Below are 56837 nucleotides of genomic sequence, written 5' to 3'. Positions count from 1 at the left end.
CACCTTCTGAATCTCGAAAAATGCGACATTGCCGTGACGCCGACCAACTGGCAGCACGCGCAGCATCCCGAAGCCTATCGCGAGAAGATCGTGGTTGCACATGAGGGCATTGGACATGTCGTGCCTGATGCCGAGGCCAGTTTCGCGCTTCCCAACCGGGTTCGGGTCAAAGCGGGCGATCCGGTCATCACTTACGTCGCGCGCAACCTTGAGCCCTATCGAGGGTTCCATTGCTTCATGCGTGCCCTTGAACGCATTCAGGCACGGCATCCAAGTTGCCAAGCGCTGATCGTTGGCGGTGACGATGTCAGCTACGGTCGCGCGCCTGAATCTGGCCAGACGTGGCGAGAACAGCTGGCAAAGGAAGTTCGCTTGGACCCTGACCGGACGCACTTCCTCGGAAGGCTGCCCTACGCGCAGTACCTCCGGGTGCTACAGGTCAGTGCGGCACACGTCTATCTCACCTACCCGTTTGTGTTGAGCTGGTCATTGCTGGAGGCAATGTCGGCAGGCTGCCTCATCGTCGCATCCGATACGGCGCCAGTTCGGGAAGTTGTTCGTGATGGCCACAATGGCCTGTTGGTCGACTTTTTCGACGACCAGTCGATTGCCGAACGGGTCCTGAACGCGCTCGAGTCGCCGAGTGGAATGCAAGACATCAAACAGCGTGCCCGTGAGGGAGTGCTGAGAAGCTATCGCCGGGACTTGGGACTGCGTACATACGATGCTTTGGTCGGTACCCGAACATCGCAATTCAATGAAGGTTCTGTGAACGTCTCATTGCAGCAGCGAGCCGCGTAAGAACGGCGTCTTTCCAACGCGTCCGCCGGATCCGACGCCATGCCGTCGACTCTGGAGTCTGGAGCTCAGATCTGAGGGCGCGTGGGGTGAGCAGGGACCGCCGACCGAAGTCGGAAGCGGGTCTGTTGAAGAGATCTCCGTCGGACGCTCTTCCTGGCTCGGGCATCAATGGTGACGAGATTTTGCCGTGGCTGGCAGGGTGCAGGGGTTCCAGTCTCTATTGTCGAGGACGGTGAATCCCGCAGCCGAAATTTTCAAACACTATTGTCCTTTTCCAATTTCTATTGGCCACCACCAACCAGTCGGCTCACGGAGCCGCGCTTTCCGGGCCGGACCAAGGATAAGTTGCCGAACACCGACGTGAACGGCGCGGTGTCCAGCGCGACCCACCAGCTCCTCACCAAATTCTCCGACCAGAACCCCAAGGAAGCGAAGGCCTCCACCATGCGTGCGGGCGGCGCAGCACGTGCGTGCGTTGTTGCGGACAAGGCCTGCGACCAGATCGGGCGCAAGGACCAGCTCCCCGTCGGCACGTTGCCGAGCAAGCTCTGCCCCCGCCCTCTGCGAGCTCTATCTGTTGGAAGCCCCCGCCGTTGACTCGCCCAAGCAAGGCAGAGACCGAAAGACCCAGTTCATTGACCTGACGCCCTTGAAGGGGCGCTCGTTTTGCTTGCGCTCCTTCTTGTCGTCGCTCAATGGCGTCCATTTGCTCTCGTGTTTGCTTTCCATAAATGACTATTGGCACGGATAAAGTAATTCACAATGTAACCGTCATTTCAATTAATTGCATTTTGAGATCTTGCTGAAGGTGCGATCAATCCCGCCTAATGCGCCAGCGCAGCGCGTTGCGCCCGAATCCATCGTCGGGGCGCGAAAGTGACTGCGTAGAAAGGTGTGTGTGACGCAAAAGAAACCCGTACCTGTTGGGCTCTATCCACAGAAGGCCATCACGACATTCGAAGGATGGCGGGAGCACGTCGGCCGCCCTGAGATAAAACGCCCAAAGCTGCCTCTACCTCAGGAATGGAAAAAAATGTCGCCGGATGAGAAGAATCAATCCAAGCGCGAACGGTTGATTTGGCATGCTGAACTTCCTCCAATAGAGACGAGGAAGATTGAAAATATTATCTTGGACACAATCGAGCTCGCCTCCAGCAATTATCGCGCGGGCCCGGGGGCCCGGCCAGGCTTTGTGCTGGAGGGGGATGGTACCTTGGGAAAAACCACGATCTTGCAATTAATCGGGCGTCGATATGAGATTGGCGTTCGAGCAAATTTTGGTTTAAGTTTGGGAGAGGACGTCGGTGAGAACATGTTTATTCCCGTTGCGTACATTACGCTATCCGGGACGGTAACGATCAAGTCATTTAATCGTGAGATGGCTAAATTTTATGGAATTCCTGTTTCGCCGCACGCGACCGAACCGGAGTTGACGGAGGTCATCGAATTGGTTGCAGGGAAATGCGGAACAACCTTGATCTTGATCGATGATATTCATTTTTTGAAGATGAGAAATAAATCGGGCCAAGATGTCAATAATCATTTGAAAGCCCTTGCCTCAAAAATCCCCGCGACTTTTGGCTATGCGGGTGTTGACTTGAACGAGTCTGGTCTTTTCCTGGAGGGAAGATCAGAGGAGCGACGCGCACGATCTCAGACTGCCCATCGATTCTCGCGATATTTGTTGGTGCCGTTTAAGTCGAATGGCATTGATTATTTGGCATTCTTGAAGAAAGTTGAAGAACAATTGTGCTTGGTGCTCCATAAACCGGGTGACGTTTTGAGTTTGCAGGAGTACATTCACGAGCGTACTAAAGGGTATACCGGTGCCATTGCGCAACTTCTCAAGCTGGGTGCTCGTAAAGCTATCCGCGAAAAGAAAGAGCGTCTCTCAATTGCCGTACTTGACGGCATAAAACTGGCCAATGCATCAGAGTCGAGTCATAGGCGGAGACGTGGCTAATATCTCGCGAGATGTCGCTTTCCCCGAAACGAGCATTTCGCCGTGCGACGAGGTTATTACAGTCCGAAAACTTGTACTCCGCCTAGACTACGTCAAGGGAGAAACTCTTCGAAGCTATGTGGATCGGCTGGCAGCCCTTTATCGCACCACTACACGGTCCATGTTGGAACGTCTTGGGCTGTGGAATTTTGCAAATAGCAACTGGGCCGCCTACGGAGTTGTCTTGGAAGAGGGGTTATTGAGACAACTTCGCCACATCTGCGATTTGCCAGACGTGAGACAAGTCAGGCAAATGCTGCTCTCTACGCACCTAGGCTCCATTTTTTGCGAGAAAAGTGCGCAGTCGATTCGTGAAGGTCGCCTCGTTGCCGGATCGTCTGCCATCGATTGGGCTTATTTCAACGGCTCTCATTTTTGTCCCGATTGCTTGCGGGAGAACGTAGGTGCTTGGCTATGGCGGTGGAAGCTTCCCTGGTCCTTCGTCTGTGTACGGCACAGTTGTTTCTTGATAGACACTTGCCCAGACTGCGGTCGGCGACCGAGCAGCGGAAAAAGGAAAAACTATGTACCTCTTTTCGACGGGGTACCGTCACCAGTTCATTGCAATAACTCAGGGGCCGGGGGACACAAAAATCCTGGACCTTGCGGTTGCGATTTCTCTTCCCTCAATGCACCTGCGGCGCCAAAAACCGTGATTGCTGCTCAAGCAATCATCGACGACATGCTCGATACGGATGAGGGCAAGCATTCAGATGCAGCAAAGCGCGACTTCTTTGCGGAAATGAAATCGATATCTGCACTTATTCTTCATGCATCGATGCCGAAAGACCTCAACGTGTCGTTCGAGCCAGTCGCCGCTGCGTTCCGCTCCCATGTGCGCCTTCGTCAGCAATTTCGACGCGAAAGGGCGGGGCTAAAAAATCGCAGCCGCCGAATTCGACCACTCGGAAACGCCCCCACCAGCGTCGCTCTAATGGCGGGAGTGGCAACAACGGCGCTTAAAATCGTTCGTGCGCCCTCATCCGAGGCCGCATGTTCGGAGTTGAAGGTGCTAGGAAGGCGTTGTTTTAAGCAGGTTTCCGAAAATAACCGGTGGCGCATGATCGACCGATGTGGACTCTCACCGCGGCTGCGTGTGCTACTCGAAAAAGCTGTCGGAGTAGACGTCTACTTCGACCGTCGTGCGGGTGCGAGATCGGTTTCTTCGACGACGGGCGTAGTCACTTCTCACCGTTATGAGGCTCGTCACGTGCCACAGCTCTTTCCCATGCGAGATTACGAAAAAAACTTTCTGAGTTTCTTTAACGGCGCTGCCGAGAATTTTGCGCGTCGCTTTTGCTCCCTCGCCGCAGTAAAACTCCTGGGCTTCACGTGGCCGAAGTCTGCGGCGGCGTTGGAGTTGCCTACTTCCGCTACTGGCTACGCAAATGCGATGGTAGCCAAGCTGGGTCGAGACGGAAACTATGAGCAATTCATGGAAGTACTCCGCGACTGGGCTGCATCGCTTTCTGAGTCAAATAGGAAGGTCGATTACCAGATGCGCAGGGATGCGCTTCGTTCGACGACGGTGTTCTTGCGCTCAACGTGGAGGCGAATGTGTGCGGAAGGCGGAATCGACGAAGGTAGGAACGAGACGCGCAATCGGTTTGCCGCAGCTTGGGCGTGGGCGGACGCGACGGAGGGGGATTGGTTGCTAGCCCCCGGTCTTAATGGAGTAGGTGGTGACCGCAGACAGCGGTACCTGAGAACAATCGATGTTCTAGGCCCCGCCATGAAGGCAGCGCTGCGACTAGAGATGAATGCACGGATTGAACAGCATCAATCGAAGCTCGCCAAGCGAAAGGGTGCGATCATTCAGATGACGACCTCATCAACGTCATCGTCGTCCTCGTCCACATCATCGTGATCTTGACCGGGGACCGAACCGAGGATCTCATCGGCCTTCGGGTGTCGACCTCGATTTTCGTCGTAAGGAACTTCCTCCTCCACATCATCCTCTTCTGAAGTCGTTGTCGGTTCAGGCGGAACACCGGGTGGGGCGAGACCACGATCCTTCGCCGCGTTTGCAGTTTGCAGGGCATGTAGTGCTGCGACCCTTCGTTCCTTCGCACCCTGCATCTGACGACTGTCTATGCGATCGATCAACTCGTTGAGAACTTCGGTCAAATCCCTCTGGGAGTTGGGATCCAGATGACGCGCAAGGACCAGGCTCTTCGCATAACTTAGGGTTTTGTCGGCGAACGGGCGCAAACGCTGGCCTGCGCCGGTCCAAGACAGTGTGTGCCATGCGGCTGTTTCTGGATCTTGAAAGTAGATCACGCTGAGATCGCGCGGGTCGTAGGGGAAAGGCCACTTCTTTTCGTGTCTGCCGGTATAGGGTGATGGCATATTCCTGAAGTCCTTCAGAATATCGCCGTCGTAACGAAGGCGCCTGGTGTCTACTCCATAGTGTTGGATTGTCTTCCACGCGACTGGTAAGAGCCGATAGAAGAGATCGGCAGCCGGTGGAGCGGCGACAAACCCAGCGCGCGAGATCCCCTCCTGAAGCATGTGGTTGGGGCTGATCTCTAGCTGAGGAACCTCGGGGAAGTGCAGGCCCCGATGGAACCTGTTCTGATAGTACTCGCCGACCCATTCTCCGAATTTCTCGTCGATCTCGTCGATGAACCAGAAGGCGTCCGCTTCGACGTTCAAACCGCGACTGGCGATATCGGGTCCTTTGTAGCCCTTCAGCTGGCTAACGAACTTCTCACGGATTGTCCTGAAGATCCTTTCGCCCTGAGGCTTGTCAGTGGGAGTGCGAGGTCGGGCCACAAGAAGATCGATTCCCAATACTCTGCACGCCGACATGAATGCATCCGAAAGGAAGATCTTGGCTCGATCGACGAGCACTGATTCTGGATGTAGGAACGGCAGCGCCGCAAAAGGGAGGGAGTGCTCCGGACCGCCGCTCAGTTCCACAAGAATGGCCTCCGGTACTCCGACATAGGCCCATTTCATGCTCTCTCGCCAACTCGGCTGCATTCGTTTTGGCCTCAGAATGTCATAAAGCAACAGGGCCGCGTCCACTGCCTTGGTGCTTACCGGGGTGAAGCGCCACGCTAGGATCGAACGAGAAAAGAGGTCCAGAGCGATGGTTAACTGCACTTGAATCCACAAAAAGTTGTACGGATCCATCGCGTATGCATCCAAAGGGGTTGAATCGATCACTACTAGCTGTCCCGGGCGATGGACAAAATAGTGGCCGTATGGCGTTTCCGGGCGATTAGCGATGCTCCGACGTTGCTTCGCGTTGTCTAGCCCCTTTCCCTTTCCAACCACGGCAACTAGACGGTTGAATGTTGCGTCCGAAGGCAGGGTGAGGTCTGGGTACCGCTCCTTGATCTTTTTCTCGGTTAGCCGTTGTAGTTCAGCGTTGGAAGGATTTGACAAGTTCTCAAAGCTATCGATCACCTCAATCAAAGCTAGTCGAATGCGTTCATCAACCAGCATCGCGCTACGGCGAAGTGCTCTCTTGTCGACTAGTCCGACCACCCCCTGCCTCTCGTAGGCATTTTTCAGACGCCACATTGCACGCTCTGTCAAACCGAGCTCAGATGCCTTGCATCGCATCCGATGCGACAGCGTCAAGCCGATCGGGTCGAACTCGGGTCTCGGCTCTCCCGCGGCGGGATCCTGACTGGTCCCGGAACGGTAACCAGTGATCGCCTCGAGTAAGTGCTTTTCTAGCTTTCGTGCGGCGGCGAGCGTAGCTTCTGGAACGCCGCTTATCGGTGGATCGAAGTTGATCGATTGAGCGCCGTCAATCTTGAATCCTTCCGAGTTGAATAGATCCGCAATAGCATGTTGCTCAGGACCTCTGCTACTACAGCGTATGCACACGGTCGATCCGTTTAGGGACTCGACCACGCAGTGATCTCCGTCGAGTTCAAACTTTGTTCCAGGCCCAAAGTGATACTGCTTGCCCATGTCTAGACCTCGCGCTGAAGCTTGGTGTTGTCGGAGAGGAGTTCATTGCGATCGAAGCCGATCTCGCGAGTCCACATGAGGTGAAAGAGGACGGGTCGAACGAACGCGTCGGGTTGCAGATCGCGAAGGGCTTCACCGACAGTGAGCTGGTCGGTGGCGCGCTTGAGCAACTCGTCTCGATATCGGTCGAGAAGCCAAGGAGGGCGTCTATAGCCGTTTAGCCAATTGATGTTGGCCGCATATGTTGGGGTGGGCTCGTTGCGAGTTACGTACTCCCAGCCCAGCTGATCGGATACCACCTCACAGAGTTTGAAGTTGAGGCGGTTTCTCTCGTTCGTCAGGCGCCTCGTAGGAGTGACATTCACCAGAAGTGCACCACCATCCTTCAACGGGAAGAGAAAGTCGGGTGTATGTCTTCTTTTCTTTCCGTCTTGCGTGAAGGACAAGATTAGTGGCTGGGCAATTGCGCCTACGAGTGCTCGCTCATGATCCACGGATTTAAGGACCGCCATCTCAAGGCGGCTCTCATACTTGACATGTTCGCCGGTCTGAGCCATCCAGAAAAAGCCAGGAATGTTCTTCTGGGATCGGCGAGCACCAGGAGAGCGGACGCTCAAGAGCTTGCATAAGTCGATTCGGCCGAGAAGATCGACCTCGGCTCTGACGACCGGTTCCTCGTTCTGCAAGAGGAAGGAGACGCGGATGTCGTCCATAGCAACCCCCAAGCCTGCGCGGCTGGCCGCGTTGATGTCCGAACACCGGGGGGCCGGTGTGAGGCTGGTCGGGAAAGCGGACAAGGGCGATCGCTCGCCGGTCTCGCTCACTGAAAAGTAGGTAGCGAGTAGAGGGGCACTTACTGAAGTTTTACTGAAATTTAAGCTGATTGACTGAAAACTTCAAGGCGTCCCTACAACACGCACACCTGCATGCATCAGCGCCACGCATTGCCGACCTGGATATACCAGGTGCCGCTTTCCGGACCCTTGGCGTAGTCCATGCCGACCCAAAGGCCGAGCCGTCTGGCGATCAGGTAGCGCAAGCCCACGCCCCGGCTCACCTCGGTCGCCGCGTCGCTGAAGTCGATCGACTGGCCCCACGCGCGTCCGGCGCCGATGAAGCCGACCGCCGCCCAGCGCGGGGTGAACGACCAGCGCAATTCGGTTTCAACCACAGCCGTGTGGTCGTCCTGGTAGCGGGCGGCGGGGATGCCGCGCATGTCGATGAAGGGCAGCATGTAGAAAGGCGCCCGGCCGCTCACGCTTCGGCCATCGAGCCGACCGGCGAGCACCAGGTTCCTGTCGAGCGGGAGGTAGGCGAACACGTGGGCCCGGTAACTCTGGAAGCGCGTGTCGCTGCCCCAGCCGGGGTCGTAGAAGGTCGCGTCGATGGCGCCGGTCCATCCCTTGGACGGCGTGAAGATGTTGTCGCGCGAATCGTGCTCCAGGGTCAGCCCGAGCCCCGAGGTGCGGCGCGTCGTCTGGTCCGGCGACAGTCCCGAGCGCGCATCCTGGCTGAGGTCGAGCTTGCTGCCCAGATCCAGGAAGATCCAGCGCGCCCCCAGCCAGTTGTCGCTCTCGCCGATCCGGCGCAGGACCTGCTGCAGCGACATCCATCCGTCCAGCGAGTAGTTGATGCTGCGCGCGCCTTCCCCCAGGCCGCTGCCGCCGATGCCGTAGAAGGCCAGGTTGACGTCCGCGCGCCCCACGCCGCCGCGATAGCGCCAGCGGTCATCCAGGAAGGTCATCATGCCGCCGGCGAACGCGGCCTTGGTCCCGTTCTCGGTCGCGGCCCCGCCGACCACGAAGATGTCCGGCGGCGTCATGTGGCCGGTCTCCTTGGCGCGCTCGGCGCTCTCGCCGAGTGAATTGCGCACGAACAGCAGCGCCACGCCGCCGCCGTAGCCGACGGCGGGCTCGGTGATGACGATGGGCACCGGCAGAAAGCCCTTGCGCTCGATCATCCAGTCCGAGATGTCGAGGTGGCCGTCCTGCTGGTCGATGAAGCCTTCCATGAAGGCACGTGCCGGCTGGGAGAGGGCGCTGGCTGCAAGCAACAGAACGAGGGCATTTCTGCAGCGTGCGGCGCAGCGACCGACCATGAAGCGCGTTCCTTTTCGAAGCCGAGCGGCGGAGTCCTTCAGCCCCAACCTACTGGATCGTCCGGAGGTGGTCTATGGCACTTTGGTGCATGGATGAGCTGCACCGCGGACGCATTTTCAACTTGATACAAATGCGCGCGACGCGCCATGGTCTGATCCGGCTACGGCATGGATGACCGCACAGGAGGTGCGCGAGCATGCCGGCCATCACCAGATCTCGTGGGGAGCATGTCGACCTCGGCCCATTCGGACCCGTCCGCGTTTTCGGTGCCCTGCAAGCACTGCGCGGCGCTGTTGCATCCGCAAGAGAGGATCTGCCCCTTTTGCAGCTATGACCAGGGCGCACCCGCCGAGGAGGTCGATGGTCTGCGCGCCCTGTCGGAGTTCGAGAGCCCCGACACGCTGCCGCCGCTGGAGGACGACCAGATGCTGATCATGCCCAGGCGCACGCGGCAAAGGGCGACGCCAGGACGCGACGTCGTCGCTGCCCCTGCCGCGCCGATCGCCCTGCGCTCCGGCCGGCCCGCCTACGCCGCGCCCGACTCCTTCTGGCAGAAGGAGGAACCCGAGCGCTCGCGCCCGATGCGGTGGGTCGGAGGACTGGCCATCAGTCTCGTGGCGGCGATGGTGCTGTTCGCGCTCACGCTCGCGCTCGACTACTTCTACTTCGACAGGCGCACCGAGCCGGGCAAGGCGCGCGCCTTCCAGTCCGACATCGCGCAGGTGCGCGCGGCCCTCGGCCGTGGAGATCTGGGCGCTGCCGAACGCGCGCTCGATTCGCTGGACGCCGACTATTCGGACAACCCGAGCCTGCAGCCCCTGCGCGAGGAACTCGACCGGCGCCTGCAAGAGCAGGAAGCGCGCCGCGAGCAGCTTCGCGATGCCGCCAAGAGGGCGTCGCAGGCGCTCGGCGTGCCGGAGCCCCGCGAACCGCCGGCGGCGAGCGCGACCGCAGCCGCACAGGTTCCGGCGCCAGCGACGCCGGTGGCCACGACGCCGCCATCGGCCGCACCTGCACCGGCCGCGGCCAGGCGCAGCGCGCCCGCGCAGCCCAAGGGCGCGCAGTGCAACGAAGCGCTCGCCGCGCTGTCGCTGTGTTCGACGGAAGCGGGCAGGGCGCCGTGAGGTGTCGCCGCAACGATCATCAACCCCGAAGGAGCCGACATGCCACTCAGAGCCATACTGACCGGGCTGATCCTGATTGCCCTTCTGCCCTTGGCCGATGCGCAACCCAAGGCGCAGTATGCGCAACCCAAGGCGCAGTACAAGATCGTCACGGCTTCCAAGGCCGGCACCTACATCCAGATCGGCCGCGACCTGGCCAAGTACGTCGCCGAGCCCGCCGGCGTCGAGCTCGAGGTGCTGGAGTCCAAGGGCTCGGCCGAGAACATCTCGCGCATGCGCTTCGAGCCCGGCGTGAAGCTGGCGCTGGTGCAGTCCGACGTGTATCAGGCCTTCCTCGACGAGGCAAAGGCCGGCAACCCCGATGCGGGCAACATCATCCGGCCGCTGCGGCTGATCATGCCGCTCTATGACGAGGAGATCTATTTCGTCGCGCGCGCCGATTCGCCGCTGGAGTCCATCCACGAGATCAGGAACAAGAAGATCGGCGTCGGCCCGATCGGCAGCGGCACCGCCCTGACCTCGCGCACGCTCTACCAGCTCATGTTCGACGAGCCCATCCCCGCGGCGAGCGCGCAGTACCTCACCAACGAGGAAGCGCTCGCGCAGCTCACCGTCGAGAAGAGCATCGACGTCGCGATCATCGTGGCGGGTCAGCCCGCGAAGCTGTTCTCCGACATGAAGCCCGAGGCGCGAAAGTACATCAAGATCCTCAAGCTCGATGAGAAGGCCATGGAATCGGCCCGCGCGATGAAGACCTACTTCCCCGCGACGATCCGCACTTCGAGCTACCCCAGCTGGCTCACCGAAGACGTGCCGACGCTGACAGTGAAGGCCTACCTCGTGACCTACGACTACGGCCTGCAGTCGACGGTCGGCCATCTGGTGCGGTTCGCCGATTCGCTCTGCACGAACTTCGACAAGCTCCAGGCCAACGGCCATCCGAAGTGGAAGCAGGTGCGACTCGAACTGCCGCCGCTGCGCCAGGGCTGGCGCTACTACGCGCCGATGGAGAAGCGCCTGCGCAGCTGCATCGCAAGCCAGCCCGCCGCGCCGGCATACACCTCGAGTCCACCCCCCAGGACGCGTCCCTGTACCGAACAGGAGATGGTGCTCGGCATCTGCAAGCGTTAGTCTCGCGTCTTCAGGAACGGGAGATGACCACAGATGCAAAGCACGGAAACCCACTTCGAGCTCACCGCGACCGACGCACAGCCGATCGAAGCCCACCGCTGGCAAGGCCAGGACCCATCGCGCGAGCGCGCCGTCGTGCAGATCGCGCACGGCATGGGCGAGCATTCGCTGCGCTACAGGCCGCTGGCCGAGGCGCTGACACGCGCCGGCTGCGCGGTCTATGCCAGCGAGCATCGCGGCCATGGCCGGCTCGCTCAGTCACGCGGAGAGCTCGGCGATTTCGGCCCGCGCGGTTTCGCGGGCCTCGTCGACGACATGGCCGTGCTGAGCCGCCACGCGCGCGGCCGGCATCCGGACCTGCCGCTGATCCTGCTCGGCCACAGCATGGGTTCCTTCGCGACGCAGTACTACCTGCTCAAGTACAGCGAGATGCTGGCCGGCGCGGTGCTCTCCGGCACCGCCGCGCTGGACCTGCTGGGCGCGGCGCTGCAATCCGGCTTCCGCCTCGAGGACATGAACGCCGCGCTGCCGAATGTGCGCACGCCTTTCGATTGGCTCAGCCGCGACCCCGCGCAGGTCGATGCCTACATCGACGACCCGCTGTGCGGCTTCACCGTCACGGCCGAAGGCATGGGCTCGATGTTCGCGAACGTCGCCGATCTCACGCCGGCCGTGATGCGCGAGCACATCCGGCCCGAGCTGCCGCTGTACCTCTTCATCGGCGACCAGGATCCGGTGAGCCACAAGGGCGAGTGGTTCTATCCGCTGGTGCGGCGTTATCGCGAGGCCGGTCTGCGCGACGTGTCGGCCCACGTGTTCGGCGGCGCGCGCCACGAGACGCTGAACGAGACCAACCGCGAGGAAGTCGTCGCCGTGCTTCTCGCGTGGATCGACCGGGTCGTGGGTAACGCCTAGGTCGGCGCGGGCCCGGCGACCGCGTGCACTTCCACCGGCGCCGACTTGCCCCTGAACTGTGCCGGGCCGAGCGGCTCGACCTCGATGCGGCCTTCGATCTCGATGCAGGTCGCGGGGTCGATCAGGATCCCGCGCTTCGCGACCTTCGTGTGCTCCTCCAGCCGCGCCGCGAGGTTCACCGTGTCGCCGATGCAGGTGTAGGTGGCCCGCTGGTGCGTGCCGGTGTAGCCGGCGACCACCTCGCCGGTGGCGATGCCCACGCCGATGCGCAGCGCGGTCTTCTTCGCTGCGATGCGCTCCACGTTCAGCAGTTCGATCATCTCCATCATGTCGAGTGCCGCGTACACGGCCGCCGCGCTGTGGTCCTCCAGAGGCAGCGGCGCGCCGAAGATCGCCATCAGCCCGTCGCCGATCATCTGGTTCACCACGCCGCCATGTCCGTTGATGGCATCGAACATCAGCGTGTAGTAGGTGTTGAGCAGCTCGATGGTCTCCTCCGGCGGCTGCGATTCGACCAGCGCGGTGAAGCCGCGGATGTCGCAGAACATCACCGTCGCATGCACCCGCCGCCCGCCGAGCGCGAAGCCGGACTGCTGCAGGTCCTGCGCGACTTCGGAGGTCGCGAAGCGCCGCACCATTTCCTTCTGCTGATCGCGCAGCCGCTTCTTCTCGAGGCTCGAATCGATGCGCGCCTTGAGCAGCACCGGATTGACGGGCTTGTGAAGATAGTCCTCGGCGCCCAGCTCGATGCAGCGCGCGATGTTCGACACGCCCTCGAGCGATGACGTCACGATCACCGGCAGGTCGCGCAGCTTGGGGTCGTCGCTGAGTTGCTCCAGCACCTGGAAGCCGTTCATCTCGGGCATTTCCATGTCGAGCAGCATCAGGTCGAAGGGCGCGCTGCGCAGGAACTCGAGCGCGACGCGACCGTTCTCGGCGCACTCGACGGTGTGGCCCTGCAATTCGAGGCTGCGCGTCATCAGCAGCCGGTTGACCTTGTTGTCGTCCGTCACCAGCAGGCGGGCGGGCGCATGTCGCTGTTCAACCATGACAAAGCTCCGTGAGCGCCGCGGCGACGCGCGCGTATTCCTCGGCCAGTGCGTCCAGCGGCGCGGGCGAGCGGTCCGTGGGCAGGCCGCCGAGCTCCTGCTCCCGCGCCATTGCGCCGAGCGTGCGCGCGCCGAAGGTCAGGCTGTTCGATTTCAGCGAATGCGCCGCGCGGCGGTAGTCGTCGGCATTGCCGGCCGCGAGCGCCTCTCGCAGTTCCTGCAACATGGCAGGCGCCTCTTCCATGAAGGTCTGCACCAGTTCATTGACGAAATCGGCGCCCGCGGTTTCCTGCAGTTCGGCAAAGGTCGCGGGGTCGATGATCGGTTCGCTCATTTCAACGGTCCTTTCTGGCGGGCACGCTGTTCAGGGCCTCCACGAGCCGGTCGACGCGGATCGGCTTGGTGAGGTAATCGTCCATGCCCGCGGCCATGCACATCTCGCGGTCGCCCTGCATCGCGTTCGCGGTCATCGCGACGATGCGCGGGCGCGCCGCTGCCTTCTGCATCGCACAGATCTGGCGCGCGGCATCGAGGCCGTCGAGCTCCGGCATCTGCACGTCCATCAGCACCACATCGTAGGCCTGCCGCTGCACCGATTCCACCGCCTCGATGCCGTTGGAAGCGAGATCGGCGCGATAGCCCATCTGCTGGAGCAGGCGCAGCGCGAGCTTCTGGTTCACCGCGTTGTCCTCCGCGAGCAGGATGCGCAGCGGATGCCGCGCGCCCATCGAGGGGTCGATCTGCGGCTTCGGCGCCGCGGTGGGCGCAGGCCGCGCCGAGGGGTCGCGCACCAGCAGGCCGGCGAGCGTGTCGAAGAGCTGCGACTGGTGGATCGGTTTCGAGAGGAAGGCGTTGAACACCGATTCCCCATCGCCCGTCTCGCGCCGCCCCACGGAACTGAAGAGGACCAGCGGCAGCGCGGCGTGCCCCGCACGGATGCGCTGCGCGAGCGTGAGTCCATCCATCTCCGGCATGTGCATGTCGACGATCGCGACATCGAAGCGCTCGCCCGCGTCGAGCCATTGCAGCGCTTCGAGCGGCGACGCGGTCGCGCGCGATGCCATGCCCCACTTGGCCGTCTGCAGCGACAGCACGCGGCGGTTGGTCGCGTTGTCGTCCACGATCAGGAGCCGCTTGCCGGCCATCTCGGGCTGCACGCCGACGAATTCGCGGCGGCGGCTCGGCGGCGCGACCGCGATCGGCGCTTCGATCGTGAAGAAGAACGTCGAGCCGGTCCCCGGCCCGGCGCTCTCGACCCACATGGTGCCGCCCATGAGCTCGGCCAGCCGCTTGCTGATCGCGAGGCCCAAGCCGGTGCCGCCATACTTGCGCGTGGTGCTCGAATCGGCCTGGGAGAACGACTGGAACAGCCGGCTCTTGCCCTGCTCCGTGAGGCCGATGCCGGTGTCGCGCACCGCGAAGGTCAGCCGCACCGCGCGATGGGGCAGGCTTTCGGCGCTGACGGACACCACCACTTCGCCGCGCTCGGTGAACTTCACCGAATTGCTCAGCAGGTTGAGCAGCACCTGCCGCAACCGCGCGAGATCGCCGCTCACCGCATCGGGCACATCGCCTTCGAACACATAGGCGGTGTCGAGGTCCTTTTCGGTGGCCCGCGCGCTCACGAGATCGAGTGCGCTCTCCACGCAATCGCGCAGCTCGAAGGGATGCGACTCGATGTCCATCCGGCCCGCCTCGATCTTCGAGTAGTCGAGGATGTCGTTGATGATGGTCAGGAGCGCGTCGCCCGATTCGCGGATCGTCGAGACGTAGTCCTGCTGCTCCGCGTCGAGCTGCGTGTCGAGCAGCAGCCCGCTCATGCCGATCACCGCGTTCATCGGCGTGCGGATCTCGTGGCTCATGGTCGCGAGGAAGGCGCTCTTCGCCTCGTTCGCGGCCTCTGCGGCGGCGCGCGCCTCCTGCGCCTGCTTGAAGAGTGCGGCGTTCTGGATCGCGACCACCGCCTGGTCCGCGAAGGTCTTCAGCAGCCTGAGTTCCTTTTCCGCGAACGGGCCCACCGGCTGCCGCGTGACGTGGATCGATCCGATGGTGCGGCCTTCCCACATCAGCGGCGCGATCATGATGGCGTAGCTGCCGACCTTCTCGGCGATCTCGCGCATGAACTGCGGCAGATGCGGCACTGCGAGCGCGTCAGGAATGTGGAGCACGCCGGAGGCATGCATCGCATCGTCCGCGGTCGCCGGCTCGAAGGGGCGCGGGTAGTGCTTCTCCAGCGCCTCGCGCGCCGAGCCGCGGTGCGCGCCCAGGTACACCATGCCGTCGTCGCCGACCCGCGAGATGCCCATCTGCGAGCTGGAGAACAGCCGCTGGCAGCTTTCGAGGATCTTTTCGAACACCGGCTGTGCATCGGCCATGGAGCCGCTGATGACCTGGAGCACGTCGCTGGTCGCGGTCTGCTGCTCCAGCGCTTCGCGGGTCTCGTTGAACAGGCGCGCGTTCTCGATCGCGATCACCGCCTGGTCGGCGAAGGTCTGCACCAGCGAGATCTCCGCCGCGGAAAACGGCCGCACTTCGTTGCGCAGCAGCGAGATCACGCCCATGCCCCGGCCCTCGCGCAGCATGGGCACGGCCAGCACCGTGCGGAAGCCGTTGCGCGCCTGGAGCGCGCGAACATCCGGGTACTCGGCATCGATCAGCGGCACGACATCCTCGACATGCACGCAGCGTCGCTCGACGAAGGCCCGCCCGGCGATCGAGGTGCGGCGCAGAGGCAATTCCAGGCCCGCGCCGTCGCCCCCATAGGCGGGCCCGTAGCTGGTCATAGCGCGCAGGCAGTCGCCCGCGACCAGCCACACCCGGCTGCCCTCGGCGCGGCAGAGCAGCCCGGCGCGCTCGGCGACGGTGTCGAGCACCGGCTGCACGTCGGTCGGTGATCCGCTGATGACCTTCAGCACTTCCGATGTGGCGGTCTGCCGTGCGAGCGCCTCCTGGGTCTCGTCGAACAGGCGGGCGTTCTCCAGCGCCACTCCCATGGTCGCGGCCACGGTTTCCAGCAACTGGATCTGCTCGGGGCCGAAGGCGAATTCGCGCTCGTGGTTCTGCAGGCCGAGCGCGCCGAGGACGCGGTCCCGCCCGAGGATCGGCACCGCCGCGACAGAAAGCGCCCAGTCGGTGCCCGGATGCGGGGCGAGGCCGATGCGGGTCTGCTCCTCGCGCGTGTTCAGGACACCCACCTCGCGGCGCAGCAGGATGCGCTCCAGCGGCTCGCCGGGCGTCAGCGGGCGGGCCGGCGGCAGCGGCAGCGGCCGGTGGTGCTCGTAGCGGTAGAGGGCCTGCACGAGGTTGGTCTTGTCGTCCCACCAGAGGATGGTGACGTCTCCGGAGTCGAAGACCTCGCGCAGCTTGTCGCCGACCATCTGGACGATCGCCGGGAACTCCAGCCGCGCCGCGATGCCTTCCTGGATGCGGTCGACCAGCGTGAGCGCGCCCGCGTTCTGCGCGAGCTCGGCGGTGCGCGCGGCCAGCGTGCTTTCGAGGTGCTCGCGGGTGCGGATGCCGGCCAGCGCACCGGCCGCCTGGGCCGCGAGTGCCGCAAGCATTTCCCGGTGCGCGTGCTCGAAGCGGCCGTGCGGGCCTTCGACGTCGGCGTAGAGAAAGCCGGCGACCTCGTTCGGCGCGATCGACGGGGCGACCAGCGGGGCGATGAGGCACGAGCGCTGCGCCGCCGGCTTCGCGCCTTCCGGACCGTGGCGCAGGCGGGCCGAGCGGCTGGCCCGGGCCTCGGCCAGCCAGGGTCCGATCGCGCGGAGCAGTTCAGCGGCCTTCTCGCCGCGCGGCAGCTTCGATGCGGCAATGCGCAGGCTGACACCCGAGTCCAGTACGAGCATGACACGTTGCGCCCCGAGCAAGGCCGCCGACTCGCGGACCAGGACAGCCGCCAGTTCGCGCTCGCCGCGGACGGCGTTCAGGTGGATGCCGGCCTGGACGAGGCGATCCAGCGGCGGGCGCGGTGCGGCTTGCGCGCGAACGGCGTGTCGCGACGATGGCCGGGACCGGGACTCTGCCATGGGGCGTCGGGCTCCTGCGATGGGGTGAGCGTACGCGCCGGCGGCGCATACGGCGTGGAGTCTAGCGGCGTCCGGAACCGGCGTGGCAAGATCGCCGCCCGCCCGGATGTCACAAGACGCCGGTCCCGAACGTCTACGCGTGATATGGACGATTCAACCCGCACTTTCGACCAGCTCCGCCCCCGCCTGGAGGGCATCGCCTACCGCATGCTCGGCTCGATGGCCGAGGCCGAGGAGGTGGTCCAGGACGTCTGGCTGCGGTGGCACGAGACCGACCCGGCGACGCTGGACAGCGCCGAGGCCTGGCTGGTCACCATCGCCACGCGCCTGTCGATCGACCGCCTTCGCAGCGCCAAAGTGCGCCGCGAGCACTATGTCGGCATCTGGCTGCCCGAGCCGATCCTGACCGATTCGCCGCCCACGCCCGACCAGATGCTGGAGCGGGCCGACGAGGTCTCCACCGCCTTCCTGATGCTGCTGGAGCGCCTGTCGCCGGAGGCGCGCGCCGCCTTCCTGCTGCGCGAGGTGTTCGACGCCGACTATCCGCAGGTGTCCGAGATGATCGGCAAGAGCGAAGCCGCCTGCCGGCAGCTCGTGCACCGTGCGAAGGCGCAGTTGCGCGAGGAGCGCCCGCGCTTTTCCGTCTCCCCCGACGCGCACCGGCGGCTGCTCGGCGATTTCGCCGCGGCGATCACCGATGGCAACCTCGCGGCGCTCAAGTCGATGCTCTCCGAAGGGGCCGAGCTGATCGGCGATGGCGGCGGCAAGGTGCCGAGCTTCGGCAAGCCGCTCGTGGGCAGCCAGCGCATCGCCCAGCTCTACTTTGCGAGCACGCGCCGCCACGGCGCGGCGATGCGCGTCGAGATCGCGAACATCAACGGGCAGTGGGGCCTGCTGCGTTTCATCGACGGCCAGCTCGAATCGGCGCAGTCGTTCGAGACGGACGGGCAGCGCATCGTGCGCATTCAAGTGCAGCGCAATCCGGACAAGCTGGCGCGGCTGGCGGCGAAGTTTTCTCACTAGGCCTGTCACGGCCGCGATGCGTCGAACGTCTTCCTGTCATGGCGCACACGGTGTGCGCCTCCAACCCGGAGAAACCATGACCCAACGCATCAACTATTTCCAGCAATCGCCCGAACTGGCCAAGCGCTTCATCGCTTTCAGCAACGCGCTGAAGGAAAGCGGGATCGACCAGACCATCCACGACCTCGTCAACATCCGGGCCTCGCAGATGAATGGTTGCGGCTTTTGCCTCGACATGCATGTGAAGGAGGCGAAGATCCATGGCGAGCGCGAACTGCGTCTGCATCATGTGGCTATCTGGCACGAGTCCCTGCTCTTCAGCGCCAAGGAACGCGCCGCGCTGGCCTGGACCGAGGCGCTCACCCACTTGCCGCCGCACGGCGTGTCCGACGCGCTTTTCGAAAGTGCGCGCACACAGTTCTCCGAGAAGGAGCTGTCGGACCTCACTTTCCTGGTGATGGCCATCAATGCCTGGAACCGCGCGAATGCGGCATTCAAGACCCCGCCCGGATCGGCGGACAAGGCCTATGGGCTCGAGAAGGCCGGTCTGAGCTGAGGTGGGTGCGGCAACATGCGCTTACACGGTGTCGCGGTTGCCGCATGTCAACCCCGTGTCAATTGATGATCGTCACGGAAGTTGCGTTGACATTGGCGTCTTCGCGACACACGATGTCTCCTCCTGATGTGCTGGAGGAATCTCCCGATGGAGAACAAGCATGAGAAGTACCAACGCCTGATCGCGGCCTGCCGGGAGTTCGATCCGATTCCGTGCGCGGTGGCGCACCCCTGCGACGAGAGCTCGCTCCGGGGTGCGCTGGAAGCGGCGGAAGAAAAGCTGATCGCCCCCATCCTGGTCGGACCGGAGCAGCGCATCCGGGCGGTGGCTGCGGACTACGACCTGGACATCTCCAGCTTCTCGATCGTCGACACGCCGCACAGCGAGGCTTCGGCCGAAGCGGCTGTCCGCCTCGCGCGCGAAGGCAAGGTGGAAGCGCTCATGAAGGGCAGCCTGCACACCGACGAACTGATGGCCGCGGTGGTCAAGCGCGAGACGGGCCTGCGGACCGGACGTCGCATCAGCCACTGCTTCGTCATGGACGTGCCGGCGCTGCATCAGCCGCTCATCATCAGCGACGCGGCGGTCAACATCTTCCCGACGCTGCAGGACAAGGTCCACATCATCCAGAACGCGATCGACCTGGCCCATGCGCTCGGAAATGGTGCGCCCAAGGTCGCGATCCTCTCGGCGATGGAGACGGTGAATCCCACCGTGCCCACCACGGTCGAGGCCGGCGCGCTGTGCAAGATGGCCGATCGCGGACAGATCACCGGCGGCATCCTCGACGGGCCGCTCGCGCTGGACAACGCCATCGACCTCAACGCGGCGAAGATCAAGAAGATCGCCTCGCCGGTGGCCGGGCAGGCGGACATCCTCATCGTGCCCGACCTCGAAGCGGGCAACATGCTCGCCAAGAGCCTGACCTTCATGGCCGGTGCGGATGCGGCGGGCATCGTGCTCGGGGCGCGCGTGCCGGTCATCCTCACGAGCCGCGCCGATTCGCTGATCGCTCGGCTCGCCTCGTGTGCCGTGGCCAGCCTGGTCGCGCGCGCACGGCGCGAACAGCCTCCGAAAGTGGTCGCATGAAGCAGCCGGGCATCCTGGTTCTCAACGCCGGTTCTTCCAGCATCAAGTTCCTCTTCTTCGTCGAGCAGAACGACGACCTGGCTCCGGTGCTGCGCGGCCAGGTCGAAGGGCTGCACACTGCGCCCCATTTCATCGCGCGCGACGGCGCGGGCCGCGTCGTCGACGAGAAGCGCTGGGGCGAAGGCACCGCCCTGGGGCATCAGGGTGCGGTCGCGCACCTGGCTGCGTTCCTGCGCGCAGAAGGATCGAACTACGCGCTGCACGCGGTTGGCCATCGGGTGGTGCACGGCGGGATGGATCATGTCCAGCCCGAGCGCGTGACGCCCGATTTGCTGAGGTCGCTCGAAAGGCTGGTGCCGCTCGCGCCGCTGCATCAGCCGCACAACCTCGCGCCGATCCGGCTGCTGCTCGAGCACCAGCCCGATCTGCCGCAGGTCGCCTGCTTCGACACGGCCTTCCATGCCACCAACGAGGACGTGGCGCGCCGCTTCGCGATTCCTTCGGACCTGCACGATGCGGGCGTGCGCCGCTACGGCTTCCATGGGCTGTCCTACGAGTACGTGAGCGCGGCGTTGCCCGCGCACGATCCGGCCGCGGCCGCGGGCAAGGTCGTGGCCTGCCACCTGGGCAACGGTGTGAGCATGTGCGCGATCGACGGCGGCCGCAGCGTCGCGAACACCATGGGCTTCACCGCGGTCGAGGGGCTGCCGATGGGCACGCGCTCCGGTTCGCTCGACCCGGGCGTGCTGCTCTACCTGATGGACGAGCGCAAGATGGATGCGCGCGCGATCGAGAAGCTGCTTTACAGCCAGTCGGGCCTGCTCGGCATGTCGGGTATCTCCAGCGACATGCGCAACCTCCTCGAATCGGACGACCCGCGCGCGAGGACGGCGGTGGATGTCTTCGTCTACCGCATCCGCCGCGAGCTGGGGTCGCTCGCCGCCGCGATGGGCGGACTCGATGCGCTGGTGTTCACCGCCGGCATCGGCGAGAACAGCGCCGCGATCCGGGAGCGCGTGTGCCGCGACGCGGCCTGGCTGGGCATCGAACTCGACGCAAAGGCCAACGCAGCGGGCGGCCCGCGCATCAGCACGGCCGCGAGCCGGACTGCGGCATGGGTCATTCCGACGAACGAGGAACTGATGATCGCGCGCCATACCCGACGCGTGGTCGAGGGCAGGGATTGAGAAGGCTCCGCATTCATGCGCTTTTCATGGTCAGGCATGAATCTCGCGACTAGACTGAACGACCATCACTTTCACCAATGGGGCTCATATGACGGATACACCCAGAGAAAGCGTCTGGACTCACCAGATCGACGACGTGTTGTCGCAGATCATCCGTGAAGCATCGATCTGCCAGGTGAACATGACGGACCCCGGCGTCATCGAGGCCGTGCTGAAGAACAACGACTCGGTGTGCGGCCACCAGAATCCGCTCGCCTTCAAGAAGCTGCGCCAGGCGGTGATGATGGGCTTCATGGTGCGCGAGAAGGTCTACGAGCGGCTCGGTCCCGTCGAGGCGCAGGAGCTGATCGACACCATCCGCGAGCGGCTGCGCGCGCGCTTGAACCACCACCACTGAGCGCGCACTTCTCCCGACTGCCCCTCGAAGCGGTCATCGTTCAACACCGGTTGGAGTCAATCGCCATGGGCGACAGCAGCGACGACATGCAGTTCCGCCGCCAGATCTCGCTGCGCGACGGTACGCCTGCGCTCATCCGCCCGATGCGCCCCGACGACCGGGGCCGCATCGTCGCGGCATTTGCGCAGTTGGACCCGAGTTCGATCTACACGCGCTACTTCACGCATGTGAAGGCGCTGCCCGAGAAGACGCTCGATCGCCTGAAGGACATCGACTTCGAGCATCTCGCGGGCCTCGCGGTGACCATCGGCAGCGGTGACGACGAGACCGTCATCGGCAGCAGTACCTACGTGGTGTTCGAAACGCCCGACGGTGCGAGGGCCGCCGAGGTGGCCTTCATGATCGAGGAGGACTACCAGGGCAACGGCCTGGCGACGCGCCTGCTCGAAACCATGGTCGAGATCGCGCGCAGGCACCGCATCGTGCGTTTCGAGGCCGACGTGCTCGCCGACAACGCCCCGATGCTCGCGGTGTTCAACCGCTGCGGGCTTCCGATGCGCAAGCGGCGCGACGGCGGCGTGACGCACATCGAAATGGATCTCGCGGCCCCGGCCGCACCCGATTGCCAATGAAAGGACCCCCCATGCCCGTTCAACAGGGACTGACCCAGTCCGCCGAGCGCGCTGCCAAGCTCGCGCGGCTGTACCAGCACCGCACGCAGGTGGCGCAGAAGCGCTTCAAGGATCGCGTGGAACAAGCCGGCCTGGCGTGGCCTGTCGATGCGAGAAGCGCGAGTCTGCCGACGTGGTCGTTCTGGAACGACTGGGCAAAGTACGTGATCGACTCGTCCCAGCGCTCGGTGCTCTTCCTGGACGCGCTGCGCCAGCGGGGCAACAACTACCACGAGCACGAGGAGGCGGGCCGGCCGCCGCTCCTGCATTTCGAGTGCGAGATGGTGCTCGATGCGCGCGGCTTCGCGCGGCCGGTCAACTATGCGCTGGTGCGCATCGTGCCGCCCAAGGGCGTGACGGTCGATCCGAAGAAGCGGCCCTACGTGATCATCGATCCGCGCGCCGGCCACGGGCCGGGCATCGGCGGCTTCAAGGACGACTCGCAGGTCGGCGTCGCGCTGCGCGCGGGGCACCCGGTGTACTTCGTGATCTTCTTTCCCGACCCGCAGCCGGGGCAGACGCTGCCCGACGTGTGTACTGCGGAGCAGGTCTTCGTTCGCAAGGTGCGCGAGCTGCATCCGGACAGCCTCAAGCCCGCGATCGTCGGCAACTGCCAGGGCGGCTGGGCCGCGATGATGCTCGCGTCGTCGGACCCTGACGACACCGGCCCGATCGTGATCAACGGCGCGCCGATGTCCTACTGGGGCGGCGCATGGAACGAGGGCGAGGCCGAGAACCCGATGCGCTATTCGGGCGGCCTGCTCGGCGGCAGCTGGCTCTCGTCGCTCAGCGCGGACCTGGGCAACGGGGTGTTCGACGGCGCGCACCTGGTGTCGAACTTCGCGAACCTCAATCCGGCCAACGCGCTCTGGGACAAGTACTACAACCTCTACGCCAAGATCGACACCGAGCCGCCGCGCTTCCTGGAGTTCGAGCGCTGGTGGGGCGGCTTCTATCTGATGAACCGCGAGGAGATCGACTGGATCGTGCAGAACCTGTTCGTCGGCAACAAGCTGTGGTCGGGCACGATGGGCAGCAACGGCAAGTCCTTCGACCTGCGGGAGATCCGCTCGCCGATCATCCTGTTCGCATCGATGGGCGACAACATCACGCCACCCGAGCAGGCCTTTAACTGGGTGGCGGACGTCTACGGCTCCACCGACGAGATCAAGGCGCGCGGGCAGGTGATCATCGGCCTGCTGCACAAGGACGTGGGGCACCTGGGCATCTTCGTCTCGGGCAAGGTCGCGACGAAGGAGCATGCGCAGATCGTCGAGGTGCTGGAGTCCATCGAGTCGCTGCCGCCGGGCCTCTACGGCATGAACATCGAGGAGATCGGCGACGGCAGCGGAAAGATCCGCTACGAGGTGAACTTCGTCGAGAAGCAGCTCGAGGACATCGTCGCGCACTTCAACCGCTTCGAGCGCAAGGACGAGGAACCGTTCGAGGCCGTGGCCGAGATGTCCGAGTTCAACCAGAAGGCCTACGAGCTCTTCGCGCAACCGCTGGTGCAGGCCATGAGCAACGAGACCACGGCCGAGATCGGCCGCAGGCTCAATCCGATGCGGCTGGAGCAATCGATTCCGTCGGACCGCAATCCCTGGTTCGCATGGGTCGCGCCCATGGCGGAAGTGGCGCGAGGAGCGCGCCAGCCCGCGCCCGAAGACTCGCCGTTCAAGCAGGCCGAGCGCGTGGCCTCGACGTGGATCAGCGCATCGCTGGACTACTACCGCGACATCCGTGACGCGGCGAGCGAGGCGATGTTCTTCCAGACCTTCGGCATCCTGTTCCCGGCCCTGCATCCGGGTCTGCGCAAGCGCACGGCCAAGGCCGCCGAGGAGGCGATCGCGCCGCGTGAACAGCCGGTCGTGAAAGAGGCCCTCGCCGCGATCGGGCAGGGCGGCTATGCCGAGGCGCTGGCCCGCGCCGCGTGCCTGCTCGCGCGCAAGGGCGAGCCGTTGCCACTGGCGCGCGTCGAGCTCAAGAGCCAGCTTGCGCGCGAGTACGCGGACCTCCTCCCGCCGCTGAGCGCCCAGGAGTGGCATGCCATTCGCGGCCGTCAGGAACTCATCTGCCGCTACGAGCCGGAGCATGCGCTGGCGACGCTTCCGGGGTTGCTCAGGTCGGCGAAGGACCGTGAACGCTTCGTGTCGCTGCTCGACCGGCTGCTGGCAGATCCGCGCGTGTCGGCGATTCGCGCGACGCCGGCACAGGAGGCGACCTACGAGCGCATCCGCGAAGCGCTGCCAGGCCTTGGCGCGCGGCAACAGCCTATGCTCGCTGCCGCAGCGCGGAAGAGGACGCGCGCGCAGGCGTCCACGAGCACGGCAAAGCCCGCGAAGACCACGAAGTCCGTCAAGGCGGCCGCTCCCGCCCGGGCTGCGGCCAAGACCGCACGGGGAGCGAGCAAATGAACTACGGCGCGCCGCACCCTGTCCTCAAGGACGCCAAGGCCCTGGTGGTCGGCGTCGCCAACGAGCACTCGATCGCCTATGGATGCGCGAGCGCGTTCCACGAGCTCGGCGCCGATCTCGCGCTCACCTATCTCAACGAGAAGGCCAAGGGCTACGTCGAGCCGCTCGCCAGGCAGCTCGATGCATCCCTGCTGATGCCGCTGGACGTGAGCGAGCCCGGACAGCTCGAAGCCGTGTTCTCGCAAGTCGAGCGCACCTGGGGCAAGCTGGACATCCTCGTGCACTCGATCGCCTGGGCGCCCAAGGATGATCTGCAGGGCGGCCTGCTGTCCTGCTCCGCGGAGGGCTTCGCCAAGGCGATGGACGTCTCTTGCCACTCGTTCATCCGCATGGCGAGGCTCGCCGCTCCCCTGATGCGCGATGGCGGCACGATGATCGCGATGAGCTACTACGGCGCCAATCGCGTGGTGCCGAACTACAACGTCATGGGCCCTGTGAAAGCCGCGCTCGAGGCTTCATGCCGCTACCTGGCCTACGAGCTGGGCGGAAAGGGCATCCGCGTGCACGCGATGTCGCCGGGGCCGCTGAAGACCCGTGCGGCTTCGGGACTGAAGGACTTCGACCTGCTGCTCACCGAGGCGGCGCAGAAGGCGCCGATCGGCGAACTGGTCGACATCATGGACGTCGGCTTCGCCTGCGCCTACCTCGCCACGCCGTACGCGCGCCGCATCAGCGGGGAGACGGTCTATGTCGACGGCGGGGTGCACATCATGGCGTGAGCCCCGTGCTCAGCGCTTGACGAAAAGCATCACCACCGCGGCGACGATCACCACCACGGTGGTGACGACCAGCCAGCCCATCGGCATCCGCTTGTCGCGGCGCAGCGATCGGTAGTTCTCGAGCCGCGCGGGCAGCGTGCGGACCTCGTCGATGTCGCGATAAGGCTCGAATCGCTCGTCCTGCTCGATCTTCCCGAGAACGCGCTCCACGGCGGCGGGGTCGTCATGATGGCGTTCGACCGCCGCCTTCTGGCCCTGCGCCTTCTGGACGTAGCCGAGGAACTGCCAGCCATCGGCCGTGAACCCGATGTCCTCGCCGTGTGTGGCGAGCACACCGGCATCGATCAGCCCCTCGATGCCGCGGCGCACCGCCGGCCGCTCATTGACCGGAACCGTGGCCTGCAGACCCGTGCGTGACGTTCGATCGGCGCCCGAAGCGCAGCGGTTTCGCACGAGTTGCGCGAGGACACCGGCGAATGTTGCGCGATCGGTCAGGGCACTGGTCATTCAATTCCCTTCGTCAGGGGCCCATGCGCTGCGGCATGTCTGTCAACGATAGCCGCTCTCGTTCGGGTTGTGAATGATCCAGATGAGGTTGCCGCTCGAGAAGTCGCCCATGCCGCCGCCTGCGAAGATCAGGCGCCCCTGGCCCTTGTAGGTCATCTCGAAGCGGTGCCGGTCGCTGCCGAAGTAGAACGGGATCCACGCCTTGCCCGTCATGTAGGCGCCCTGGTCGGTCGGTGGGCCGGCGATGTCGGTTGCCTGGCGCACCGACATCCCGATCTGCAGCTGAGTGAACTTCGAATTCTTTGCCGGATTGCCGGTGATCTCGCCTTCGAAGTCATTGATGCCCTTCACGGTGCGGCCGCTGCCGGCTTCGATCTTCGACGAGTCGATCACGTTGCCTTGTGCATCCATGCCGGGCTTGGCGCCGCCCTTGGCTGCGGCCGGTGCCGCAGCGGAGGCGGGGGCCGCTGCAACGGGCGCCGGCGCGACTGCGGGAGCCGGCGCAGCCGCCGGTGCGCTGGCTTGCGTTGCGTTCGGCACGCAGCGATCGAGGTCGACCGCGATGATGTCCGCGTCCGAGCGGTAGGCGTACTTCACGATCTTCGCGGTCACTTCGCCCCCGCTGAAGCCGGGCGGCGCATTGCGGCAGAAGAAGTAGGTGTCGTCCGCTCCCGGCACTGCATACGCATTGGCGGGCACGCGACCGCCTTCGTTGTTCTTCGCGAGCTCGAGCTCCACTGTCTTGCCGACGAGCCGCTTCGAAGCCGCGGCATGGCTGCCCGCGCTGCGCGCTGTCTTCTTCACGTCGTCGTACGTGAGCGGCTGCGGTCCCTTGCGCACGACCTTCGTTGCTTCCGGCTTGACCGGTGCGGCCACGGGTGCCGGCGCGGAAACGGCAGCAGGCGCCGCAGCGGCGGCCACCGGTTCGGATTCGGCCTTCTTGGACTGCGTTGCGCAGCCTGCCATCAGGACGGACGCCGCTGCGGCAATGGCGCAAGCGGTCGGTGGGAACCTCAGGATCACGATTGAAACTCCTTGTTACGAGCTCTGATCCTAATCGCGATTCGAGATGCGTCCTCCTCCCCTTGTTTTACTTAAATCATGGTCACTTCCTCCCTCTGAGAGGTGGCCCGATTTACCAAAGATTCGAGTTATGGTCATTTGCGACTAAAAAAACTCGGTTGCCTGATCCGGGCCATAGAAATCCCCCCGCGTTGCCGGTGCGGAAATCGAAGAGGGCGGCCTGCTCCTGGCGGAAGATTCAAGGTCTACCTGCGCCTCGCGCTGCCCGCGGCACTTCGGCCGGCCGCCTGCAGCACGTCGAACCGAAAGGGCGGTTCAGACTGATTGCGGTCCTTCAGACTTGGGCGCCGAATGCCAGATTGGGCGGAGACCTTACATCGGGGCGCCGCGCGTTGCGGCAGTCCGGTGCACCTTGGAAATTGACATTCACTGGCGTCGCGATGAAGCGGGTCTCGATGGCCGGTAAGTGGGCATCGCCGGGCTTTAGCGTTTCGTCCTGAGCGCGTATATGAGCGGGAAGTCGCCACTCGCGTTGGCCGGGAACGACCGCGAGACAACTACGGCAGGTCGATCATCAGGTTCGGATCGAACAAAGGGTTCTCGTTGACGCCATCCTTGACGTATCCGCGCGGATTGCAGACCACGCGCGTTCCCCGCACCATGTAGTCGAAGCTGTCGTGGGTGTGGCCATGTATCCATAGCCGAACGCGGCTTGCGCCGAGGAGATGATCGGCGTCGGACACGAAGCACGCGTTCAACAGCGAATCGGCGAATCGCGGATGGATGCTCTTGCGCGAAGGCGCATGATGGGTGATCACGACGGTCGGGCCCTCGTGAGGCGTCGCGAGCATCTCATCGAGCCATGACGAGTGGCGCCTGAACAGTTCGATCGAGTCACTGGGGGTGAAGAGCGTCGGTTCTGCCTCGCGAAGCCTTATCCGGCTGAAGTCGCGCATCGCGCGTCGCGCCTCTGCCATCGAGGCCATCCTCAACTCTTCGTTACCGAAGAGCTCGAAATTCGTCCACAGCGTGGTGCCGAGGAAACGAACGCCATCGATGACCACTGCGTTGTTGTCGAGCACGTGGATCCGGGTGTCCGCGCACAGGCACTTGAACTCTTCGGTGACACTGTCGATGCCGCCGCCGTAGAACTCGTGGTTGCCGAGTACGTAGAGCACCGGTTTGTCGAATCGCAGCGCCCAAGCCACCGCTTCTTGTGGTCTCGCTATGTCGCCCGCGAGGACGACCAGGTCTGCATCGTTGTGCGGTCGATCGAAGCTACTGAAGCCCAGATGCAAGTCGGAAAGGACGTTGAGCTTCATGAGCGTGAACCTCCGATGGTCGTGGCCGTAGGGCGGCTGCGAAGTCAGTCCCCCTTCTGTTGCAGCAGGGCCAGGAATTCGCGGCGCAGTGTGGCGTCTTTCTGGAAGGCGCCGCGCATCACGCTGCTGGTCATGCTGGCGCCATTGTCCTTGACGCCGCGCCAATGCATGCAGGCGTGATCCGCCGCCATCACAAGCGCCAGGCCATCGGGCTTCACGCGTCTTTCCAGTTCGTCGGCAAGCATCATCGCGGCCTCCTCCTGAATCTGCGGGCGGCCCATGATCCAGTCGCTGATGCGGGCGTACTTCGAGAGGCCGATCAAGTTCGAATGTTCGTTGGGCATGATGCCGATCCACAGCTTCCCCATGATCGGGCACAAGTGGTGCGAGCAGGCGCTGCGCACCGCGAGAGGGCCGACGAGCATCATCTGGTTGAGACGCGATGCGTTTGGGAACTCTGTGATTGCTGGCATCGGGACGTAGCGCCCGCGAAACACTTCGGTCAGGAACATGCGGGCGACGCGCCGGGCAGTTTCGTTCGTGTTGTGGTCGCTCTCGGTGTCGATGACGAGTGCGCGCAGCACCTCCTGCATCCGGTTTTCGACTTCAGCCTTCAGTTCCTCGAGTTCACCCGGCAGGATGAAGGCCGCGATGTTGTCGTTGGCGTGGTAGCGGGCGTCGGCACTGATGAGACGGTATCGGATGCGATCGGATGCGCTCAACGGCGTGGGTGCTGGACTGGGCGCAAGGATCGGGTCCAAGGTCTCTGCTGTGCGGAACATGGATGTTGACGTGGTGAATGATGCGTAGCGTCGTCAAAGCGACTTGAGGTATTGCGCGAGGTCCGCGATGTCCTGCGGGGTCAGGCCGAGCGCCCGCTTCGTGTTGTAGGTCGCGGCAACATCCTCGAGCGTTGGGGCCGAACCGTTATGAAAGTAAGGCGCGTGTTGCCACGCTCCCTTGAGCGGCGTGGTGCGATACAGCTTGGTCGCGGAGCGCGCGGCGTAGCTCGGGACCTCCGGCTCGGCCATCGAGTCCGCAGGCGGATGCAGCATCGCGTTGGCGTCGGTGAACATCGCACCGCTGTGACAACTCGCGCATCTGCCGGCGCCCTCGAAGACCGCCTTGCCACGCAGGGCCGCGACTGCATCGAAGCTTCCCACTGGCGGTGGGGGCGCCTTCAACGACAGTTCGTAGGCCTGCAAGGCCGGCAGTTTGCTCGTGACCAGATCCTGGGTGCCGTTGGTGATGTGGAGATTCAGGCGCGGTTCCGTGAACGAGCCCTGTCCGCCCATCTCGGCGACCGCCACGTAGCGATTCCAGTACGCGGGCTCGCTGCCGTCGCCGGTGAAGGTGACGCTGTGGATGCCATCCAGGCCGAACGCCGGTGGAATCACCACGGGGTTGCTGACGCCGTCGATGTTGTGGCGCGGATCGAACTTGCCTTTGCCCCACGAATTGAAGACCGCCTTCATCGCGGAATCGAGCGCGGGCGACAGCGCAATGATGGCGCCAGGGTTGAGGTCGCGATTGGCCCAGCCGTCGAGGCGCTTGCCGATTCCTGGCGCGAAAGAGTTGTCGACCGTCGAATGGCACAGTGCGCAGGTGATGCCGACACGCGTCAGTACATCCTTGCCATTGATGCTCTCAACCTGGCCCTTGAGGCCAACGACCGCATCGAGCTTGAGCAGGGCAACGGTGGTGTCGGGGCTCTTGAGATCGATGCTTCCGTCCTGGATTCCGTGAACCACAGCCGTCGGCAATGCTCCAGAATCGACCTTCAAGCCCACGGACAGTGCGGTCGTCGGGTCGACTGCACTTCCTATCACCTCATGCATCTTCAGCGTGTCGGTCCATTGCGCTTCGTCGCCGAAGGTGTCGTAGCGGAAGATCTGCTTGCCTTCAGCGACCAGTGCCTCGTGCGCGGCGGCTTGTTGTGCCGAGGCCAGTTGGATGGCAGCTTCGTCCGCAGCCGAGTCCCCTGAACCACCGCCGCATGCGCCGAGCGAAATCGCCGTGCTGAAAGCCGCCATGACCTGCGCGTCGCGCATCGAGACGCGCAGGCCTCGTTTCCGCGGTGGGAGCCAGGCACCTTTTTCCATAGAGTGGCCTTTCAACAGGGATATGGACTTGCCACATGGCAGTCCTTTCCCATTGGATGTGGCGACTGTTTGATTTGTGACAGCGAGCGCTACGCCGTCCGCCGCGCCACCTCAGGAGAGTGCCGGTGGCCGGAAGCCGCCATGCGCAAACCGTCCAATGGAACCCCCGTTGGGCGCGGAGTTGCCTGCTGAGAATCTCTCATAGGTCGAAGGCACCCCGCCGCTGGGTCACAGTGCGGGGCAAGGTGCGGGCAGCGACAATGCCCTCATGACCAAAGGCAAGCGCATCTCGGCAGACATCGGTGGTGACGCCCTGCACTCGATTCGGGAATTGGGTGCGGCGGCCAGGCTGGCCCGGACGACCGCCGGGGAGGGGCAGGCCGCAGCGGCCGCGCGCCTGGGCGTGCATATCCAAACCATCGGGCGCATCGAAGCGGGGGAGCCCGGCGTTGCTGTCGGGCACGTGCTGGGGTTGCTCGCGCTCTACGGCATCGGTGTGAGAGTTCAGCAGCCGGAAGACCGTTGAGCCATGGACTTGGCGTTGACAGAGCTCACCCCCATCGCCCTTCGCACGCTTGCGAACGGGGTGCGGCTGCTCGCCGTTCCCATGCCCCATGTGCAGAGCGTCAGTGTGGGCGTGTTCCTGCGCGTTGGCTCCCGTGATGAAACCCCGGTCACGAACGGCGTCGGCCATGTCCTTGAGCACATGGCGTTCAAGGGGACCGCCACCCGTTCCGTGCAGGCCATCAACCTGGACGCGGAGCGGCTGGGCGCGGACGTCAACGCGTTCACCAGCAAGGACACCACCGGCTACTTCATGACCGGCCTGGGCCGGCACGCGGAGCATCTGCTGCGCATGACGGCCGACATCGTCCTGAACAGCACGTTTCCCGAAGACGAACTCCAGCGGGAGCTGGAGGTGATCCGCCAGGAAGCCATCGAATACGAGGAGGACCCGGAGGACGCCTCCAGCGAGCTGCTCGATCGCGCCGTCTGGGGTGACGACCCGATGGGCATGCCGGTGATCGGCACTGTCGGGAACATTGAAGGCTTTACCCGGCAGGAACTGGTGCGGCATGTCCAGTCCCACCACGTCGCGGAAAACACCGTCGTCGCGGCGGCCGGGAACTTCGATGTCGAAGCCTGGCTGGCGCTCGCCGGAGAACTCTTCCGCGCGATGCCCTCGGCCCCGCTGCCCGGGCCGCTGCCGCCAAAGCCTGCCAAGTACATGGGGCTGGCCGTGGCCCGGCGATTTCCCCAGGTGTCTCAGGTCTTCCTGAACATTGCCTACCCACTGTCGCCTGTGCGGGGCGATGAAATCTCGCAGCAGCGCTGGCGCCTTGCGGCATCGCTGGCCGCCAACCTGTTTGGAGGCGGGATGTCGGCGCCCCTGGTCTACAGAATCCGGGAGCAGCTCGGCTTGGCCTACACGGCGCATTCCACGATGGACACCGGGGACGTCTGGGCCAACTTCGTAATTCATGCGGTCACGACCCCGGACAAGCTCGACGCGCTGGTGTCGTCGACGGCCGGCTTGCTGCGTGAGCAGGCCACGAACATCGATCCGGTGCACCTGGAGCGGGCGAAGAACCAACTGATCGTGTCGCGTGTGCGTGCCGGAGAACGGACCTACGCGGCGATGGAGCAGGCCGTCGAGGAGCTCTTTGCCAGCGCAACCGTAACGCCAATAGCCGGTGCGATTGCGGTGATCGAGGGCATCTGTGCAGCAGAGGTGCAGGCTGTCTTCGAGCGAATGCTGGCCAACCCTCCAGCGGTGGCGATTGCCGGCAAGGGCGCTAGCGCTCGAACGGCGAGACAGTTGGCAGCGCGCCTCGCTGCCGGTGGCTGCGGATCGGCCGTGGTCAAAGACACCTCTCCGGACTGATTGCGGCCAGGAGCCGTCTTTCACCAGCGTCGGCTTGTCGGCTTCCTGGAACTACTGAGGGGGAGCGGGGCGCTGCAGGCGTACAGTCGAGCATCGAGCCCACGGCCACGGTAGGCAGACTGACGCTGGCAGCCGTCGCAGCCATAAAAGGGCTCTCCACGAAATGGAGGTCGAGATGGCCCAGCATGCAATTACCGCTGTTCACTTAAGGGGCGGAAAGATTGATCTCGTCGCCATTCACCAAGTGGTGGAGAAGGAGTTCGGTTCGACAGAATTTACCCTTGGCACGGCAGAGCGGATCAGCGTCGGCGAATGCGCCAACCTCATTGCTGCCGGCGAGGAAGTGTGCCTTGCGCGGCGCACTGAAAACCATGTCTGGCAAGTCATTTGCAACGTCGAGCTCCTACCGGGCGGGACCGACATCACTGGCGTCGACATCGTTGATCGTCCCAATGATGCTTTGCAGAACCTTCCTGTGTGGAACTAGATAGCCTGGTGCTTGTGCTGGAGCGCCCCGCTTTGAAGCGCAGCACCCGGCCATAAGACGTTGTCGATGAGGGACAGCTAGCCGAAAGGTCGTCGCCATGGCCGCCTGGCGCGACCTGTTCAAGCGGGAACGACCGATGCATACTGGCGAGGTAGTGAGCAACAGATCGACCCGGGACGCATATGAACGACATTCCGGAGACCCGCTACGCAAGGAGCGGAGATTGCCACATCGCGTACCAGGTCGTTGGCAACGGGCCGCTCGACGTCGTTTTCGTTCCAGGTTTCGTATCGCACGTCGAGCACGCTTGGGACGAACCGCGGCTTGCGCACTTCTATAGGCGCCTCGCTTCGTTTGCGCGGCTCATCCTCTTCGACAAGCGTGGAACGGGCATGTCGGACCCCGTGCCGGTCCAGCAACTGCCGACCCTCGAGCAACGCATGGACGACGTGCGGGCGGTCATGGATGCTGTGGGCTCGAAGCGCGCGGCGCTGGTTGGGGTCTCGGAGGGCGGACCGCTGGACATTCTCTTCGGCGCCACCCACCCTGATCGCACGGCGGCCATTGTCATCATCGGAACATTCGCGCGAATTGCCTGGGCTCCTGATTGCACACACGGAACCAAGCCCGACGTGTGGAATGCTCTGCTCGAGAGGGTGGAGCAGGGATGGGGCAAGGGAGTGCTGCTGAGCGCCTTCGCACCGTCGCTCGCCAATGATGCAGCGGCGCGTGAGTGGTGGGCACGCTTTCAGCGGCAGGCCGCCAGCCCTGGCGCAGTGTTGGCCATGATGCGCATGGTCTACGACATCGATACCCGTCCGATCCTCTCCACAGTGCGGGTGCCAACGCTGATCCTGCACCGCACCGAAGATCGCATGGTGCCGCTCGAGCACGGACGCTATCTGGCAGAACACATCCCGGGGGCCCAACACGTGGAGTTGCCCGGCACGGATCACTTCTTCTGGACTGGCGACGCCGACGCCTACCTGGACCAGATCGAGGAATTTCTCACCGGCGGGCGTCATGCGAGCGAGTCAGACCGTGTGCTTGCGACGGTCCTGTTCGCCGACATAGTCGGCTCGACCGAGCGGGCCGCACAACTCGGCGATTCCCGTTGGCACCAACTGCTCGACAGCTTCTACGGCACTGCCCGCCGCCAGCTGGAGCGCTATCGGGGGCGAGAGATCGACACCGCGGGCGACGGCTTCTTCGCCGCCTTTGACGGGCCGGCGAGGGCCATTCGCTGTGCCGCGGCCATCGGCGGTGGCGTTCGTTCGCTCGGCCTGGAGGTTCGCGCAGGCGTGCACACCGGCGAGTGCGAGGTGATGGGCACGAAGATCGGCGGCATCGCCGTACATATCGGCGCCCGCGTCGCAGGCCAGGCGAGTCCGGGCGAAGTACTCGTATCGGGTACTGTCAAGGACCTCGTGGCCGGCTCGGGGATCTCGTTCCATGACCGCGGCGCCCACGCATTGAAGGGCGTGCCTGGTGAGTGGCATCTGTACGCCGTAGGCGAAGTCAACTGACCGCCTGTCCTCGCGCTGCAGCGGCGCAGGAAGCGAACTTGACGCCGTGCTCAAGCTCGGTCCGCCGCGTCGACCTGATCTCCATCACCTCTACTTCAAGCAGTACCCAGGCTCGCCGGCGTCGTGTAGCGCGATCAGCCTGTGCTCCGCAAGAATGCCGTCCGGTCGAAGATCGCATTTCGCCATAGCTCGCTCGCACTCCGACTTGCATGTTTGAGTGCCTGAGGCATCTGCTGCCGCGCAACATCGCGCCCCCCGGAGGGGTGCCGTGTGTCCGGTTCTCCGCTCTCGATCCGCCCGTTCGGAGGACGGCTCTGGGCCCTGCGCGACTTCTGGCGGTGACGACGGAATAGGGCGCTAAAACGTCCGCAGAGCGCCATCTTGCAGTCGTCCGTGCCTGCCATCTGAAGGGCCGCTTCTATGAGGACGGTTTGTCAAGGCGTGCCGGTCATGGCGCTTCGAAGGTCACTATCAGGTACCGACGTGAACCGGTCCTCGCGGCCACGAGCCGTCGGTCGCCGTTAGTGCCAGGAACAGTCACTCGACGGCACGCTCAACCAAAGGTGGACGTTCTAGACGCCACCCCCGCGTCGCGCGTCGACTTCCATGCTATGGCTGGATATTTTGGTTCATGTGGAACAGGTTGCCCGGGTCGTACTTGCGCTTGATCGACGCCAGCTTGTCGTAGTGCGGTCCGAAATTGTCCCTGACCCGGCCCTGGTCGTCCTCGGCCATGAAGTTGATGTAGCCGCCTGCCTGCGAGTGGGGCTCCAGGGCTTTGTAGTAGTCCTTCACCCACTTCGTGTTCTTGGCATTGTCAGCAGCATCCGGCCACATCCCAGCGATCACGGTCGCGAAGCTCGCGTCGCGATGGCCCCATGCGGTCGCGTCCGACTTCACCCGGTGGCAGGCTCCGTTGATCGGGTAGATGTGCATCGTAGAGTTCACAACCGGCACCTGCGGCCCGAACTGGGCGTGTTCCTCGATCGCGCCATCCGTCAACTCGGTCGCGAACGAAGCCTTCCAATAGTGCTGCAGACCCGGAGGCAGCAGCGCATCGAAAAGGCCGTTGATCACGTAGTACGGCATCGGCGCGACCATCTCCGCAACGACCGGCGCCGCGCCGCGTATCTTCGCCATTTCCGCGTCGGCCTTGTCCATCGGCCCGGCCCAACACGAGACGATCGCAATGAACGTCTTGCCATGGTCCTCTGCTTTGATGAACGGCAGTGGCGGGGCAATCTGGAACGCTGGGAACAGCCCCATTTCCTCCGGCGCCTTCGCCACATAGTCGCGGTAGAACCGCAACACCTCGCGGACCTTCTCGATCGGATAGAAGAAGATGCCCGCCGTAATGTCCTTCACCGGGTGCAGCTGGTACTCGAACGAGGTCACCACGCCGAAGTTCCCGCCTCCTCCGCGGATCGCCCAGAAGAGATCCTCGTTCTCCGCGGCACTCGCTACGCGGAATTGCCCGTCCGCCGTTACGACATCCGCCGAGAGCAGGTTGTCCAGCGACAGCCCGAACCCGCGCGTGAGGTAGCCGATGCCGCCGCCAAGCGTCAGCCCGGCGATGCCGGTCGAGCCGATGATTCCGCCGGTGGTAGCCAAGCCGAACGGGTACGTCGCGTGATTGAAGTCGGCCCACAAGGTCCCGCCGCCTGCCCGCGCCGTCTTGCGATTCGGATCGACCCGCACGCCTTTCATCTGCGAGAGGTCGATCACGACGCCCCCGTCGCACGTTCCGAAGCCAGGAACGCTGTGCGACCCGCCTCGCACCGACAGGTCGAGGCCGTTCTCGCGCGCATAGTCGACCCCGGCCATCACGTCGCCAACGTCGACCGCACGGATCACGACCGAGGGCCGCCGATCGATCATTCCGTTGTAGACCTTGCGCGCCCCTTCGTAGCCGTCGTCGGTGGGAGTGATCACCTGCCCGCGAGCGCGCTCCCGAACATTGTCGATCGTCGGCTTGGCCATCGTTGTCATCGCCGCACCTCCGTTTCTGTTGCAAAACTCGGGCGAACAATATGCGCCCGATGAGAAGCGCAGTCAATGACGCAGCTCGGGCCGGCGTGGCGCGCAATCTCTGCGAACACCCGCTGCTGCGCCGCGCAAGCCATGCATTACCCGGGCCATCCCGGTGCGCGCGACATCGCGGCCGCCTGAAAGCAGAACGACTGACTTGAAAGTCGGCTTCAATGCGGGGCGAGCAGCCGCTACGGGCCCGGACTCCCACTTTGGCGGACAAGAGAGCTGTCGCTTGTCGCAGCACGTGTGCCAATCGCGAAATCCGCTCCACCTCGTGCCGGAGTGGAGCGCATGCGCGCTTGGATGAAGAGCGACGCCTCTAAGACCGCGCTGAGGGGGCAAGGTCCTACGCATTGGTGCTGAAACTACTGCCAACTGGCGCGGACGAGAACTCGGGCAGCGGCGGAACGAATTGAGGACGGGGACAGCCAGGCTCACCACTTGTTGCGCAGCTCGCGAAGCTTGAGGAACACGGTCTTCGGATCCGGGTTCTCGGGCAGGTCGGAAAAGACTTCGCGAAGCGCCGCAATGACGCTCGGGCTGGACAGGCGCAAGAAGGTGTTGATCTGCTTCTCTTCCTGCAGCGTCGTGACGCGGCCACCCGCCGGGTCTTGCCCCGCCACGTCGGGCAACAAGGCCCTGGCGGCCACGTTATCGGGCTCGCGCGCGAGAGTGAAGCGCAGGTTGTTCTCGATGTAGTCGTGACCCGGGTAGACGCGCGTGTCGGCGGGCAGTCTCGCGAGTTGCTCGACGAAGGTGGTGTACAGGTCTTCCGGATTGCCGCCGTTGTGGCAATTGCCCGCCCCCGCATTGAACAGCGTGTCGCCGGAGAACAGGGCCGGGTTGTCCGTGTGTGAGCGCAGGCAGATGTGGCACATGGTGTGGCCGGGCGTGTCCATGCACTCGAGCTCGACGGTCTTGCCGACCTTGATCACGTCGCCGGCCTCGACGCCTCGATCCACGCCGGAGATGCGAGAGCCCGACTTGTAGTGCGCGATCACCTTGGCGCCGGTCGCTGCGACGACGGCCGCATTGCCGCCGGTGTGATCGTGGTGCTCGTGCGTGTTGAGGATCTGCGTGATCTCCCAGCCCTTGGCCTTTGCGGCGGCCAGGCACCTCTGGTGGTCCAGCGGATCGATGGCGAGCGCCTCGCCGCTCTCGGGGCAAACGATCAGGTAGTTGAAGTTGCGGTATGCGTTGCCGGTCCAGATGCGCTCGACGATCATGGGTGGCTCCAGGTGCCCGGGGTCAAGCGGGAAGCATAGCGCCCGCGGCTCAGGCATGCATCAGCTGAACGCCTCACCCCTTCGCCTTGGCGGCCGTCCAACGCTGCAGCGCGTCGCGCGCGCCATTGGTCCTCGGGTCCATCAAGGCATCGTGGCCGGCACGCTTGGCGCACAACTCGATCACGTAGCCGTTGGGATCGCGGAAGTAGATGGAGTCGATGAAGCCGTGGTTCGAAACACCGCGCGTCTCGATGCCCTGCGACTTGCCCTTTGCCAACATGTCGGCCAGCACCGGCGCATCGACCTCCAGTGCGATGTGCAGATCGAAGTCATGCTGGGGCTTGAAGTCGAAGGGCATGTCGGGCGCCTCGAAGAAGGCCAGGTGTGAGCCGTCATCGAGCCGATAGAAGGTATGCAGCACGTTGGTCGCGCGGCCGGTCTTGGTCTCGCGGATCTCCAGGGTGCCGACCAGGGGCAAGCCCAGGAAGTCCTCATAGAAGGCGCGAGTCTGTTCGGAATTGCGGCAGCGGTAGGCGTTGTGGTGCAGTTTGCGGATCATGGCAAGCGCTCCTATGGTCCGGGCTTCTCGTCGGCGGAAAACCTGCGGCAGCGGACGGACACGATGATCTTTGGGCCCGCCACCTACAAGAGGGTCAACCCGGTCCATTGAACCCGATTGGCGAACTTGAGCTGCGACGAGCGGCGTCGAAGTGTTCCGAAAGCTCGGCGAGTACATGGCAGCGCCCGAAGAGAAAGGCATCGACAAGCTCCACGACGCGTATAGCAAGGCGATCAAACAGCACACCACGGGGCATTCGAACGTCTACTTCACAATGTCGCGAACTGGCGTTTAGGGCCCGAACTCCCATTTCCGTGCCGAACAGAGCGGTCGTTCGATACTTTGAGGGCTCGGTCGCCAGAGGGCAACCAAGGGACTATGACTGCAATACCTTGAGACCGGCAGTTGACACCAAGGCGACCTTCGCTGTTGAGCGACCGGTGTCGACCCCACAGCGTGAATTCACCCTGCGGCACGGAAGGACCGCAACCGCTGCGCTACGGCATTCGGCGTTCGGACCTGAGCCGCCACGGTCGGGGCCCCGCCTGTCAGGGCAGGCGAGTGAATACCGGCACGCCGGCGTCGCGAAGGCACTGGGCGGTCACGCTGCCAGTGACGACACGCTGGAACCCAGTCCGGCCGTGCGTCGTCATCGCCAGCATCGCGTCGCCGAGCCCACGAACGAAATGCGGAATCACCTTCTTCGGGTCGCCGTGCAACACTTCCCAGCCGACCTCCACTCCGTAGCGTTCGGCGATGTCGCGGGCGCGCTCGTTGACATAGCCCGATTCCTGGACATCGCCCGACAGGACGATAGGATCCTGCTGCATCGACGGCTCGATCGCCGAGACGACGATCACCCTGGCGCCGAGCCACTTTGCCAAGGCCGCCGCCTGGGGCACGATGGCCTCGGAAGCATCGCTGCCGTCGAGCGGCAGGACGACGCGGCCGATCTTCGACAGGGCGGCCGGGCTCGTCGGGTCGGGCCGAAAGACGACCAGCGGCCCGCCCAGGCCACGCAGCACTTCAAGCGCGACGCTGCCGAGGATCGCCTGCATCGCGCCGCCGCGAGCGTGCGTGCAAATCGCCAGCAGCGTGGCCGGCACCTGTTGCGCTTCTTCGCGGATCGCCGCTGCGACCCCCGCGCTGGCGCTCGTGCAGAGTGCCTTCGCGCCGGCGCCCGCCGCGAGCCTCTCCACATAGAGCCTCGCCGCCTCGTAGTCCTCCGCATTCCCGACGACGCGCAGGAGGGCAAGTTCGGCGCCGGTGGCCTTGGCGACCGCGGCCGCCGGGCCGATCAATTGCTCGGAAAACGTGGAGCCATCAACGGGGACCAGGATTCGCGTGTACATAGTCGGGACTTCCGGGTTGGGGGATCTCGGATGGGGATCCTGCTGGCGAAAATCATAGGCCGGATCGGGGATTGGGGGCCAGAGGCCAATACCCGTCTTTTTGCGGTCGCCCTTGAAAGCGGCCATTCGGCGCCCATGTCGACCCACCAGCGCGGTGGTCGTATACATGCGCTGTGAGGAGGAAGACGGCGACGTGCAAGGCGCGCTCGTCCCGGGCCCAGCTTGACTTCCCGAGGCCCGCCAAGAACACTGCCTGGTCCTTTCCGACTGGTCGTCTACTCATGACTCCTGATGCCTTGCTGCAAGCCTATGACGAGGCCGTGCTCTGGCCCCGGGTCAGCTCGAATCCAGCGCCGACCGACTTCGATGCCGCCTACCAGCAAGCCCTGAAGGTGCGCGCCTTGAGGATCGCGCGCGGCGAACGTCCGGTCGGCTACAAGATCGGCTTCACGAACCGCACCATCTGGGAGCGCTACGGCGTCTACGCGCCGATCTGGGGGCCGGTGTGGGACACCACGCTCACGCACTGCGACGGGCATGGCTTCGTCGATGTGGCACGCACCCGCCAGCCACGGCTTGAGCCTGAGATCGTCTTCGGCATCGCGGCGACGCCGCCTTCCGATCCCGCGCTCGAAAGCCTGTTCGCCTGCGTCGACTGGCTCGCACCCGGCTTCGAGATTGTCCAGTCGCACTGCGCCGAATGGAGGTTCACCGCGGCGGAGACGGTGATTGACGGCGCCCTGCATGCACGGCTCCTGGTCGGCCAGCAGGCGCCGGTCCGGTCGTTCGCCGGGTCCGGCGATGCGCTGGACCGTCTGTTCGCGCGCACGCGCGTGCGGCTCTATCGCGGCGATGAATTGAAGGAAGAAGGAGCTGGAATCAACGTGCTCGACGGCCCGCTGCACGCGCTGCTTCACTTCGTGCGCGAGCTGCAGCGTTGCCCTGGCGCACCGGCGCTACAAGCCGGCGACGTCGTGACGACCGGCACCTGGACCATCAAACTTGCTTGTTGAGAAGCGATAGGACGACTGCTTCAGCGGTGAGGTCGCGGGCATCGGTTCCGCTTTCGCCCGCAGGTCGCGCGTCTCGTTGCCGACGGTGCACCGCAGGAAGCCATACCGGACTCATTGCGCCAGCCCGGCCTTGCGCAGACCCTCCACGAACTGTTCGAGCGGCGCAGCGTTCCTGTAGGGAAGGACTCGCATCGTCTGTTCGATCGTGTACTGGGGGTTTATGGCCATCAGTTCTCGCCAGACTCGACGGGCCTCGTCTTGACGATCGGTATGACCGTAAAGCGAGGCAAGGTAGGCGCGCGTGACGTCCGATGCGGGCATATGGATCAGGCGCCGCTTGAACGCCATTTCGGCCTCGTTGTAGCGCCCGAGGGCGAACAGGGCCCGCCCCAGAGCATGCATCCACAGGTTGAATTCCGGGTCGAGCCGAAGCGCCCGTTCCAATGACTCGAGCGCTTGCTCGTGCCGACCGATGAAGTGCAGCACGTTGCCCAGGGCCCCATGGGATTGGGAAGAGTTCGGGTCGAGCTCGATCGCTCGCCGCGCCGCGCTCTCGGCTTCATCCAGCCTCCGCAGCCACATCAGGGTGACGGCCAGCGCGTGATGCGAAACCGCTTCGAACGCGTCGACCTCGCACGCCTTGCGTGCCAGCGCCAGGGCCTGTTCCAGATCGCTCGCCGTGCGACCATTCCATGCGTTGACATACTCGACACCGCAGCATAGCGCCAAGCCCGCATAGGCCTGCGCCAGCCCCGGGTCGATCGCCAGCGCGCGCTCCAGCATGGCACGGGCCTCGACGAGCGCTGCGGCATTGAATTCCCGGATGCAGTTTTTCGCGCGGATCAGGCAGTCGTAGGCCTCGACATTGACCTTGCCCCGATCCTGCCGGCGCGCCTTTTCGCTGCCGGTGAGGGTCACTTCGAGCGTGTGGACGATCTTTCGCGTCACTTCGTCCTGGACCGAGAAGATGTCCTCGAGGTCCCGGTCATAGCGCTCGGCCCAGACGTGGCCGCCGGATTCGGCATCGATGAGTTGCACATTGATGCGAACCTTCATGCCCGCCTTTCGCACGCTGCCTTCGAGCACATGTCGCACGCCCAGCTTCCTTCCGACTTCCTTGATGTCGACGTCTTGCTTCTTGAAGGTGAAGGACGAGTTGCGGGCGATCACGAACAGGCCGGATATCTTGGAGACGTCGGTGATGATGTCTTCCGTGATGCCATCGGCGAAGTACTCTTGCTCAGGGTCTCCGCTCATATTGGTGAACGGCAGCACCGCGAGCGAGGGCTTGTCAGGCAGACGCAGCACCGGCGCAGACGATGGCGATGGCGATGCCGCTGAGGCGACCTTCACCGGTGGCTTCGCGGGCGTCACCTTGAAGGCCCGCACCGGATGGGCGATGTTCTTCACCTGCTGTTCGCCCTGATCGACAAACTCCGCGCTGACCTTGCTCCTCACGGCCCCGTGCACTGCGTCCGATACGCTGATGCCGCCCGGTTCGGCCAGCGCCTGCAGCCGCGCGGCAATGTTCACCCCGTCGCCGTACACCGTGCCGTCCGCCTTCTCGATCACGTCCCCCATGTGAACGCCGATCCGAAAGCGCATTTGCCGATCCTGCGGCTCGGCGTCGCAAGACATGCCTAACTCATGCTGAACAGCAACGGCGGCGGTCACCGCTCCGGCCGCGGTCTCGAACACGGCGAGCACCGAGTCGCCAGCCATGTCGATCACACGGCCATGGTTCGACTCGATCTGAGAGCGAAACACCGCGCGCGCCGCATCGAGCGCGGCCACGGTCGCGCGGTCGTCGATCGCCATCAGGCGCGAATACCCCGCCGCATCCGCGGCAAGAATCGCTGCCAGGCGCTGCCTGAGACCAGACCCGTTCACACCCGTTGACCTCTTTGCTGGTTGCCGATGAATGTTACGCTCCGCGTGGTCAATCACATGCGAGTTGTCAGATTGCGCGACAGCCTCATCCTGCCGTTGGTGCTGGGAAAAGCCGGCCGCCGACGTCTGGTGCTCCGACGCTCGCCGCGCAGCGGTAGTGCAGGGCGGCAGTTCGTAGGACGGCACGGGCCCCTACGCGACATCTGGCGGTGACAACGGAGTAGGGCGGGTCGAGGAAGCCATGCGCCGCGTTGCCGAAGGCGGCGCGCTGACTGAGGTCGCGATGGATCTCGGTTTTTCAGCGCCAGGCAATTTTTCACGCTTCTTCAAGGATCACGCCGGCGTCTCACCGTCGAGCTTCAAGCGAGCGGCACGCGATCCGTCGCCTGTGACCGTTACGGGCATCCCAGGGAGCAGTTCTAGGGCTGGCGGTGCCTTCTTTCGTCGGCATACCCGCCCTACGCCAGTCGATGGCGACCGGCAGCACATGTCCTTTGCGGACATGACCTCCCGTGAACTCGACGCGGACTCCCACAGCCCTCAATCAGCACGATCCTACAGATCTGCGCGCTTCCCCAGATACTGCGAAAGCAAGCTGGCTGCCACCGAAAGTCCCTGCTCGTCACGAAAGCAGATCACGAAGTGGCGGACCGCCCACGCTTCGGCCAACGAAATGACATGCAAGCCGTTCGATGCGCCTTGGCGTTCAGCCACCTCTCTTGAGACAACCCCAATGGCCAGGCCTGCACGCACCACCCCCAGCGCGGCTTCAAAGTTGCTGACGATGATGCGATGGATCAAGGTGCGCCCCGAAAGCGCGGCGGCGCGCTGGAGCATGACCTGGAGCGCGCTGCTGATCGGCAGACTGACGTGTTCATAGTCAAGCGTCTGCTCGAAGCGAACGGTCTTTCGTGACGCCAGCGGATGTCCGCGCGGCACCACGATGCAGAGGTGGTCCCTGCGGTAGGGCCGACTCTGCAGCGAACCGAGGTCGACGGCGTCCCAGCACACGCCGACCGATGCCAGGCCGTCCCGCACACCGGCGACGACTTCCGGGCTCAGCCGCTCTTCGAGATCGACCTGGATGGTGCGGTGGGCCGGCATCTTCAAAAAGGAGGCGACGTCGTTCGCCAGCGATCCGGCCATGGTCGAGATGCTCGCCAAGATGCGGACCTGGCCACGCGCGCCCGTCAGGTAGCTCTCCATGTCGCGCTCGATTCGCGCGGCTCCGTCCAGCATGCCGCGCGCATGCTCCAGCAAGGTCTGGCCGGCTGCGGTCGGCATGACGCCGTGTCGCTTGCGCACCAGCAGCGGCGTGCGCAAACGATCTTCGAGTTGGGCCAGCCGCTTGCTGATTGCAGAGCCGACGATGTTGGCCTGCTCGCCGGCGCGCGCCATGTTGCCGGTCTCGCAGACCGCCACGAACAGACGCAAAGTGGTGAGGTCGAGGTCTCGCAAGATATTCCAATCGGGAATTTAGAGCTTCTCAAATTGACAACCAAGCTCGGTTTGGAAATTCTAGACTCGCCCGGACGAAACTCTAGGAGACAGATCCATGACACCTTCATCCGCCTTGCCACGGCAAGTCGTGATTCGGGAGGTCGGCCTTCGTGACGGCCTGCAGATCATCCCGCGTACGGTGCCGACCGCCGCTAAGCTCGAATGGATTCGTGACGCCTATGCAGCGGGCCAGCGGGAGATGGAAGTGGGATCCTTCGTGCCCGCGCGCCTGCTGCCCCAACTGGCGGACACCGCCGAACTCGTTGCCTTCGCCAAAACCCTGCCCGGGCTCAAGACATCCGTTCTGGTACCCAATCTCAAGGGGGCAGAACGCGCGATGGAGTGCCAGGCCGATCTGATGCTGCTGCCGCTCTCGGCCAGCCACGCGCACAGTCTGGCCAATCTGCACAAGACGCCCGACCAGGTGATCGAGGAGATCGCCCGTATCCGAGATGCGCGCGATGCATGTGGCTCGCGCACCTGCATCGAGGTGGGCATCAGCACCGCTTTCGGCTGCACGCTGCAGGGCCGTGTCGAGCCTTCCGAGGTGGCACGCCTGGTCAAGGCGGCGATCGATGCGGGCGCCGAGGCAGTCAGTCTTGCCGATACGGTGGGCTATGCCGATCCGGCCATGGTTCGCTCGCTGTTCGAGGCGGTGCTGCCGATCGCCGGCGACAAGCTCAACTGCGGCCACTTCCACGACACGCGGGGTCTCGGCATGGCCAACGTTTACGCTGCACTCGAACTCGGCGTCAGTCGCTTCGACGCCTGCATGGCCGGCATCGGCGGATGTCCGCATGCACCGGGCGCGAGCGGCAATGTGGCGACCGAAGACCTCGCCTACATGCTGGCGAGCATGGGCATCGAAACCGGCCAGGACTTCGACGCGCTGCTGGCGCTGCGCCAGAAAGTCGCCAGCTGGCTCGAAGGCGAGACCCTTCACGGGACCCTGTGGCGCGCCGGGCTACCCAAAACGATGAAGCAGGAGCAGCCCGCATGAGCAATCCGGATCAAGCTGCGCAGCCCCTGAAGGGCTTGCGCGTCGTCGAGTTCACCCACATGGTGATGGGCCCCACCTGCGGCATGGTGCTGGCCGATCTGGGTGCCGAAGTCATCAAGATCGAACCGGTGAACGGCGACCACAGTCGCCGCCTGGTCGGTGCCGGCGCCGGCTTCTTCCCCATGTTCAACCGGAACAAGAAGAGCATCGGCATCGACCTGCATACCGAAGAGGGTGCCGAGACCGCACGACGCCTGACCGCGACCGCCGACGTGGTGGCCGAGAACTTCAAGCCCGGCACCATGGCCAAGTACGGGCTCGACTACGCGTCGCTTGCAAAGGCCAATCCGCGCATCATCTACGCCAGCCACAAGGGCTTCCTGCCTGGTCCCTACGACCATCGCACCGCGCTCGACGAAGTGGTCCAGATGATGGGAGGCCTCGCCTACATGACGGGTCGCCCTGGTGATCCGCTGCGCGCAGGCACCAGCGTGAACGACATCATGGGTGGCCTGTTCGGTGCGATCGCGGTGCTTGGAGCCTTGATCCAGCGCGGCATCACCGGCCGCGGCATGGAGATCCAGTCAGCACTCTACGAGAACAACGTCTTTCTGATGGGTCAGCATATGCTGCAGTACGCGGTGACGGGCAAGCATCCCGCGCCGATGCCCGCACGTGACAATCCCTGGGCGGTTTACGACGTTTTCACGGTCAAAGACGGCGAGCAGATCTTCTTGGCGGCCGTCAGCGATGCCCAATGGCTGACATTCTGCGACGCGCTCGGTTTCGCCGACCTGAAGGCTGAGCCCGAACTCGCGACGAACAATCAGCGTGTGACGCATCGGCCTCGCCTTCTGCGGACTATCTCCGAGCGCATTGCCCGACGCAGCGCGGCCGAACTGGCGGGGGTGATGGAGAAAGCAGGGCTGCCCTTCGCACCCATTCGCAAACCCCAGGACCTCTACGACGATGAGCACTTGCTCGCCACCGGCGGCCTGGCTGACATGCGACTGTCGGATGGACCCAAGGCAGGCGAAATGGTCAAAACCACCTTGCTGCCCGTCACGCTCGACGGACACCGACTAGGCGTGCGGCTGGACCCGCCGAGGCTGGGCCAGGACACTGCAGAGCTGTTGAAGGGGCTGGGTTGCAGCGACGCCGAAGTCGAAGCCCTGCGAGAGCGCAAGGTGGTGGCCTGACCCTCGTCACCCCAAGATCAAAGACGCAAGACTGGAGACAAACATGATCACTTCGAACAATCGCATTTCGCGTCGTTCACTGCTGGCGGCCTCCGTGGCCGCACTGGCAGCCGGGCCCTGGGCATCCACTGTGTACGCAGAGTCCGGGACGGTGAGGTTCATCCTTCCCAATGCTCCCGGTTCAGGTGTAGACACGATCACGCGCGCTGCCCAACCGGCGCTATCCAAGGCTCTTGGTGCTTCAGTGATCGTAGATAACCAACCTGGTGCCGGCGGTGTGGTCGGTCTGCAGGTGCTCGCACGCTCGGCACCGGACGGGGGCACGTTGGCGATCGTGTCGAACAACGTGGTGATCTTCCCCAGCGTGATCAAGTCGCTGACTTTCAACATGCCGGGCGACTTCACACCGATCGCAATCATTGGCGCGACTCCGATGGTTCTGGTGACAAATCCATCGCGGGTACCGGCCACGAACAGCAAGGAGTTGATCGCCTTGCTCAAGAGCAAGCCGGGGGAACTGAATTTCGCATCGGGCGGCAACGGCACGATCCTGCATCTGGCCACGCAACTCTTCCTCGAGGAAGCAGGCGTCTCGGCCAGGCACATTCCTTACAAAGGGGTGGGGCCGATGGTGGCGGGTCTGATCGGCGGCCAGGTGGACTTCGCGACCGCCGCGCTCCCCAGCGTGCAGCCGCACATCAAGAGCGGTTCGCTTCGTGCCATCGGCATGCTGACGGCACAGCGCACACCCGCGGCGCCCGACATTCCCACCTTTGCTGAACAAGGACTCCCGAACTTCGTCGTTGACGCGTGGTTTGCGGTGATCGGTCCCAAGGGCATGAGTCCTGCGAACGTCACGAAGGTTCACGATGCGGTCGTTGCCGCATTCGCAGATCCGAGTGTCAAGCAGGCGATGACCAACCAGGGCAACACCATCAGCATCAGCACGCCTGAACAGGCCCAGGCAGCTTTCCGCAGCGAACTCACAAAGTATGCGGCCTTGGTCAAGAAGGCGGGGATCGAACCGGAGTAGGCGCGGGCGGTAAACCCGCTTTCCAAACAGACCAGGACACTGGGCCTCGGGCCATCAGTGGTCGGCTTTGAGGCCCGGGTCTCTGGCGTACGCGGCCGTCGCAGCTACAGCATCAGCGATCGAAATATCTGTCTCGCTCAGGCCCATCGGCAGAACCACGACCCCATCCTCATCGGCGATCAGACGGGCTCCCGGTGCAAAGACGACACCGCCGAAACTGACACTCACGTCGAGATCGCCTTGAGCTCGAATCTCCGCACGCCGCGGGATGATCGCCAGAGCTTTCACACCAATGTCCATGCCATCGATCTCGGCCCGGTCTCGCACCGCGCCGTGGACAACCACGCCCTCCCAGCCATGTGCAGCGGCAATGCCGGCCATGATGTCGCCGAAGAGGGCTCGCCACCGCAGTCCCCCGCCATCGATCACCAGAACCTGGCCCTGGCCAGGCTGGCGCAGCAAGTCGCGCATCACACCCAATCCACCGTCGTAGCGTACGGTGCGGATGGCGCCTGCAAAGGCACGGCGCCGGCCGAGGCTGATGAAGGAGAGTTCGCAAGCCTGCGCTTCAGCGCAGGCATCGCAGATGTCGCTCGTCTTGTAGGTGGTCATATCTGGTGAGTATGAAAGATCAGGCGATCCGCGTCAGTTCGGGCACATCGTCAAATGTCATGGACGAGAGCGCCTCGAGGGCCTGCTCGCGCGCTGACAGCGCCTGAATCGAGTGCGCTTCACGGACGTGCCCGTATCCGCGCAGTTTCTCCGGCACGCGCGCGAGCTGGCACAAGGCTGCGTGACCGCTTGCGTCGACCGCGCGCCGCAATGCGCGTGCTATGAGGTCCGGTCCCTTTCATACCTTTGCAGCCAATCCGCCGCGAGCTTGCGCTCCTAGCTGCGGCGCCACGGATCCAGCCAGCTGCCGCGAAGGCGGCGAGCCGCAGCGACCATGCGGCGGCAATCGGGGGGACGCAGCAGATACGGCGGCGGAGGCTATGGCGGCGGTGGGCGCGGCGGCTTTTCCGGTGGTGGCCGTGCAATCGGCAGCGGTTCCATAGGGGCAGGGGACAGCAGCGTGCGATACGGCGCGCTTATGGACCCCGCACATGTCGGGGCGATCACCGAGAAGTGAGTAGAGCAGGGCGGGCCACATTTCGACGAGTGACCGAATAAGCCCGTGCGCGCGGAAGTGACAGCTCGGGGCGGAATCGGCAAGTGCCGTCGTCAATTCAGAAGTCGGAGGACCGGACGAGAATCGGTTCTCTGTGCGTGGCGTCGTATCGCGACCAGGCGGCCACATTGATCGCAACGTAGTTCTCTTCGTACGCGGTCACCGCCCGACTGGCGCCATCTGCGGCGTGAACAAAGGCCCCGAAATGGGACGCGAGAGCGTCACTGGTGATGAGGGCAGGTATTTCTCGGCCTTGCGCGGTGAGGGTGAACGCGACGCCATCTCCGACCCATTCTGCGCCGCGAGGTCCTCCGATCCTGCGGCCGGTTGAATCGGCTCCAACGTTTGGCGTCGGTAGTGGAGCTGGCATCGTCTCTGCAGCCTCCTCTACGCGTTCCTGCGGAGGTGACTCGATGACTTCGGCGTCAGGTATGTCCCGGTCCAGGAAAAGCATCTCGAAATCGGCGACACGGATGGTGTCACCATCCAGGAGCGGGCACACCGACACGGCATCGTGATTGACGAGCGTGCCATTGGTGCTGTGGAGGTCGCGGAGAGTGACAAACCGTCCTTGCCGGACGAGAACGGCGTGCGTCTTGCTCACCGTGCCGCATGGGAACACCAGATGATTGTTCAACGCGCGTCCGATCCTGGTCTCACCCTCAAGGAGATGCACCATACGCAGGACGTTGGCGTTCCTCATCAAGAGCAAGGTCGGCATGATTCAACTCCTGGCCCGATCATCGCCCCGCACGCGCCTCACCAAGGGCCACATCGCTTCCAATGGAATGCTACTGCTGCGAGATCGGTTCGATCCGGTTTCTGACATCGTGAAACGACTTCCTGGCCAGGAGCAGGGCAAAGAACGATGGGTCGCGAGGTCGCAGGCCCGCCTCGACTCGCCCCTCCAACTCAGGCATTCTGGCAGCGGTTTCTCGGGCCATCTCAGCAGGAGGACCACATGCTCTTGCGTACTCTCTTCGCATGGAAGTCCTTCGTGTACCGCAGTCGAGATCTGGACAGGCCGATCGAATCGGCCGATCCCGAACTCGACCGGGCCCTCAAATGGCGACCAAACCGCTCGATCGCGTGCGTCGGGTTGAACAGCCTCCGTTGGGTATCAGCTCGCTGAACCGCCGCCTTGCCGCAGCCGGCGAATGCGTTCTGCCCGGATCCCTTCGCGATGAAGCTCGCGTGCGCGAGCCCGAAGAGGAAGTCAGTACGGCGGATTGACCACGACGTACTGGGATCCCTGCGGCTGGTACCACTGGCTGCCGCACTGCTGATAGACCATGCCACCGTAGTTGACGGGGACGCAGCTCGGCGGCACGGTGTTGACGATCGAGCCCACCACAGCCGAAGTGACTGCGACGGCACCCGCCACCGCCATCGCGCCCGCGACCGGGTGGTAGTCGTTGTCCCAGCCGTTGCCGCAGCAGTTGTTGCCGCTCACGTTCACGTTGACATTGCGGCTCGCGTTGACGTTGGTATTGCGACTGGCATTGACGTTGGTGTTCCGGCTGTTGACGTTGTTCACGCTGGTGCTGCGCACATCGTTCGTCCGCGCGTCGGCCCGGGCGCTGTTGGCCTGCACGGCCTGCCGGCCTCCGCCGCCTGCTGCATTGGCGCGCGCACCGGCGCCTGCCGCCTGCGCGCGGCCGCCGCCCCCGCGCTCACCCAGGGCGTGCGCCGCGGGAGTCCACGCGAATCCGGCCAGGAGCAGGGCGGCCAATGGAACCGCCAACCTCTCGCTGAATGTGTTCGTCATCATGTTCACCTACCTGGCCTTCACGGGGATGAGTTCGATCCTGGTGGCCCCCTTGGGCGGAACGAACCGAAATGTCGATTCGTTGAAGGCGGGCTTCAGGTTCCAGTCGATCACGCTCACGGATTGCGGTCTCGCCTCGTCGCCGAGGTTGGTGATCACGACCTTGCGCGGCAAAGGCTGTGCGCCGGTGGCGATCCAGATCTGCCAGTCGAAGCCGTTCTGCCGGAAGGCGTAGTGGTCGCACAGCGTGCCTGCGACAAAATCCTGCCCGGCGTTCATCGCCGACTCGATCGCGTCGACCGGTGCTGCGGGCGTGCCCCACGTGAACAGGTCGGACATGGGGATCTGGACGGCGTACCGCTCCTCGAGCTTGTCGATGAGCGCGCTGACGGGCTCCGAGAAATCGACCGTCGAGTAGTACTTCTGAGCGGGCGAATAGAGGGTGACCGTCTTCCCGTCATAGACGAGCTCGCGCTCCGAGCGGGCGCTCCACATCCGGGCGCGCAGCTTGTTGGGGCGCTGTGCGTCCACCTTTGCCGATGCCATGTGCATCAGCTTCTGGCCGTCCTTGAGGACACGCTCGCCCGTCAGCGAGGTCGTTGTCTGGAAACGATCCAGCGTCTGAAGATAGGCACCCATGTCCTTGAGCGCCTGGATCGAAGCCGGGTCGATGGGGTTCGGGGCCGACGGCGCAGTGCCCGCCGGTGCAGCCTGCTGGGCGCCAACGACCGATGCCACCAGCGAAAGGGCCAGCGCGGCCGCAGCACGTGGTCCGAGTTTCATCTGAAATTCCTCCAATGAGCGGATGGATTCAAGCCCGGCGTCCCCTGTTTTCGCCGGAGAACAACTCTTTCAATCCAGATTTGCGACGCCAAGGATTTGCCGAACGTCCCGATCCGAAACGTCAGTCCATCGAGAACCACTCCCTCGGTGTAGATCGAATGGACCTGGTCGCCCACCTCCAAGTCGACCTCGTACTCCGTCCCGCGCAGCGTAATCATGTGCTTCTTCTTGTCAACCTTAACCACGTCGGCGGTGACTTCAACCTGCATCCCGGCTCCGCCGCCCGGCTTCCCTCGGTACGTTCCCCGTTCTGGCGCACCCATGCACATCCGCAGCGAACACCAGGTCGTGACGCAGCGACCAGTACTTGCGGTATCTGGCATCGAAGGCGTTGTAGCTCATATCTCCGCCCACCACCGTTTGGACGAACATGGTGTTGAACTCCAACAGCGAGCCGTCATGGCTCTTGAGCTTGTTGTCGCGCGTATCGCGCTGGAGCAGGGCGCCGGCGCCCCCTGGGTGGTCACGTCCAACGGGCCTTTGACCTGTTGAGCACCCGGGAGATTGAAACCAAAACTTTGTTTGACGCTGGCATAGCGCAACTGTGCGGCCAAGGTACCCATCCACGCAGCAAGTTCAGACTCTGCGCCTTGTGCAACGACGGCTTCAGTCCGGATGACTGCTCCCCTTCGCGAATACCTCTGTGCGGCTTATTGAAGCGGCTCAAGGTTGCCGCATGCGTCGCCTCCATTCGGAAGGCGTCTGCTCGAACTGACTGAGGAACCAGCGGATGAACGAACTGAGCTGGCCATAGCCGAGCTCCTCCGAGACGCGCGTCAGGCTGTAGCCGGGCTGGGCCAGATAGCGCAACGCCAGGTCGCGCCGCACTTCATCGACCAACGTCGAGAACGCGACTCCTTCCGCGGACAGCTGGCGCTGCAGCGTCCGAACGTGCATTCCCAGCCCCTTTGCGGCTTCCTCGATCGATGCCGCGCCGAGTGGCAGTTGCACGTACAGGACCTTGCGTATCGTCTGCGCGAGGGTGTCCTCCTCGGCATCGCCGGATACATCGACGAGGCGCCGCGCGTACGCGGCAAGCACAGGATCGGCCAGCGGGTTCGGGCTGCCGAGGTCGGCCGTCGCGCAGACGAAGCCGTTGAAGTCGCTGCCGAACTTCAGTCTGCAGTTGAAGAGTTGCCGGTGCCGAAGGGCGTCGGCCGGCGCGGCATGGCGGAAGTTGACGCTCTGGGGATTCCAGCGCTGGCCGGGCAGGGCCGCGCAGAGGCGGAACAGGATGCCCAGCACGAGTTCGGTCGCCTGGCGCGAGCCAGCCGCTGCGGGTCCGACCAGTTCCTCGCGGATCACCGTCGACTTGCCGGATTCGACCATGGCCAGCGCAAGCGTGCCGCCCACCAGTTGGCGGCTGTGGATCAGGGTCTGAAGCACCGCGCGCAGGCTGGGCAGGTGGGTGAGCAAGAGGCTGAGCGCCCCCAGATCGGACAGCCGTCTCGCCTGCGCCATCTGCAAGCCGAAGTCGTCGAGTCCGCTCGCCTCGGCCGACACCTCCAGCAATTGCAACGCAGCAGCGAGCGGGACGCGCTGCTCCGGGTCGACCAGCATCCGGCGGGACAGCCCGGCCCGGCGCAGCAGCGGCTGCGGGTTGAGGCCTGCGGCTTCGGCGACTTCGAAATAGTGCGCGAGGGCAGCAGCGCGAATGTGCCGCTGAACACGGACGGCGGTGGCGTTCATCTTTGTTGACGCACATCAAACTGGCGTGGCGGGTCAGTATAGGTGTGTCGTGAAATGAAAAATATCTGTCATCGAAAGAAAAATGCCATCCGCATCCCGAGCCTTAGCCTTCGTCTGCGCTCAACGCGTATTTCGTCTTGACAACTTGCGGCCTTGTCGCCCACCCGAATCACCGAGGATTGCCAAATGCGAGTAGAACCACTGACCGCCAGCATCGGCGCCGAACTCGTCGGCGTGAACCTGGCGCATGCCGCACACGACGACGGCCTTTTCAACGAGATCCGATCGCTGCTGATCAGGCACAAGGTGCTGTTCCTGCGTGACCAGGACATCAGCAGGTCCGACCACGTGGCCTTTGCCCGGCGTTTCGGCGACCTGGAGGACCACCCCGTGGCCGGGAGCCACCCGGAGCACCCGGGCCTCGTCCAGATCTACAAGAATCCCGGCCAGCCGCTCGACCGCTACGAGAACGCATGGCACACCGACGCAACGTGGCGCGAGAACCCGCCGCTGGGCTGCGTGCTGCGATGCGTGGAGTGCCCGCCGGTCGGCGGCGACACCATCTGGGCCAACATGGTCCTCGCCCATGAACGGCTGCCCCAGCACGTCAAGAGCGAGATTGCCGGCCTGCGCGCGCGCCACAGCATCGAGGCCACCTTCGGCGCCGCGATGCCGGTCGAGAAGCGCCTGGCGCTCAAGGCCCAGTACCCGGATCCGGAGCACCCGGTGGTTCGCGAGCATCCGGAAACCGGAGAGAAGGTGTTGTTCGTCAATGCCTTCACCACTCACTTCACCAACTTCCATACGCCCGAGCGCGTGCGCTTCGGCCAGGACTACAGCCCCGGTGCGGCCGATCTCCTGCGCTACCTGATCAGCCAGGCATTCATTCCCGAGTACCAGGTGCGCTGGCGCTGGAAGCCCAACAGCATGGCGATCTGGGACAACCGCAGCACCCAGCACTACGCGGTGATGGACTACGCACCTTGCCATCGCAAGATGGAACGTGCCGGCATCGTCGGTGACAGGCCCTATGGCGTGAGCGCGAAGCCTGCCCGTGTGCAAGAAGCGGCGCTTGCCGCCTGAAACAAACCAATCAGGAGAACGACATGAACTTCATCGATGGATCGCTGTTCGTCGAGAACATGCAGAAGCTGGTGATCACCGCCGCCCCCTATGGGCCCGAGTGGCTGCCGTCCGATTTCCCGGAGGACATCCCCGTGTCGATGGACGCCCAGATCCAGAAGGCGGTGGACTGCTACAACGCCGGTGCCACCGTGCTGCACGTCCATGTGCGCGAAGAGGACGGCAAGGGCTCCAAGCGCTTGTCCAAGTTCAATCAGTTGCTGGCCGGCATCCGCGAGGCCTGCCCCGGCATGATCCTGCAGGTGGGCGGCTCGATCTCGTTCGCGCCGGAAAGCGAGGGCGACACGGCCAAGTGGCTGTCCGACGACACCCGTCACATGCTCGCGGAACTCAAGCCGACGCCCGACCAGGTGACGATCGCCATCAACACCAACCAGATGAACGTCGTCGAGCAGATGACGGCTGCGGATGTGGCTGGAACCTCACTGGCGAATCCAGAGATGACCAGGGCCTACCGCGAAATGACGATTCCCGCCGGTCCCGAATGGGTCGAGGAGCACATCCGCCGACTGACCGCCAACGGCATCCAGACCCACTTCCAGCTGGCCGGCATTTCGCAGCTGGAGACCGTCGAACGAATGATGCGGCGCGGCGTTGCCAATGTGCCCCTGATCCTGACCTGGGTGGCCATCGGTGGCGGCTTCGAGGCGCCAAACCTGTACAACCTGGCCAATTTCGTGCGTGCATGCCCGGACGGCTCGGTGCTCACGCTGGAAACCTCCATGCGCAATGTCCTGCCGCTGAACATGATGGCCATCGCGCTCGGCCTGCACGTGCGCTGCGGCATCGAGGACAACATCTGGAACCAGCGCCAGACGGGCAAGATGACCACCGTCGAGCAGATCGAGCAGTTGGTCCGCATCGCGCGTGAGTTCGGCCGCGAGGTCGCCAACGGCAAGGAGGCGCGGGAGATCTACAGGATCGGCACCTTCTACGAGAACGCCGACGAAACGCTGGCCCGGAATGGCTTTGCGCCCAATCGAAAGCCAAGAGTCGAAGTCGCCCGGCATGCTTGAGCCCGCCGTGCCGAGGGGGTGGGCTCGGCCGGCCGAATGCAGCATCGGGTCGGGGGTGGACTATGACTTGCCTACGGTTCGCTTGCGAGATGGATGGAAGGCCGGAGTGCAGCGAGGCTGTGTGAAAACGGTTGAAGGATTCACGCGACTCGACTAAGTTGTGGCAACTCGTCGAGAGGGGTCACATGAAGCGATTCATCGAGGGAGAGGACCGAACTCAGGTCACCTTGCTGCCGGAGTGCCTCGAGGACTTCGTCGCGGAGGACAACTCGGTACGAGTGGTCGATGCCTTCGTCGACGAACTGGACTTTCAGGAACTCGGGTTCGAAGGTACTCGCCCCGCTTGCACCGGTCGGCCCGGTTATCACCCGGCCGTGCTGCTCAAGATCTACATCTACGGCTACCTCAACCGTATCCAGTCCAGCCGGCGCTTGGAACGTGAATGTCAGCGCAACGTGGAGTTGATGTGGCTGACTGGCCGGCTTGCTCCTGACTTCAAGACCATCGCCGACTTCAGGCGCGACAGCGGCAAGGGCATCCGCAACGTATGCCGGCGCTTCATCGTGCTGTGCCGCGAACTGAAGCTGTTCTCTCAAGCCGTGGTCGCCATCGACGGCAGCAAATTCAAGGCGGTGAACAGTCGAGAGCGCAACTACACCGAAGGCAAGATCGCTCGTCGGGAGCGGGAAATCGAGACCAACATCCAGCGCTACCTTGATGCGCTGGACACCAACGATCGCACCGGGCCGAGCGACTGGCTTGAGAAGACGGCCCGATTGAGCGCCAAGGTGCATGATCTTCGGCAGAAGATGAAGGCGTTGCGCGGCATGCGCGAGCAGGTTCGGGCGGCGCCTGATGGCCAGGTCTCGCTGACCGACCCCGATGCCTGTGCAATGACCACACACAGCAATACCGGCATGGCGATGGTCGGCTACAACGTGCAGGCGGCGGTGGAGGCCAAGCACCACTTGATCGTGGCTCATGAGGTGACCAATAGCGGTAGTGACCGGGCCCAACTCGGCAAGATCGCGCATGCTGCGCGCGAAGCCATGGGGCGGCGGCGCTTGAAGGCCATCGCAGACCGTGGGTACTTCAGCAGCACGCAGATCAAGGCGTGCGCCGATGCGGGAATCGAACCGTACGTCCCCAAGCCCACGACCTCCAACGCCAAGGCAGCGGGCCGCTTCGACAGGGCGGACTTCGTGTACATCTCTCGCGACGATGAATATCAGTGCCCCGCTGGGCAGCGCGCGATCTACAGGTTCACGCGCGAGGAGAACGGCCTACAGATGCGCCGGTACTGGAGCAGCGCCTGCCCTGAATGTCCGATGAAGGCGCGCTGCACACCCAGTGACTACAGACGGATCTCGCGATGGGAGCATGAAGACGTTCTCGAGGCAATGCAGCGACGCCTTGATCGGCAGCCGGATGCGATGTTGATGCGCAAGAAGACCATCGAGCACGTCTTCGGCACGTTGAAACACTGGATGGGCTGGACGCACTTCCTGACGCGTGGCATCGAGAACGTGAGTACAGAATTCAGCCTCAGCGTGATCGCTTACAACCTCAAGCGCGTCATCTCGATCCTGGGTATCGCCAAAACGATGAAGGCGGCGAGGCTGGCGGGTGGGTGACCACCTTTTGATGCCCTAAACGGCCCCTTCTACCCTCAAGTAAGCATCTCGGCCTCGCCGTACTACTGGACGACCACCATGGCCGGCGATCGTCTACTGGCGCGGGTGACCGCCATGGCGGCCGTTCTCACACGGGCTCCAGCGAATGCTGACTTCAACGCTAGGACCGCTTGCGCCAGAGACCTGCTGCTCCTTGCTGGGCAAGAAAAGGTCTGCACCGGGCCGCAGCGCCAGCTCGGGCCTTGCCAACGTGAGTGGCGTGACGTCAACGACAGGAAGTCGCCGGACTGCCGGCGCTTGCGTCCTGAGCGTGAAGGGGCAGCTTTCACTGCACTCCCGCGGCACAGTTCGGCCACGACGAGCAGTTCAACCAGCCCAATTCCGATGAAACCTGCGCGGTCCGTGAACGAAGCTGACGGTACTTTGCTAGGTCCAGCAGGCTAGGAGGTCAAAGCTGGCGCCGCAAGGCCTCAAAGAACAGTTCGGACTGCAGTCGCTCGCCCAGGGTCTGCTCGCACACGCGCGCAACCAGTTCGGGATCGGCGCGGCGCAGCGGCCGGCCTGTGGATTGCGCGAGCACCTGGGCCATGCACGCGCGCTCCAGGTAGTAGAGGTGTAAGCGGATGGCCGTACCCAGGTCCTCATTGACACGTGACGCCTGCTCTTTGAGGAGTCCGGAGGACGTTCAGGCGGCGGGTTGCCAGCGATGAGGCAGGAGTTCGTCGA

At 64.0% G+C, this 56837-nt stretch carries 49 protein-coding genes and 3 pseudogenes (1 of these 52 running past the window's edge); 27 read left to right on the top strand and 25 right to left on the bottom strand.

The genetic code is table 11. The features are described 5' to 3' along the window. The 4 genes and pseudogenes from WKW77_RS24455 to WKW77_RS24445 all read left to right on the top strand — a co-directional run. On the top strand, window positions 1–801 hold the 3' portion of the coding sequence (locus WKW77_RS24455; protein ID WP_340359640.1) for a glycosyltransferase family 4 protein. 450 nt of this gene lie to the left of the window's left edge; the window shows 801 of its 1251 coding nt (coding positions 451–1251); the start codon falls outside the window, past its left edge; its stop codon occupies window positions 799–801. Window positions 802–1699: 898 nt separating this feature from the next. Further along, window positions 1700–2764: an AAA family ATPase gene (locus WKW77_RS24450; protein WP_340359492.1), complete on the top strand. Its 1065-nt coding sequence runs from the start codon at window positions 1700–1702 to the stop codon at window positions 2762–2764. Continuing rightward, window positions 2727–3260: pseudogene (locus WKW77_RS35015) on the top strand (TniQ family protein); the annotation flags it as partial. The gene WKW77_RS24450 and the pseudogene WKW77_RS35015, both read left to right, overlap by 38 nt. 195 nt (window positions 3261–3455) lie before the next feature. Then, window positions 3456–4670 (top strand): hypothetical protein, encoded by a 1215-nt coding sequence (locus tag WKW77_RS24445; RefSeq protein WP_340359491.1) that lies wholly within the window; start codon window positions 3456–3458, stop codon window positions 4668–4670. Here WKW77_RS24445 and WKW77_RS24440 read toward each other — a convergent pair. From WKW77_RS24440 to WKW77_RS24430, 3 genes are all read right to left on the bottom strand, one after another. Next, complete coding sequence (locus WKW77_RS24440) at window positions 4619–6733, bottom strand: hypothetical protein (RefSeq protein WP_340359490.1); 2115 nt, start codon at window positions 6731–6733, stop codon at window positions 4619–4621. The two genes, WKW77_RS24445 and WKW77_RS24440, sit on opposite strands and share 52 nt — an antisense overlap. Window positions 6734–6735: 2 nt before the next feature. Further along, on the bottom strand, window positions 6736–7446 hold the full coding sequence (locus tag WKW77_RS24435; RefSeq protein WP_340359489.1) for a TnsA-like heteromeric transposase endonuclease subunit: 711 nt from the start codon (window positions 7444–7446) through the stop codon (window positions 6736–6738). A gap of 218 nt (window positions 7447–7664) precedes the next feature. Next, complete coding sequence (locus tag WKW77_RS24430) at window positions 7665–8831, bottom strand: BamA/TamA family outer membrane protein (protein ID WP_340359488.1); 1167 nt, start codon at window positions 8829–8831, stop codon at window positions 7665–7667. 228 nt (window positions 8832–9059) lie between these two features. Between WKW77_RS24430 and WKW77_RS24425 the strand changes: the two genes are divergently transcribed. The 3 genes from WKW77_RS24425 to WKW77_RS24415 are packed head-to-tail and all read left to right on the top strand — an operon-like array spanning window position 9060 to window position 12002. Then, window positions 9060–9956: a hypothetical protein gene (locus tag WKW77_RS24425; protein WP_340359487.1), complete on the top strand. Its 897-nt coding sequence runs from the start codon at window positions 9060–9062 to the stop codon at window positions 9954–9956. Window positions 9957–9995: 39 nt separating this feature from the next. Then, window positions 9996–11087 (top strand): TAXI family TRAP transporter solute-binding subunit, encoded by a 1092-nt coding sequence (locus tag WKW77_RS24420; RefSeq protein ID WP_340359486.1) that lies wholly within the window; start codon window positions 9996–9998, stop codon window positions 11085–11087. A 33-nt stretch (window positions 11088–11120) separates the two neighbouring features. Continuing rightward, window positions 11121–12002, top strand: a complete 882-nt coding sequence (locus tag WKW77_RS24415) for an alpha/beta fold hydrolase (RefSeq protein WP_340359485.1) — start codon at window positions 11121–11123, stop codon at window positions 12000–12002. Here the strand turns inward: WKW77_RS24415 and WKW77_RS24410 are convergent. From WKW77_RS24410 to WKW77_RS24400, 3 genes are read right to left on the bottom strand one after another with little or no spacing between them, the layout of a single operon-like run. Further along, on the bottom strand, window positions 11999–13051 hold the full coding sequence (locus WKW77_RS24410; protein WP_340359484.1) for an adenylate/guanylate cyclase domain-containing protein: 1053 nt from the start codon (window positions 13049–13051) through the stop codon (window positions 11999–12001). The two genes, WKW77_RS24415 and WKW77_RS24410, sit on opposite strands and share 4 nt — an antisense overlap. Beyond that, complete coding sequence (locus WKW77_RS24405) at window positions 13044–13385, bottom strand: Hpt domain-containing protein (RefSeq protein WP_340359483.1); 342 nt, start codon at window positions 13383–13385, stop codon at window positions 13044–13046. Before WKW77_RS24405 ends, WKW77_RS24410 begins: the two co-directional genes overlap by 8 nt. 1 nt (window position 13386) lies before the next feature. Then, window positions 13387–17079 (bottom strand): GAF domain-containing protein, encoded by a 3693-nt coding sequence (locus tag WKW77_RS24400; protein ID WP_340359482.1) that lies wholly within the window; start codon window positions 17077–17079, stop codon window positions 13387–13389. Between the two features lie 144 nt (window positions 17080–17223). Between WKW77_RS24400 and WKW77_RS24395 the strand changes: the two genes are divergently transcribed. The 8 genes from WKW77_RS24395 (at window position 17224) to fabI (ending at window position 25195) form a co-directional block, all read left to right on the top strand. Beyond that, window positions 17224–18102, top strand: coding sequence for an RNA polymerase sigma-70 factor (locus WKW77_RS24395; protein WP_340359481.1), 879 nt, complete (start codon window positions 17224–17226; stop codon window positions 18100–18102). Between the two features lie 76 nt (window positions 18103–18178). Further along, complete coding sequence (locus tag WKW77_RS24390) at window positions 18179–18658, top strand: carboxymuconolactone decarboxylase family protein (RefSeq protein ID WP_340359480.1); 480 nt, start codon at window positions 18179–18181, stop codon at window positions 18656–18658. Window positions 18659–18805: 147 nt separating this feature from the next. Next, complete coding sequence (locus WKW77_RS24385) at window positions 18806–19747, top strand: bifunctional enoyl-CoA hydratase/phosphate acetyltransferase (RefSeq protein WP_340359479.1); 942 nt, start codon at window positions 18806–18808, stop codon at window positions 19745–19747. Further along, complete coding sequence (locus WKW77_RS24380) at window positions 19744–20934, top strand: acetate/propionate family kinase (RefSeq protein ID WP_340359478.1); 1191 nt, start codon at window positions 19744–19746, stop codon at window positions 20932–20934. Before WKW77_RS24385 ends, WKW77_RS24380 begins: the two co-directional genes overlap by 4 nt. An 88-nt stretch (window positions 20935–21022) precedes the next feature. Next, entirely contained in the window at window positions 21023–21331 is a 309-nt protein-coding gene (locus tag WKW77_RS24375) for a hypothetical protein (protein ID WP_340359477.1), read from the top strand. A 65-nt stretch (window positions 21332–21396) separates the two neighbouring features. Further along, entirely contained in the window at window positions 21397–21963 is a 567-nt protein-coding gene (locus tag WKW77_RS24370; protein ID WP_340359476.1) for a GNAT family N-acetyltransferase, read from the top strand. Window positions 21964–21974: 11 nt separating this feature from the next. After that, a complete protein-coding gene (locus WKW77_RS24365; RefSeq protein ID WP_340359475.1) occupies window positions 21975–24416 on the top strand; it encodes a DUF3141 domain-containing protein in 2442 nt (813 codons plus the stop codon). Beyond that, window positions 24413–25195, top strand: a complete 783-nt coding sequence (fabI, locus tag WKW77_RS24360; protein WP_340359474.1) for an enoyl-ACP reductase FabI — start codon at window positions 24413–24415, stop codon at window positions 25193–25195. Before WKW77_RS24365 ends, fabI begins: the two co-directional genes overlap by 4 nt. A 9-nt stretch (window positions 25196–25204) precedes the next feature. Here the strand turns inward: fabI and WKW77_RS24355 are convergent, their stop codons facing one another. The 5 genes from WKW77_RS24355 to WKW77_RS24335 all read right to left on the bottom strand — a co-directional run bounded on the left by WKW77_RS24355 (window position 25205) and on the right by WKW77_RS24335 (window position 30080). Further along, on the bottom strand, window positions 25205–25702 hold the full coding sequence (locus tag WKW77_RS24355) for a hypothetical protein (RefSeq protein ID WP_340359473.1): 498 nt from the start codon (window positions 25700–25702) through the stop codon (window positions 25205–25207). Window positions 25703–25744: 42 nt separating this feature from the next. Then, on the bottom strand, window positions 25745–26725 hold the full coding sequence (locus WKW77_RS24350; RefSeq protein WP_340359472.1) for a hypothetical protein: 981 nt from the start codon (window positions 26723–26725) through the stop codon (window positions 25745–25747). Between the two features lie 557 nt (window positions 26726–27282). Further along, window positions 27283–28047 (bottom strand): metallophosphoesterase, encoded by a 765-nt coding sequence (locus WKW77_RS24345; RefSeq protein ID WP_340359471.1) that lies wholly within the window; start codon window positions 28045–28047, stop codon window positions 27283–27285. A 44-nt stretch (window positions 28048–28091) separates the two neighbouring features. Further along, window positions 28092–28829 carry a GTP cyclohydrolase I gene (gene folE, locus WKW77_RS24340; protein ID WP_340359470.1) on the bottom strand — a complete coding sequence of 246 codons (738 nt, stop codon included), beginning with the start codon at window positions 28827–28829 and terminating at the stop codon, window positions 28092–28094. A 33-nt stretch (window positions 28830–28862) separates the two neighbouring features. Continuing rightward, the gene (locus tag WKW77_RS24335; RefSeq protein ID WP_340359469.1) at window positions 28863–30080 is read right to left on the bottom strand and encodes a c-type cytochrome; all 1218 of its coding nucleotides are present in this window, start codon (window positions 30078–30080) and stop codon (window positions 28863–28865) included. A gap of 337 nt (window positions 30081–30417) precedes the next feature. Here WKW77_RS24335 and WKW77_RS24330 point away from each other — a divergent pair, with 337 nt between their 5' ends. The 4 genes from WKW77_RS24330 to WKW77_RS24315 all read left to right on the top strand — a co-directional run bounded on the left by WKW77_RS24330 (window position 30418) and on the right by WKW77_RS24315 (window position 34047). Further along, window positions 30418–30675, top strand: a complete 258-nt coding sequence (locus tag WKW77_RS24330; RefSeq protein ID WP_340359468.1) for a helix-turn-helix domain-containing protein — start codon at window positions 30418–30420, stop codon at window positions 30673–30675. A gap of 3 nt (window positions 30676–30678) precedes the next feature. Further along, a complete protein-coding gene (locus WKW77_RS24325) occupies window positions 30679–32034 on the top strand; it encodes a M16 family metallopeptidase (protein ID WP_340359467.1) in 1356 nt (451 codons plus the stop codon). Window positions 32035–32209: 175 nt separating this feature from the next. Further along, window positions 32210–32521: a hypothetical protein gene (locus WKW77_RS24320; protein WP_340359466.1), complete on the top strand. Its 312-nt coding sequence runs from the start codon at window positions 32210–32212 to the stop codon at window positions 32519–32521. 182 nt (window positions 32522–32703) lie between these two features. Beyond that, window positions 32704–34047 carry an adenylate/guanylate cyclase domain-containing protein gene (locus WKW77_RS24315; protein WP_340359465.1) on the top strand — a complete coding sequence of 448 codons (1344 nt, stop codon included), beginning with the start codon at window positions 32704–32706 and terminating at the stop codon, window positions 34045–34047. 609 nt (window positions 34048–34656) lie between these two features. On the opposite strand, the gene WKW77_RS24310 is transcribed toward WKW77_RS24315, so the two are convergent. From WKW77_RS24310 to WKW77_RS24295, 4 genes are all read right to left on the bottom strand, one after another. Then, a complete protein-coding gene (locus WKW77_RS24310) occupies window positions 34657–36036 on the bottom strand; it encodes an FAD-binding oxidoreductase (protein WP_340359464.1) in 1380 nt (459 codons plus the stop codon). 476 nt (window positions 36037–36512) lie between these two features. Beyond that, the gene (locus WKW77_RS24305; protein ID WP_340359463.1) at window positions 36513–37304 is read right to left on the bottom strand and encodes a hydroxyacylglutathione hydrolase; all 792 of its coding nucleotides are present in this window, start codon (window positions 37302–37304) and stop codon (window positions 36513–36515) included. A 73-nt stretch (window positions 37305–37377) separates the two neighbouring features. After that, window positions 37378–37863, bottom strand: a complete 486-nt coding sequence (locus tag WKW77_RS24300; protein WP_340359462.1) for a VOC family protein — start codon at window positions 37861–37863, stop codon at window positions 37378–37380. A gap of 548 nt (window positions 37864–38411) precedes the next feature. Next, window positions 38412–39341 carry a universal stress protein gene (locus WKW77_RS24295; protein ID WP_340359461.1) on the bottom strand — a complete coding sequence of 310 codons (930 nt, stop codon included), beginning with the start codon at window positions 39339–39341 and terminating at the stop codon, window positions 38412–38414. Between the two features lie 155 nt (window positions 39342–39496). Between WKW77_RS24295 and WKW77_RS24290 the strand changes: the two genes are divergently transcribed. Then, entirely contained in the window at window positions 39497–40228 is a 732-nt protein-coding gene (locus WKW77_RS24290; protein ID WP_340359460.1) for a 2-keto-4-pentenoate hydratase, read from the top strand. 111 nt (window positions 40229–40339) lie between these two features. Here WKW77_RS24290 and WKW77_RS24285 read toward each other — a convergent pair whose 3' ends face one another. Further along, window positions 40340–42118: an adenylate/guanylate cyclase domain-containing protein gene (locus WKW77_RS24285; RefSeq protein WP_340359459.1), complete on the bottom strand. Its 1779-nt coding sequence runs from the start codon at window positions 42116–42118 to the stop codon at window positions 40340–40342. A gap of 238 nt (window positions 42119–42356) precedes the next feature. On the opposite strand from WKW77_RS24285, the pseudogene WKW77_RS24280 reads away from it, so the two are divergent. After that, a pseudogene (locus tag WKW77_RS24280) lies at window positions 42357–42473 on the top strand (helix-turn-helix domain-containing protein); the annotation flags it as partial. Window positions 42474–42673: 200 nt separating this feature from the next. On the opposite strand, the gene WKW77_RS24275 reads toward WKW77_RS24280, so the two are convergent. Beyond that, window positions 42674–43576, bottom strand: a complete 903-nt coding sequence (locus tag WKW77_RS24275) for a LysR family transcriptional regulator (RefSeq protein WP_340359458.1) — start codon at window positions 43574–43576, stop codon at window positions 42674–42676. A gap of 97 nt (window positions 43577–43673) precedes the next feature. Between WKW77_RS24275 and WKW77_RS24270 the strand changes: the two genes are divergently transcribed. The 3 genes from WKW77_RS24270 to WKW77_RS24260 are packed head-to-tail and all read left to right on the top strand — an operon-like array spanning window position 43674 to window position 46850. Further along, a complete protein-coding gene (locus WKW77_RS24270) occupies window positions 43674–44618 on the top strand; it encodes a hydroxymethylglutaryl-CoA lyase (RefSeq protein ID WP_340359457.1) in 945 nt (314 codons plus the stop codon). Further along, window positions 44615–45817, top strand: a complete 1203-nt coding sequence (locus tag WKW77_RS24265; RefSeq protein WP_340359456.1) for a CaiB/BaiF CoA transferase family protein — start codon at window positions 44615–44617, stop codon at window positions 45815–45817. The genes WKW77_RS24270 and WKW77_RS24265 overlap by 4 nt, the downstream gene beginning before the upstream one ends. 43 nt (window positions 45818–45860) lie before the next feature. Then, window positions 45861–46850, top strand: coding sequence for a Bug family tripartite tricarboxylate transporter substrate binding protein (locus tag WKW77_RS24260; RefSeq protein ID WP_340359455.1), 990 nt, complete (start codon window positions 45861–45863; stop codon window positions 46848–46850). Window positions 46851–46904: 54 nt separating this feature from the next. Here the strand turns inward: WKW77_RS24260 and rraA are convergent, their stop codons facing one another. The 7 genes from rraA to WKW77_RS24230 all read right to left on the bottom strand — a co-directional run bounded on the left by rraA (window position 46905) and on the right by WKW77_RS24230 (window position 52318). Continuing rightward, window positions 46905–47462: a ribonuclease E activity regulator RraA gene (gene rraA, locus WKW77_RS24255; protein WP_340359454.1), complete on the bottom strand. Its 558-nt coding sequence runs from the start codon at window positions 47460–47462 to the stop codon at window positions 46905–46907. Window positions 47463–48076: 614 nt separating this feature from the next. Then, window positions 48077–48739, bottom strand: a complete 663-nt coding sequence (locus tag WKW77_RS24250; protein ID WP_340359453.1) for an FHA domain-containing protein — start codon at window positions 48737–48739, stop codon at window positions 48077–48079. Between the two features lie 495 nt (window positions 48740–49234). Further along, window positions 49235–49786 (bottom strand): hypothetical protein, encoded by a 552-nt coding sequence (locus WKW77_RS24245; RefSeq protein ID WP_093168520.1) that lies wholly within the window; start codon window positions 49784–49786, stop codon window positions 49235–49237. A gap of 9 nt (window positions 49787–49795) precedes the next feature. Then, entirely contained in the window at window positions 49796–50569 is a 774-nt protein-coding gene (locus WKW77_RS24240) for a DUF2092 domain-containing protein (RefSeq protein ID WP_340359452.1), read from the bottom strand. Then, window positions 50566–50838, bottom strand: a complete 273-nt coding sequence (locus tag WKW77_RS24235) for a hypothetical protein (protein WP_340359451.1) — start codon at window positions 50836–50838, stop codon at window positions 50566–50568. Before WKW77_RS24235 ends, WKW77_RS24240 begins: the two co-directional genes overlap by 4 nt. Continuing rightward, the gene (locus WKW77_RS35010; protein WP_422823257.1) at window positions 50828–51196 is read right to left on the bottom strand and encodes a BamA/TamA family outer membrane protein; all 369 of its coding nucleotides are present in this window, start codon (window positions 51194–51196) and stop codon (window positions 50828–50830) included. Before WKW77_RS35010 ends, WKW77_RS24235 begins: the two co-directional genes overlap by 11 nt. 96 nt (window positions 51197–51292) lie before the next feature. Then, window positions 51293–52318 carry an AraC family transcriptional regulator gene (locus WKW77_RS24230; RefSeq protein ID WP_340359450.1) on the bottom strand — a complete coding sequence of 342 codons (1026 nt, stop codon included), beginning with the start codon at window positions 52316–52318 and terminating at the stop codon, window positions 51293–51295. Window positions 52319–52504: 186 nt separating this feature from the next. Here WKW77_RS24230 and WKW77_RS24225 point away from each other — a divergent pair, with 186 nt between their 5' ends. The 3 genes from WKW77_RS24225 to WKW77_RS24215 all read left to right on the top strand — a co-directional run bounded on the left by WKW77_RS24225 (window position 52505) and on the right by WKW77_RS24215 (window position 56111). Next, complete coding sequence (locus WKW77_RS24225) at window positions 52505–53401, top strand: TauD/TfdA dioxygenase family protein (protein ID WP_340359449.1); 897 nt, start codon at window positions 52505–52507, stop codon at window positions 53399–53401. A 23-nt stretch (window positions 53402–53424) separates the two neighbouring features. Then, complete coding sequence (locus WKW77_RS24220; protein WP_340359448.1) at window positions 53425–54477, top strand: beta-keto acid cleavage family enzyme; 1053 nt, start codon at window positions 53425–53427, stop codon at window positions 54475–54477. Between the two features lie 185 nt (window positions 54478–54662). Further along, complete coding sequence (locus tag WKW77_RS24215; protein ID WP_340359447.1) at window positions 54663–56111, top strand: IS1182 family transposase; 1449 nt, start codon at window positions 54663–54665, stop codon at window positions 56109–56111. 448 nt (window positions 56112–56559) lie between these two features. Here the strand turns inward: WKW77_RS24215 and WKW77_RS24210 are convergent. After that, window positions 56560–56724, bottom strand: a pseudogene (locus tag WKW77_RS24210) (aldolase); the annotation flags it as partial. Between the last annotated feature and the right edge of the window lie 113 nt (window positions 56725–56837).

Source organism: Variovorax ureilyticus, assembly GCF_037889935.1.
GTDB lineage: Bacteria > Pseudomonadota > Gammaproteobacteria > Burkholderiales > Burkholderiaceae_C > Variovorax > Variovorax ureilyticus.
Note: the sequence above shows the minus strand (reverse complement) of the source record. Positions and strands in the feature narration are given on the sequence as shown.

What these genes read in the sequence shown, in the direction of transcription:
- WKW77_RS24335 (WP_340359469.1), bottom strand. Translation starts at nt 30,080, where the DNA reads ATGGCGGCTTTCAGCACGGCGATTTCGCTCGGCGCATGCGGCGGTGGT.
- WKW77_RS24435 (WP_340359489.1), bottom strand. Translation starts at nt 7,446, where the DNA reads ATGGACGACATCCGCGTCTCCTTCCTCTTGCAGAACGAGGAACCGGTC.
- WKW77_RS24325 (WP_340359467.1), top strand. Translation starts at nt 30,679, where the DNA reads ATGGACTTGGCGTTGACAGAGCTCACCCCCATCGCCCTTCGCACGCTT.
- WKW77_RS24295 (WP_340359461.1), bottom strand. Translation starts at nt 39,341, where the DNA reads ATGGCCGCTTTCAAGGGCGACCGCAAAAAGACGGGTATTGGCCTCTGG.
- WKW77_RS24410 (WP_340359484.1), bottom strand. Translation starts at nt 13,051, where the DNA reads ATGGTTGAACAGCGACATGCGCCCGCCCGCCTGCTGGTGACGGACGAC.
- WKW77_RS24220 (WP_340359448.1), top strand. Translation starts at nt 53,425, where the DNA reads ATGAACTTCATCGATGGATCGCTGTTCGTCGAGAACATGCAGAAGCTG.
- WKW77_RS24355 (WP_340359473.1), bottom strand. Translation starts at nt 25,702, where the DNA reads ATGACCAGTGCCCTGACCGATCGCGCAACATTCGCCGGTGTCCTCGCG.
- WKW77_RS24370 (WP_340359476.1), top strand. Translation starts at nt 21,397, where the DNA reads ATGGGCGACAGCAGCGACGACATGCAGTTCCGCCGCCAGATCTCGCTG.
- WKW77_RS24425 (WP_340359487.1), top strand. Translation starts at nt 9,060, where the DNA reads ATGTCGACCTCGGCCCATTCGGACCCGTCCGCGTTTTCGGTGCCCTGC.
- WKW77_RS24230 (WP_340359450.1), bottom strand. Translation starts at nt 52,318, where the DNA reads ATGAACGCCACCGCCGTCCGTGTTCAGCGGCACATTCGCGCTGCTGCC.
- WKW77_RS24240 (WP_340359452.1), bottom strand. Translation starts at nt 50,569, where the DNA reads ATGAAACTCGGACCACGTGCTGCGGCCGCGCTGGCCCTTTCGCTGGTG.
- WKW77_RS24235 (WP_340359451.1), bottom strand. Translation starts at nt 50,838, where the DNA reads ATGCAGGTTGAAGTCACCGCCGACGTGGTTAAGGTTGACAAGAAGAAG.
- folE (WP_340359470.1), bottom strand. Translation starts at nt 28,829, where the DNA reads ATGTTCCGCACAGCAGAGACCTTGGACCCGATCCTTGCGCCCAGTCCA.
- WKW77_RS24260 (WP_340359455.1), top strand. Translation starts at nt 45,861, where the DNA reads ATGATCACTTCGAACAATCGCATTTCGCGTCGTTCACTGCTGGCGGCC.
- WKW77_RS24250 (WP_340359453.1), bottom strand. Translation starts at nt 48,739, where the DNA reads ATGCCGACCTTGCTCTTGATGAGGAACGCCAACGTCCTGCGTATGGTG.
- WKW77_RS24265 (WP_340359456.1), top strand. Translation starts at nt 44,615, where the DNA reads ATGAGCAATCCGGATCAAGCTGCGCAGCCCCTGAAGGGCTTGCGCGTC.
- WKW77_RS24245 (WP_093168520.1), bottom strand. Translation starts at nt 49,786, where the DNA reads ATGACGAACACATTCAGCGAGAGGTTGGCGGTTCCATTGGCCGCCCTG.
- WKW77_RS24395 (WP_340359481.1), top strand. Translation starts at nt 17,224, where the DNA reads ATGGACGATTCAACCCGCACTTTCGACCAGCTCCGCCCCCGCCTGGAG.
- WKW77_RS24315 (WP_340359465.1), top strand. Translation starts at nt 32,704, where the DNA reads ATGAACGACATTCCGGAGACCCGCTACGCAAGGAGCGGAGATTGCCAC.
- WKW77_RS24440 (WP_340359490.1), bottom strand. Translation starts at nt 6,733, where the DNA reads ATGGGCAAGCAGTATCACTTTGGGCCTGGAACAAAGTTTGAACTCGAC.
- fabI (WP_340359474.1), top strand. Translation starts at nt 24,413, where the DNA reads ATGAACTACGGCGCGCCGCACCCTGTCCTCAAGGACGCCAAGGCCCTG.
- WKW77_RS24385 (WP_340359479.1), top strand. Translation starts at nt 18,806, where the DNA reads ATGGAGAACAAGCATGAGAAGTACCAACGCCTGATCGCGGCCTGCCGG.
- rraA (WP_340359454.1), bottom strand. Translation starts at nt 47,462, where the DNA reads ATGACCACCTACAAGACGAGCGACATCTGCGATGCCTGCGCTGAAGCG.
- WKW77_RS24405 (WP_340359483.1), bottom strand. Translation starts at nt 13,385, where the DNA reads ATGAGCGAACCGATCATCGACCCCGCGACCTTTGCCGAACTGCAGGAA.
- WKW77_RS24330 (WP_340359468.1), top strand. Translation starts at nt 30,418, where the DNA reads ATGACCAAAGGCAAGCGCATCTCGGCAGACATCGGTGGTGACGCCCTG.
- WKW77_RS24225 (WP_340359449.1), top strand. Translation starts at nt 52,505, where the DNA reads ATGCGAGTAGAACCACTGACCGCCAGCATCGGCGCCGAACTCGTCGGC.
- WKW77_RS24390 (WP_340359480.1), top strand. Translation starts at nt 18,179, where the DNA reads ATGACCCAACGCATCAACTATTTCCAGCAATCGCCCGAACTGGCCAAG.
- WKW77_RS24415 (WP_340359485.1), top strand. Translation starts at nt 11,121, where the DNA reads ATGCAAAGCACGGAAACCCACTTCGAGCTCACCGCGACCGACGCACAG.
- WKW77_RS24430 (WP_340359488.1), bottom strand. Translation starts at nt 8,831, where the DNA reads ATGGTCGGTCGCTGCGCCGCACGCTGCAGAAATGCCCTCGTTCTGTTG.
- WKW77_RS24365 (WP_340359475.1), top strand. Translation starts at nt 21,975, where the DNA reads ATGCCCGTTCAACAGGGACTGACCCAGTCCGCCGAGCGCGCTGCCAAG.
- WKW77_RS24305 (WP_340359463.1), bottom strand. Translation starts at nt 37,304, where the DNA reads ATGATCGTCGAGCGCATCTGGACCGGCAACGCATACCGCAACTTCAAC.
- WKW77_RS24420 (WP_340359486.1), top strand. Translation starts at nt 9,996, where the DNA reads ATGCCACTCAGAGCCATACTGACCGGGCTGATCCTGATTGCCCTTCTG.
- WKW77_RS24380 (WP_340359478.1), top strand. Translation starts at nt 19,744, where the DNA reads ATGAAGCAGCCGGGCATCCTGGTTCTCAACGCCGGTTCTTCCAGCATC.
- WKW77_RS24375 (WP_340359477.1), top strand. Translation starts at nt 21,023, where the DNA reads ATGACGGATACACCCAGAGAAAGCGTCTGGACTCACCAGATCGACGAC.
- WKW77_RS24290 (WP_340359460.1), top strand. Translation starts at nt 39,497, where the DNA reads ATGACTCCTGATGCCTTGCTGCAAGCCTATGACGAGGCCGTGCTCTGG.
- WKW77_RS24345 (WP_340359471.1), bottom strand. Translation starts at nt 28,047, where the DNA reads ATGAAGCTCAACGTCCTTTCCGACTTGCATCTGGGCTTCAGTAGCTTC.
- WKW77_RS24320 (WP_340359466.1), top strand. Translation starts at nt 32,210, where the DNA reads ATGGCCCAGCATGCAATTACCGCTGTTCACTTAAGGGGCGGAAAGATT.
- WKW77_RS24400 (WP_340359482.1), bottom strand. Translation starts at nt 17,079, where the DNA reads ATGGCAGAGTCCCGGTCCCGGCCATCGTCGCGACACGCCGTTCGCGCG.
- WKW77_RS24300 (WP_340359462.1), bottom strand. Translation starts at nt 37,863, where the DNA reads ATGATCCGCAAACTGCACCACAACGCCTACCGCTGCCGCAATTCCGAA.
- WKW77_RS24270 (WP_340359457.1), top strand. Translation starts at nt 43,674, where the DNA reads ATGACACCTTCATCCGCCTTGCCACGGCAAGTCGTGATTCGGGAGGTC.
- WKW77_RS24215 (WP_340359447.1), top strand. Translation starts at nt 54,663, where the DNA reads ATGAAGCGATTCATCGAGGGAGAGGACCGAACTCAGGTCACCTTGCTG.
- WKW77_RS24310 (WP_340359464.1), bottom strand. Translation starts at nt 36,036, where the DNA reads ATGACAACGATGGCCAAGCCGACGATCGACAATGTTCGGGAGCGCGCT.